Annotated in this window: 58 protein-coding genes and 1 tRNA gene (1 of these 59 running past the window's edge); 39 read left to right on the top strand and 20 right to left on the bottom strand. The window is 58.5% G+C overall.

What is annotated here, in order from left to right; all coding sequences use genetic code 11:
* Positions 1–491 carry the 5' portion of a cytochrome c oxidase subunit II gene (gene coxB / locus AC4FIA_RS10900; protein ID WP_490365863.1) on the bottom strand. It extends 358 nt beyond the left edge of the window, so 491 of the gene's 849 nt are visible here — the first part of the coding sequence; its start codon is at positions 489–491; its stop codon lies off the left edge, out of view.
* A gap of 198 nt (positions 492–689) precedes the next feature.
* On the opposite strand from coxB, the gene tldD reads away from it, so the two are divergent.
* From tldD to AC4FIA_RS10870, 6 genes are all read left to right on the top strand, one after another.
* The gene (gene tldD / locus AC4FIA_RS10895; RefSeq protein WP_490365862.1) at positions 690–2,111 is read left to right on the top strand and encodes a metalloprotease TldD; all 1,422 of its coding nucleotides are present in this window, start codon (positions 690–692) and stop codon (positions 2,109–2,111) included.
* Between the two features lie 82 nt (positions 2,112–2,193).
* Positions 2,194–3,348 (top strand): DNA-processing protein DprA, encoded by a 1,155-nt coding sequence (dprA, locus tag AC4FIA_RS10890; RefSeq protein WP_490365861.1) that lies wholly within the window; start codon positions 2,194–2,196, stop codon positions 3,346–3,348.
* Positions 3,349–3,489: 141 nt separating this feature from the next.
* On the top strand, positions 3,490–6,093 hold the full coding sequence (gene topA, locus AC4FIA_RS10885; protein WP_490365860.1) for a type I DNA topoisomerase: 2,604 nt from the start codon (positions 3,490–3,492) through the stop codon (positions 6,091–6,093).
* Between the two features lie 185 nt (positions 6,094–6,278).
* Positions 6,279–6,977, top strand: coding sequence for a CoA transferase subunit A (locus AC4FIA_RS10880; RefSeq protein WP_490365859.1), 699 nt, complete (start codon positions 6,279–6,281; stop codon positions 6,975–6,977).
* A 19-nt stretch (positions 6,978–6,996) separates the two neighbouring features.
* Positions 6,997–7,626 (top strand): CoA transferase subunit B, encoded by a 630-nt coding sequence (locus tag AC4FIA_RS10875; RefSeq protein WP_103908832.1) that lies wholly within the window; start codon positions 6,997–6,999, stop codon positions 7,624–7,626.
* 89 nt (positions 7,627–7,715) lie between these two features.
* Positions 7,716–8,063 carry a hypothetical protein gene (locus AC4FIA_RS10870; protein ID WP_490365858.1) on the top strand — a complete coding sequence of 116 codons (348 nt, stop codon included), beginning with the start codon at positions 7,716–7,718 and terminating at the stop codon, positions 8,061–8,063.
* A gap of 4 nt (positions 8,064–8,067) precedes the next feature.
* Here AC4FIA_RS10870 and AC4FIA_RS10865 read toward each other — a convergent pair whose 3' ends face one another.
* Positions 8,068–8,601 (bottom strand): adenine phosphoribosyltransferase, encoded by a 534-nt coding sequence (locus tag AC4FIA_RS10865; RefSeq protein ID WP_490365857.1) that lies wholly within the window; start codon positions 8,599–8,601, stop codon positions 8,068–8,070.
* A gap of 15 nt (positions 8,602–8,616) precedes the next feature.
* A complete protein-coding gene (locus AC4FIA_RS10860) occupies positions 8,617–9,483 on the bottom strand; it encodes an S-methyl-5'-thioadenosine phosphorylase (RefSeq protein ID WP_490365921.1) in 867 nt (288 codons plus the stop codon).
* Positions 9,484–9,673: 190 nt separating this feature from the next.
* Between AC4FIA_RS10860 and AC4FIA_RS10855 the strand changes: the two genes are divergently transcribed.
* A complete protein-coding gene (locus tag AC4FIA_RS10855) occupies positions 9,674–11,284 on the top strand; it encodes a SulP family inorganic anion transporter (RefSeq protein ID WP_490365856.1) in 1,611 nt (536 codons plus the stop codon).
* Positions 11,285–11,340: 56 nt separating this feature from the next.
* On the opposite strand, the gene AC4FIA_RS10850 is transcribed toward AC4FIA_RS10855, so the two are convergent.
* A complete protein-coding gene (locus AC4FIA_RS10850; protein ID WP_488049984.1) occupies positions 11,341–11,946 on the bottom strand; it encodes a flavin reductase family protein in 606 nt (201 codons plus the stop codon).
* A gap of 121 nt (positions 11,947–12,067) precedes the next feature.
* Here AC4FIA_RS10850 and AC4FIA_RS10845 point away from each other — a divergent pair, with 121 nt between their 5' ends.
* Both AC4FIA_RS10845 and AC4FIA_RS10840 read left to right on the top strand, forming a co-directional pair.
* On the top strand, positions 12,068–12,562 hold the full coding sequence (locus tag AC4FIA_RS10845) for a GNAT family N-acetyltransferase (protein ID WP_490365855.1): 495 nt from the start codon (positions 12,068–12,070) through the stop codon (positions 12,560–12,562).
* Positions 12,563–12,611: 49 nt separating this feature from the next.
* Positions 12,612–13,361: an EcsC family protein gene (locus tag AC4FIA_RS10840; protein ID WP_490365854.1), complete on the top strand. Its 750-nt coding sequence runs from the start codon at positions 12,612–12,614 to the stop codon at positions 13,359–13,361.
* Positions 13,362–13,489: 128 nt separating this feature from the next.
* On the opposite strand, the gene ptsP is transcribed toward AC4FIA_RS10840, so the two are convergent.
* The 7 genes from ptsP to AC4FIA_RS10805 form a co-directional block, all read right to left on the bottom strand.
* Complete coding sequence (gene ptsP, locus AC4FIA_RS10835) at positions 13,490–15,727, bottom strand: phosphoenolpyruvate--protein phosphotransferase (RefSeq protein WP_488049982.1); 2,238 nt, start codon at positions 15,725–15,727, stop codon at positions 13,490–13,492.
* A 190-nt stretch (positions 15,728–15,917) separates the two neighbouring features.
* Positions 15,918–17,174 (bottom strand): aspartate kinase, encoded by a 1,257-nt coding sequence (locus AC4FIA_RS10830; protein WP_490365853.1) that lies wholly within the window; start codon positions 17,172–17,174, stop codon positions 15,918–15,920.
* 111 nt (positions 17,175–17,285) lie between these two features.
* Entirely contained in the window at positions 17,286–17,930 is a 645-nt protein-coding gene (locus AC4FIA_RS10825; protein ID WP_490365852.1) for an SDR family oxidoreductase, read from the bottom strand.
* Between the two features lie 72 nt (positions 17,931–18,002).
* Complete coding sequence (locus AC4FIA_RS10820; RefSeq protein ID WP_490365851.1) at positions 18,003–18,437, bottom strand: DUF1178 family protein; 435 nt, start codon at positions 18,435–18,437, stop codon at positions 18,003–18,005.
* A 110-nt stretch (positions 18,438–18,547) separates the two neighbouring features.
* Positions 18,548–19,759: a 3-deoxy-D-manno-octulosonic acid transferase gene (locus AC4FIA_RS10815; protein ID WP_490365850.1), complete on the bottom strand. Its 1,212-nt coding sequence runs from the start codon at positions 19,757–19,759 to the stop codon at positions 18,548–18,550.
* Between the two features lie 386 nt (positions 19,760–20,145).
* Entirely contained in the window at positions 20,146–21,285 is a 1,140-nt protein-coding gene (locus tag AC4FIA_RS10810; protein WP_490365849.1) for a glycosyltransferase, read from the bottom strand.
* Positions 21,286–21,370: 85 nt separating this feature from the next.
* Entirely contained in the window at positions 21,371–22,261 is an 891-nt protein-coding gene (locus tag AC4FIA_RS10805; RefSeq protein WP_490365848.1) for a LysR family transcriptional regulator, read from the bottom strand.
* 99 nt (positions 22,262–22,360) lie between these two features.
* On the opposite strand from AC4FIA_RS10805, the gene AC4FIA_RS10800 reads away from it, so the two are divergent.
* Together AC4FIA_RS10800 and AC4FIA_RS10795 are read left to right on the top strand one after the other, a co-directional pair.
* Positions 22,361–23,371, top strand: coding sequence for a four-carbon acid sugar kinase family protein (locus AC4FIA_RS10800; protein WP_490365847.1), 1,011 nt, complete (start codon positions 22,361–22,363; stop codon positions 23,369–23,371).
* Entirely contained in the window at positions 23,368–24,054 is a 687-nt protein-coding gene (locus AC4FIA_RS10795) for a FadR/GntR family transcriptional regulator (RefSeq protein ID WP_490365846.1), read from the top strand. Before AC4FIA_RS10800 ends, AC4FIA_RS10795 begins: the two co-directional genes overlap by 4 nt.
* On the opposite strand, the gene AC4FIA_RS10790 is transcribed toward AC4FIA_RS10795, so the two are convergent.
* From AC4FIA_RS10790 to AC4FIA_RS10775, 4 genes are read right to left on the bottom strand one after another with little or no spacing between them, the layout of a single operon-like run.
* Positions 24,051–25,166 (bottom strand): iron-containing alcohol dehydrogenase, encoded by a 1,116-nt coding sequence (locus AC4FIA_RS10790; RefSeq protein ID WP_490365845.1) that lies wholly within the window; start codon positions 25,164–25,166, stop codon positions 24,051–24,053. The two genes, AC4FIA_RS10795 and AC4FIA_RS10790, sit on opposite strands and share 4 nt — an antisense overlap.
* Positions 25,163–26,065 carry a dihydrodipicolinate synthase family protein gene (locus AC4FIA_RS10785; RefSeq protein WP_490365844.1) on the bottom strand — a complete coding sequence of 301 codons (903 nt, stop codon included), beginning with the start codon at positions 26,063–26,065 and terminating at the stop codon, positions 25,163–25,165. Before AC4FIA_RS10785 ends, AC4FIA_RS10790 begins: the two co-directional genes overlap by 4 nt.
* Complete coding sequence (gene pdxA, locus AC4FIA_RS10780) at positions 26,062–27,009, bottom strand: 4-hydroxythreonine-4-phosphate dehydrogenase PdxA (protein ID WP_490365843.1); 948 nt, start codon at positions 27,007–27,009, stop codon at positions 26,062–26,064. The genes AC4FIA_RS10785 and pdxA overlap by 4 nt, the downstream gene beginning before the upstream one ends.
* A 2-nt stretch (positions 27,010–27,011) precedes the next feature.
* Positions 27,012–28,163: a sialidase family protein gene (locus AC4FIA_RS10775; RefSeq protein WP_490365842.1), complete on the bottom strand. Its 1,152-nt coding sequence runs from the start codon at positions 28,161–28,163 to the stop codon at positions 27,012–27,014.
* Positions 28,164–28,344: 181 nt separating this feature from the next.
* Between AC4FIA_RS10775 and AC4FIA_RS10770 the strand changes: the two genes are divergently transcribed.
* From AC4FIA_RS10770 to AC4FIA_RS10730, 9 genes are all read left to right on the top strand, one after another.
* Complete coding sequence (locus tag AC4FIA_RS10770; protein ID WP_490365841.1) at positions 28,345–29,235, top strand: DMT family transporter; 891 nt, start codon at positions 28,345–28,347, stop codon at positions 29,233–29,235.
* A gap of 186 nt (positions 29,236–29,421) precedes the next feature.
* Entirely contained in the window at positions 29,422–30,387 is a 966-nt protein-coding gene (locus AC4FIA_RS10765; protein WP_490365840.1) for an ABC transporter substrate-binding protein, read from the top strand.
* A 42-nt stretch (positions 30,388–30,429) separates the two neighbouring features.
* Complete coding sequence (locus AC4FIA_RS10760; RefSeq protein ID WP_490365839.1) at positions 30,430–30,924, top strand: hypothetical protein; 495 nt, start codon at positions 30,430–30,432, stop codon at positions 30,922–30,924.
* Positions 30,925–30,977: 53 nt separating this feature from the next.
* Positions 30,978–31,892: an ABC transporter permease gene (locus AC4FIA_RS10755; RefSeq protein ID WP_287474088.1), complete on the top strand. Its 915-nt coding sequence runs from the start codon at positions 30,978–30,980 to the stop codon at positions 31,890–31,892.
* A 9-nt stretch (positions 31,893–31,901) separates the two neighbouring features.
* Positions 31,902–32,831, top strand: coding sequence for an ABC transporter permease (locus AC4FIA_RS10750; RefSeq protein WP_287474089.1), 930 nt, complete (start codon positions 31,902–31,904; stop codon positions 32,829–32,831).
* A complete protein-coding gene (locus tag AC4FIA_RS10745) occupies positions 32,824–34,452 on the top strand; it encodes an ABC transporter ATP-binding protein (protein ID WP_490365838.1) in 1,629 nt (542 codons plus the stop codon). The genes AC4FIA_RS10750 and AC4FIA_RS10745 overlap by 8 nt, the downstream gene beginning before the upstream one ends.
* Position 34,453: 1 nt before the next feature.
* Positions 34,454–35,395, top strand: coding sequence for a 2-hydroxyacid dehydrogenase (locus AC4FIA_RS10740; protein WP_490365837.1), 942 nt, complete (start codon positions 34,454–34,456; stop codon positions 35,393–35,395).
* 1 nt (position 35,396) lies between these two features.
* Positions 35,397–36,443, top strand: coding sequence for a DUF475 domain-containing protein (locus AC4FIA_RS10735; protein WP_490365836.1), 1,047 nt, complete (start codon positions 35,397–35,399; stop codon positions 36,441–36,443).
* Positions 36,444–36,473: 30 nt separating this feature from the next.
* Positions 36,474–37,430: a 2-hydroxyacid dehydrogenase gene (locus AC4FIA_RS10730; protein ID WP_490365835.1), complete on the top strand. Its 957-nt coding sequence runs from the start codon at positions 36,474–36,476 to the stop codon at positions 37,428–37,430.
* On the opposite strand, the gene AC4FIA_RS10725 is transcribed toward AC4FIA_RS10730, so the two are convergent.
* Entirely contained in the window at positions 37,427–38,104 is a 678-nt protein-coding gene (locus tag AC4FIA_RS10725) for an SDR family NAD(P)-dependent oxidoreductase (RefSeq protein WP_490365834.1), read from the bottom strand. The genes AC4FIA_RS10730 and AC4FIA_RS10725 overlap by 4 nt on opposite strands.
* 236 nt (positions 38,105–38,340) lie before the next feature.
* Here AC4FIA_RS10725 and AC4FIA_RS10720 point away from each other — a divergent pair, with 236 nt between their 5' ends.
* Complete coding sequence (locus AC4FIA_RS10720) at positions 38,341–38,769, top strand: hypothetical protein (RefSeq protein ID WP_490365833.1); 429 nt, start codon at positions 38,341–38,343, stop codon at positions 38,767–38,769.
* Between the two features lie 392 nt (positions 38,770–39,161).
* Here the strand turns inward: AC4FIA_RS10720 and AC4FIA_RS10715 are convergent.
* A tRNA-Thr gene (locus tag AC4FIA_RS10715) sits at positions 39,162–39,236 on the bottom strand.
* A gap of 97 nt (positions 39,237–39,333) precedes the next feature.
* Here AC4FIA_RS10715 and AC4FIA_RS10710 point away from each other — a divergent pair.
* From AC4FIA_RS10710 to hisD, 4 genes are all read left to right on the top strand, one after another.
* On the top strand, positions 39,334–39,492 hold the full coding sequence (locus AC4FIA_RS10710; RefSeq protein ID WP_200813148.1) for a hypothetical protein: 159 nt from the start codon (positions 39,334–39,336) through the stop codon (positions 39,490–39,492).
* Complete coding sequence (gene murA / locus AC4FIA_RS10705; RefSeq protein ID WP_490365832.1) at positions 39,492–40,760, top strand: UDP-N-acetylglucosamine 1-carboxyvinyltransferase; 1,269 nt, start codon at positions 39,492–39,494, stop codon at positions 40,758–40,760. The genes AC4FIA_RS10710 and murA overlap by 1 nt, the downstream gene beginning before the upstream one ends.
* Positions 40,757–41,236: a DUF2948 family protein gene (locus AC4FIA_RS10700; protein ID WP_287474120.1), complete on the top strand. Its 480-nt coding sequence runs from the start codon at positions 40,757–40,759 to the stop codon at positions 41,234–41,236. Before murA ends, AC4FIA_RS10700 begins: the two co-directional genes overlap by 4 nt.
* 97 nt (positions 41,237–41,333) lie before the next feature.
* Positions 41,334–42,641, top strand: coding sequence for a histidinol dehydrogenase (gene hisD / locus AC4FIA_RS10695; RefSeq protein ID WP_287474122.1), 1,308 nt, complete (start codon positions 41,334–41,336; stop codon positions 42,639–42,641).
* Positions 42,642–42,646: 5 nt separating this feature from the next.
* On the opposite strand, the gene AC4FIA_RS10690 is transcribed toward hisD, so the two are convergent.
* Positions 42,647–43,492: a glycosyltransferase family 32 protein gene (locus tag AC4FIA_RS10690; RefSeq protein ID WP_490365831.1), complete on the bottom strand. Its 846-nt coding sequence runs from the start codon at positions 43,490–43,492 to the stop codon at positions 42,647–42,649.
* Between the two features lie 232 nt (positions 43,493–43,724).
* Here AC4FIA_RS10690 and AC4FIA_RS10685 point away from each other — a divergent pair, with 232 nt between their 5' ends.
* From AC4FIA_RS10685 to AC4FIA_RS10620, 14 genes are all read left to right on the top strand, one after another.
* Positions 43,725–44,204: a UPF0262 family protein gene (locus AC4FIA_RS10685; protein WP_490365830.1), complete on the top strand. Its 480-nt coding sequence runs from the start codon at positions 43,725–43,727 to the stop codon at positions 44,202–44,204.
* A gap of 5 nt (positions 44,205–44,209) precedes the next feature.
* On the top strand, positions 44,210–44,659 hold the full coding sequence (locus AC4FIA_RS10680; RefSeq protein WP_103908798.1) for an arsenate-mycothiol transferase ArsC: 450 nt from the start codon (positions 44,210–44,212) through the stop codon (positions 44,657–44,659).
* A complete protein-coding gene (locus AC4FIA_RS10675; protein WP_490365829.1) occupies positions 44,656–45,051 on the top strand; it encodes a ketosteroid isomerase-related protein in 396 nt (131 codons plus the stop codon). Before AC4FIA_RS10680 ends, AC4FIA_RS10675 begins: the two co-directional genes overlap by 4 nt.
* A complete protein-coding gene (locus AC4FIA_RS10670) occupies positions 45,051–45,632 on the top strand; it encodes a GNAT family N-acetyltransferase (protein ID WP_490365828.1) in 582 nt (193 codons plus the stop codon). The genes AC4FIA_RS10675 and AC4FIA_RS10670 overlap by 1 nt, the downstream gene beginning before the upstream one ends.
* Before the next feature lie 14 nt (positions 45,633–45,646).
* Positions 45,647–46,531, top strand: a complete 885-nt coding sequence (locus tag AC4FIA_RS10665; RefSeq protein ID WP_490365920.1) for a carbon-nitrogen hydrolase family protein — start codon at positions 45,647–45,649, stop codon at positions 46,529–46,531.
* Positions 46,532–46,617: 86 nt separating this feature from the next.
* Positions 46,618–46,836 carry a translation initiation factor IF-1 gene (gene infA, locus AC4FIA_RS10660; protein ID WP_005978431.1) on the top strand — a complete coding sequence of 73 codons (219 nt, stop codon included), beginning with the start codon at positions 46,618–46,620 and terminating at the stop codon, positions 46,834–46,836.
* A gap of 73 nt (positions 46,837–46,909) precedes the next feature.
* A complete protein-coding gene (locus AC4FIA_RS10655; protein WP_490365827.1) occupies positions 46,910–47,488 on the top strand; it encodes a Maf family protein in 579 nt (192 codons plus the stop codon).
* Positions 47,485–48,501, top strand: coding sequence for a ribonuclease E/G (locus AC4FIA_RS10650; protein ID WP_490365826.1), 1,017 nt, complete (start codon positions 47,485–47,487; stop codon positions 48,499–48,501). Before AC4FIA_RS10655 ends, AC4FIA_RS10650 begins: the two co-directional genes overlap by 4 nt.
* Positions 48,501–48,704 carry a DNA gyrase inhibitor YacG gene (locus tag AC4FIA_RS10645; RefSeq protein WP_287474217.1) on the top strand — a complete coding sequence of 68 codons (204 nt, stop codon included), beginning with the start codon at positions 48,501–48,503 and terminating at the stop codon, positions 48,702–48,704. Before AC4FIA_RS10650 ends, AC4FIA_RS10645 begins: the two co-directional genes overlap by 1 nt.
* Complete coding sequence (locus AC4FIA_RS10640; protein WP_490365825.1) at positions 48,701–49,963, top strand: aminotransferase class V-fold PLP-dependent enzyme; 1,263 nt, start codon at positions 48,701–48,703, stop codon at positions 49,961–49,963. Before AC4FIA_RS10645 ends, AC4FIA_RS10640 begins: the two co-directional genes overlap by 4 nt.
* Positions 49,964–49,978: 15 nt before the next feature.
* Positions 49,979–51,211, top strand: a complete 1,233-nt coding sequence (locus AC4FIA_RS10635) for an NAD(P)/FAD-dependent oxidoreductase (RefSeq protein WP_490365824.1) — start codon at positions 49,979–49,981, stop codon at positions 51,209–51,211.
* Between the two features lie 39 nt (positions 51,212–51,250).
* Positions 51,251–51,985: a 5-oxoprolinase subunit B family protein gene (locus tag AC4FIA_RS10630; protein WP_490365823.1), complete on the top strand. Its 735-nt coding sequence runs from the start codon at positions 51,251–51,253 to the stop codon at positions 51,983–51,985.
* Positions 51,982–53,001 carry a 5-oxoprolinase subunit C family protein gene (locus tag AC4FIA_RS10625; RefSeq protein ID WP_490365822.1) on the top strand — a complete coding sequence of 340 codons (1,020 nt, stop codon included), beginning with the start codon at positions 51,982–51,984 and terminating at the stop codon, positions 52,999–53,001. Before AC4FIA_RS10630 ends, AC4FIA_RS10625 begins: the two co-directional genes overlap by 4 nt.
* On the top strand, positions 52,998–53,759 hold the full coding sequence (locus AC4FIA_RS10620) for a LamB/YcsF family protein (RefSeq protein ID WP_490365821.1): 762 nt from the start codon (positions 52,998–53,000) through the stop codon (positions 53,757–53,759). The genes AC4FIA_RS10625 and AC4FIA_RS10620 overlap by 4 nt, the downstream gene beginning before the upstream one ends.
* Here AC4FIA_RS10620 and AC4FIA_RS10615 read toward each other — a convergent pair.
* Both AC4FIA_RS10615 and AC4FIA_RS10610 read right to left on the bottom strand, forming a co-directional pair.
* Positions 53,756–55,009, bottom strand: a complete 1,254-nt coding sequence (locus tag AC4FIA_RS10615) for a glycerate kinase type-2 family protein (protein ID WP_490365820.1) — start codon at positions 55,007–55,009, stop codon at positions 53,756–53,758. The genes AC4FIA_RS10620 and AC4FIA_RS10615 overlap by 4 nt on opposite strands.
* 80 nt (positions 55,010–55,089) lie before the next feature.
* The coding region (locus AC4FIA_RS10610) for a zinc ABC transporter substrate-binding protein (RefSeq protein ID WP_490365819.1) at positions 55,090–55,754 on the bottom strand (665 nt) is incomplete at its 5' end.

The following is a 55,754-nucleotide window of genomic DNA, read 5'->3' as shown; positions in this document are numbered from 1 at the left end:
TCGCCGCCTGTTGCAGGCGAACCGATCATGTAGCTGTCGTATTCGAAGTCTTCACCGATGTATTCGTAACCCCAGTACCACTGGTAGCCTGTCACCTTGATGGTCACGTCACCTTCGGGGATTTCCTGCTGGTTGAACAGAACCGGCAGAGAGAACGCGCCGATGAAAACAAGGATCATGATCGGCACGATCGTCCAAGCCACTTCGAGCGGTGTGTTGTGTGTGAATTTCGCGGGCGTCGGGTTCGACTTGCTGTTGTAGCGAACGATGCAGATCGCCAGCAGTGCGGTTACGAACAGAACGATGGCGATGATGATCACGTTGATCATGCCATCGAGCCACTGGATCTGTTCTGCAAGTTCAGTTGCCGCCGGCTGGAAACCCAGTTTGCCGTCTACCGGCGCCCCGATTACCTCAAGCCCGTCCTGTGCAAAGGCCGGTGCGGCGGTCAAGGCTGCCATCAGCCCCATCAGCATCGTATTAATTCGCATGTGTCACCCTGATCGGTTCTGTCTTCGTCTGTGTGTGCGGATAGGGAAATTTACTGCCGTTGTCACGTTCCAAAACAACGTCGCAAATCCTCCCATTGTCTTGACGCAGCTTAAAACCATATTCTGCTGCCTAATTAAAGAACGATACTTGCGGCAAACGGACGCTTGCCGCCACACAGACAAAAGCAGGAGTTTTGCATGGCAGATGCGCCGTTTCGCCCGTTTGAGACCCATTTGGACAGGGAAACAGCGCTAAATGTGCTGCAAAACGCCGTTTCCGGCGCCGACGATGGCGAACTTTTTCTGGAAAGAAAGCGATCAGAAGGCCTGCTTTTAGACGATGGTCGCATCAAGCAAGCCAGCTACGACGCGTCTGAGGGATTCGGTTTGCGCGCCGTTCGCGGCGAGGTTGCTGGTTACGCACATGCCACCGAGATCAGCGAATCATCGCTAAAACGCGCTGCAGAAACGACTCGACTGGCGGTAGGCGACGGTGGCGGCGTTATGTCGCCCACGCCGTCGGGCACGAATAAGAAGCTGTATACTGACGCGGATCCCATCGCAGGCACGACCTTTCCGGTAAAGGTCGAGACACTGAAAGAGATCGATGCCTTTACCCGCGATCTGGACAAGCGCGTGGTTCAGGTGACGGCCAGCATCGCGGCGTCGTTACAAGAGGTGTCGATCCTGCGTGCCGACGGAACTCTGGCCAGCGATATCCGCCCGATGACCCGAATGAATGTCAGCGTGATCGTCGAAGAAAACGGTCGCCGCGAATCTGGCAGCGCCGGTGGCGGCGGTCGTGTCGGGCTGGATGGCCTGATCGATCCGGCAAACTGGCAGGCCAAAGCACGCGAGGCTTTGCGCATTGCTTTGGTGAACCTGCGCGCCGAACCTGCGCCTGCGGGCGTCATGGACATTGTCCTTGGGCCGGGTTGGCCGGGTATTCTTCTTCATGAAGCGGTTGGTCACGGTCTGGAAGGCGACTTTAACCGCAAGGGCTCGTCTGCCTTTGCTGGGCTTATGGGCCAGCGCGTTGCGGCACCCGGTGTGACCGTTCTGGACGATGGCACCATTCCGGACCGTCGCGGATCTATCACCATTGATGATGAAGGCACGCCGTCCGGTAAGAACGTGCTGATCGAAGACGGTATTCTGGTGGGCTACATGCAAGACCGTCAGAACGCGCGTCTGATGGGGGTACAACCGACAGGCAACGGCCGCCGCGAATCCTATGCGCACATTCCAATGCCGCGCATGACCAACACATATATGTTGGGCGGCGATGCCACGCCGGAATTCTTGGTTGGTGAACTGAAGGACGGTCTTTATGCCGTGGGCTTTGGCGGCGGGCAGGTCGATATCACCAACGGCAAGTTCGTCTTCTCCTGCACCGAGGCCTATCGCGTGAAAAACGGCAAAGTCGGCGCTCCGGTGAAAGGTGCGACGTTGATTGGTGATGGCGCGACGGCGTTGCAGCAGATTCGCGGGCTGGCCAATGACATGGCGCTGGATCCGGGCATGGGCAATTGCGGCAAGCAGGGGCAGTGGGTTCCCGTCGGCGTTGGACAGCCGACAGTTCTGATCGGTGGTCTGACCGTTGGGGGTGCTGCAGCCTAAATGGAATTTTAGCTGTGGTCTTCAGGAGTCGTTAACCGCGCGTCCGCTATCACGGTTTCGCAAGTTGACGGAGCCAGGACGGATGACCGAGGACCACATTTCTTCCACTCACCCCCCACTCCCACCCACCACGGAAGACGATCGGTTTGCCTGGCTCCGTCTCTTGCGCTCTCGTCGTGTGGGGATTTCCACGTTTTATCGCCTGATGGGCGAACACGGATCGGCCCAAGCCGCGCTTGAGGCGTTGCCGGATGTGGCGCGCGCAGCGGGCGTGGACGGATATGAAATCTGTCCCGAGGGCGTGATCCTGAAAGAATTCAAAGCGGCCAAAATTGCCCGTGCCCGCCTGATCTGTCGGGGCGAGCCGCTTTATCCTGCGGCCTTCAACGATCTGCCAGATGCGCCGCCGCTGTTCTGGGCTGTGGGCGATGCGGGATTGTTGTCGCGCCCATCGGTGGCAATTGTCGGCGCGCGCAATGCGTCATCTCTCGGGTTGCGCATGGCCAAGACGCTTGCGGGCGAATTGGGGCAGGCGGGATATACTGTGGTGTCCGGTCTGGCACGCGGTATTGATACTGCCGCCCATATCGCCAGCCTGCAAACCGGAACGGTTGCCGTCTTTGCTGGTGGCGTGGATGTTCTTTATCCATCCGAAAACGCGAAACTGGCCGAGGATATGATTGCCGCTGGTGGTCTTAGAATCAGCGAACAGCCGATGGGCCTGCAGCCGCAGGCGCGCCATTTCCCGATGCGGAATCGACTGATCTCTGGCCTGTCGCGCGCTGTTGTGGTCGTGGAAGCTGCTGCAAAATCCGGCTCTTTGATCACAGCGAAAAACGCTTTGGATCAAGGTCGTGACGTTTTTGCCGTGCCCGGACATCCGATGGATGCGCGCGCATCTGGGTGCAACATGCTGATCCGCGATGGGGCGGTCTTGGTGCGCAATGCACAGGACATTCTGGATGAGGTGCAGTCACTTTCGGGCAATGAACCAGAACAGGCCGATTTGGACCTGCCTGTCGCGCCGCCGCCCCCGCAACCCCGCCGAAGCAAACAGGAAACCCAAGCCCTACACCAAGAGATACTGGACCGCTTGGGACCATCGCCCGTGTCAGAAGATCAGTTGATCCGCGACCTGAACCTTGCCTCATCCCAAGTGTCGCCTGCCCTGACCGAGATGGAGCTTGAAGGCCGTCTGAAACGGTTGTCGGGCGGGATGTTGGCGTTGGCGGTGTAGGCGCGGGGACAGCACAGACAGAAGTCGGTCTGCGTCAAAATGTGTGCCCGATCTGCCGTACATTAATTGACAATTCCCCCTTGCACCCCACATGTTGGCTCGCCATACGCGGGCCATTATCCCAAAGAGGTGCTTACCCAGATGCCAGTTGTCGTCGTCGAATCCCCAGCCAAGGCCAAGACCATCAACAAATATCTGGGCCCTGACTATACGGTGTTGGCGTCCTACGGCCACGTACGGGATTTGCCGCCCAAGGACGGGTCCGTCGACACAGACCACGATTTCGAAATGACGTGGGAAGTCGGCAATGACAGCAAGAAGCATGTCAAAGCGATTGCCGATGCGCTGGCCGATGACAACGCACTGATCCTCGCGACCGACCCTGATCGCGAAGGCGAAGCAATTTCGTGGCACCTGAAAGAGGCGCTGACAAAACGCCGGTCGATCAAGAAAGACACGCAAGTCAGCCGCGTTACCTTCAACGCGATCACCAAGCAGGCCGTGACCGAGGCTATGCAAAACCCCCGCGATATCGACGCGCCTCTGGTCGAGGCCTATCTGGCCCGCCGTGCGCTGGATTATCTGGTGGGCTTTAATCTGTCGCCGGTTTTGTGGCGCAAACTGCCCGGTGCGCGTTCCGCTGGCCGTGTTCAGTCTGTCTGCCTGCGCCTGATCGTTGAGCGCGAGATGGAGATCGAGGCGTTCAAAGCCCGTGAATACTGGTCGGTCAAAGCCACGCTCGCCACGCCGCGCGGTCAGGAATACGAGGCACGCCTGACAAATCTGTCCGGCAAGAAGCTGGATAAATACGATCTGGAAAACCAGACGCAGGCAGAAATGGCGGCGCAGGCCATCAACAGCCGCGATCTGAAAATCTCCTCGGTCGAGGCGAAACCCGCCAGCCGCAACCCGTCTGCGCCCTTCATGACATCGACCCTGCAGCAGGAAGCCAGCCGCAAATTCGGTATGGGCGCCAAGCAGTGTATGTCGGCGGCCCAGCGTTTGTATGAAGCGGGCTACATTACTTATATGCGGACCGACGGCATCGACATGGCCGCCGAAGCCGTGCAGGCCGCGCGCGATGCGATCAAAGACCGCTTCGGTGCGGAATATGTGCCCGGATCACCGCGTATCTATAAGAATAAAGCCAAGAACGCGCAGGAAGCGCACGAATGTATCCGCCCGACGGATATGACTAAAGACGCAGAAGCGCTGAAGCTGAAAGATTCCGATCAGTTCAAACTTTATGACCTGATCTGGAAGCGGACGCTGGCTTGCCAGATGGAAGGCGCACGACTGGAGCGCACCACTGTCGATATCAGCAGTGACGACGGCGAAGTTGTTCTGCGCGCGACCGGTCAGGTCGTTCTGTTTGACGGTTTCATGCGCGTCTATGAAGAGGGCCGCGATGACGTCGTCGACGAAGATGACAAGCGTTTGCCCCAGATCATGGAGGGCGAAAAAGCCGACAAGCGCGGCATCAGCCCCGAACAGCACTTCACCCAGCCTCCGCCGCGCTATACCGAGGCGACGCTGGTCAAGAAGATGGAAGAACTGGGTATCGGCCGCCCGTCGACCTATGCGTCGGTTCTGTCGACGATTCAGGACCGCGAATACGTCCGCAAGGACAAGAACCGCCTCTTCCCCGAAGATAAGGGCCGGATTGTTACGATCTTCCTGCTGAACTTCTTTAAGCGTTACGTGGAATACGATTTCACCGCCGCGCTTGAAGAAGAGCTGGATGATGTGTCCGCTGGCGACGGTAACTATAAGGAATTGCTGTCCAAATTCTGGCGTGATTTCTCGGCAGCGATTTCCGAAACGTCCGAGTTGCGGATTTCCGAAGTGCTTGATGTTCTGGACGACGCGCTTGCGCCCCAGCTTTATCCACCCCGCGAAGACGGCAGCGACCCGCGCATTTGCCCCAAATGCGGCCAAGGTCGCCTGCACCTGAAAACATCGCGCACCGGTGGTTTCGTCGGTTGCGGCAATTATCCGGAATGTACCTACACCCGTCCCATCGCTGGCGAAGGCGCTGAGGGTGACGAACGCGTTCTAGGCGTTGATGGCGACGATGAAATCTGGCTGAAAACGGGCCGCTTTGGCCCCTATGTACAGCGCGGTGAACCCACACCGGAAAACAAAAAGCCGCCCCGGGCGTCCTTGCCGAAAACCCGTGGTGGATTTGCCGCCGGTTTCGCGCCGGACGAGATCACATTAGAAGGCGCGCTGACACTTCTTAGCCTGCCGCGCGAAGTGGGTGCGCACCCCGAAGACGGCGTGATGATCGAAGCGGGCATTGGCCGCTATGGTCCCTTCGTCAAGCACGGTTCGCTCTATGCCAACCTGCCCGAGGTCGCCGAAGTGTTTGAGATCGGCATCAACCGTGCCGTGGACGTTCTGGCCGAAAAAGCCGCCAAGCGTGGCGGTGGCCGTGCGGCTGCAACCCCGTTGAAAGAGCTGGGTGAACACCCCGAGGGTGGCGCGATCAACATCATGGACGGGCGCTATGGCCCCTACGTGAAGTGGGAAAAGATTAACGCAACTCTGCCCAAGGGGACGGAACCTGCGGACGTCAATCTGGATATGGCGCTGGAATTGATTGCCGAAAAAGCGGCCAAGTCGGGCAAAAAGAAAGCGCCTGCAAAGAAGAAAGCAGCCACCAAGAAAACGACTGCGAAGAAGACCACCGCGAAAAAGCCAGCGGCCAAGAAGACCACCAAAAAGGCAGCCGCCGAAGAATAACCGCGATCCGGTACAACCACACATTTTCAAGGGGTCCGAACTGCCAAAAGTTCGGGCCTTTTTGCTGTTTTAGGGCCTCAAATCGCCCCGCTTTAATGCAAAAGCGGCGTTGCGGGTGGCTGTTCGTTGACTTCCCAATGACCTGACGTCACAACCATGCCAGCTGATACGTCAGGGAGTTTCCGATGAAGAAAGTCTACAACTCCGCGGCTGAGGCACTGGATGGATTGCTGTTTGACGGCATGTTTATCGCATCTGGTGGCTTCGGGCTTTGCGGTATCCCCGAACTGCTGCTTGCAGCGATTAAAGAGGCAGGCACAAAAGATCTGACATTTGCGTCCAACAACGCAGGTGTAGACGATTTCGGGATCGGCATTTTGCTGCAAACCCGTCAGGTCAAAAAGATGATCTCGTCCTACGTGGGCGAAAACGCCGAGTTCATGCGCCAGTATCTGTCGGGCGAGCTTGAGCTTGAGTTCAACCCGCAAGGCACCTTGGCCGAGCGTATGCGCGCAGGCGGTGCTGGCATTCCGGGTTTCTACACCAAAACCGGCTACGGCACGCAGATTGCCGAGGGCAAAGAGGTCAAGGAATTCAACGGCGAAAACTATATTCTGGAAACAGGATTGTTTGCCGATCTGTCCATCGTGAAGGCATGGAAAGCCGACACAACGGGCAACCTGATCTTCCGCAAGACAGCGCGTAACTTCAACCCGCCTGCCGCGATGTGTGGCAAGGTCTGTGTGGTCGAGGTAGAGGAAATCCTGCAGCCGGGTGAACTCGATCCGGATCACATCCATCTGCCGGGCGTCTACGTGCATCGCATCATCAAGGGCGAGCATGAAAAGCGCATCGAACAACGTACAACGCGGCCAGCGGCCTGAACCCGAAGGAGTATGATGAATGCCTTGGGATCGTAACCAAATGGCGGCCCGCGCCGCGCAAGAACTTGAAGACGGCATGTATGTGAACCTCGGCATCGGTATCCCGACGCTGGTGTCCAACTACATCCCCGAAGGTGTCGAAGTGACGCTTCAGTCCGAAAACGGCATGCTTGGCATGGGCCCGTTTCCGGTTGAGGGATCAGAAGACCCCGATCTGATCAACGCAGGTAAGCAAACCATCACCGAACTGCCCCACACGGCCTATTTCGACAGCGCGACATCCTTCGGGATGATCCGTGGCGGCAAAATCGCCATGGCCATTCTGGGCGCTATGGAAGTTGCCGAAAACGGCGATCTGGCAAACTGGATGATCCCCGGCAAGCTGGTCAAAGGCATGGGCGGCGCGATGGATCTGGTGGCCGGTGTGCGCCGTGTGGTTGTGGTTATGGACCACACCAACAAGCACGGTGAATCCAAGCTGCTGAAAGAATGCACCCTGCCGCTGACAGGGAAAAGCGTGGTGGACCGCGTGATCACCAACCTTGGTGTTCTGGATGTGGTCGAAGGCGGTCTGAAGATCGTCGAATGCGCCGACGGGGTGACCGAAGAAGAGCTTCGGGCCGCGACCGAGGCGACCATCATCGACTAAACAAATTCGGGGGCCGCTTGGCCCCCTTATTTTTGGATTGGCAGGGATCAGATGCCAATCTGGTGAACAGAAATCAAAGGGGCTGGCCTGTGAAAAAGCTCGTGCTGACGTTTATTCTGGCGTTTGCCAATGCGGCCCACGCGGCGCCTTCGTTTCTGTTGCTGTTCGACGAAACCGATCTTGCGCCGCCATACCATCAGCGTTGGACCGCAACGCCCGCTGATTTTAACTGGGCAGAGGTGAATGGCGCGGTATCGGATGCCAGCCGCCATGAAGTCTATATTCGTGGCGACGGCAAAAAAGGCGATTTCTACGGGGTTCTATATCTGGACTGTGTGACGCCGCAGTATTCCGAGTGGCTGGTGTCAGGCGGCTATCTGACAGAAACCGATGTTCCGGCAGAAGCCATTGCCAAATTACGCCAGGAACTGTGCTGACGGCTTAAAGGCCTTCAAACGCGCACAGCGCGTGCACGTCCATCCCCAAACCTTCCAGCCGCTTCCGACCACCCAGATCGGGCAGGTCGACAACAAAGGCGCAGCCGATGATTTCGCCGCCCAGACGTTCAACCAGCTTGATGCCTGCCTCGGCGGTGCCGCCGGTGGCCAGAAGATCATCTACAATCAAAACCTTCTCACCCGGCTGGATCGCATCGTCGTGCAGTTCGACGACCGCTTCGCCGTATTCCAGTTGATAAGCTTGTGAAATCACCGCGCCGGGCAGTTTGCCTTTCTTGCGGATCGGGACAAAACCGACAGACAACTGATGTGCAATCGCACCGCCAAGGATAAAGCCGCGTGCCTCTAGGCCCACGACCTTGTCAAAGCGCACGCCGGCATAGGGATGAAGCAGTTGGTCGATCGCGATGCGGAAGCCGCGCGGATCGCCAAACAGGGTTGTCACATCGCGGAACATGATCCCTTCGTGGGGGAAATCGGCGATGGTGCGGATATAGTCTTTAACGGTTTTCTGCATGTCTATCCCTCGGAATTACAGCACGCGGCCTGCCACAGCATCCAGTTTGGCCACAAGCCCCGGATCGCGTTTTTCCGGTGCGGTCATGATCGCGTATTCCAGCGCAGTGTCGCAGCCGTGGGGGCAGGGGGCATGTGTACCTGACAAGTCTTGCGTCAGCGCATGGATGGTGGCGCGGGCATTGGCGGCGTTGGCCTGCATCACGCGGATGACGTCAGACACCTCGACCGCGCCGTGGTCAGGGTGCCAGCAATCGTAATCCGTGACCATGGCGATAGGCGCATAGCAAATCTCGGCCTCGCGGGCGAGTTTTGCTTCGGGCATGTTTGTCATCCCGATCACATCCGCGCCCCAATGATCGCGGTACATACGGCTTTCGGCCAGCGTGGAAAACTGCGGGCCTTCCATGGCCAGATAGGTACCATTGGCGTGCAGTTTGACGCCCGTCGTCGCGGCGGCCTTCGCGACTTTTTCCGACAGCGACCCACAGGTCGGATGCGCGACCGAGACATGCGCAACGCAGCCGGAACTGAAGAAACTGGACGCACGGTGGCGGGTGCGGTCGATAAACTGATCCACCATAACAAAATCACCGGGCGCCATATCTTCGCGGAACGATCCGCAGGCCGAGACCGCCAGAATGTCTGTCACGCCTAGCCGCTTGAGCGCGTCGATGTTCGCGCGATAGGGCACGTCCGAGGGGCTGTGCACATGGCCACGGCCATGACGCGGCAGGAACGCCATGTCGATCCCGTTCAGCGTGCCGGTCAGGATCTGATCCGAAGGCGCACCCCACGGTGTTTCGACGGTCTGCCATTCAGCGCCTTCCAGCCCGTCGATGTCGTACACTCCGGACCCGCCGATTACCCCAAGCCGCATCATCAAACCCTTTCGTTGCTTGGCCCCTTTGTGCGGTGTGCCTGCGCGTCGCGCAAGGGTGACGCAATTCTGCACGCAACGTACGGTCATTATGATGCAGTCCCGCGTTATTCCGATAGGAGGGGTGGAAATCTGGGTGATATGCCACTAGACGCGGCCCGAACCCAAAGATCCCATCACGACAGGATAGCCCATGGCCCGCGCCCTTCTGGCACGTTTTGCCGATCAGTTTTCGCTGAATGAACTTAACCTGCTGCCGACGGAAAAACTGACCCCGTCGCGCCTGAAGACCGAGGTGCTGTCCGGTCTGACCGTTGCACTCGCGCTTGTTCCCGAAGCGGTGGCCTTTGCCTTTGTGGCGGGCGTGCACCCGCTGGTTGGCCTTTATGCTGCGTTCATGGTGGGTCTGATCACCGCGTTGATCGGCGGTCGTCCGGGTATGATTTCCGGTGCGACGGGTGCTTTGGCCGTTGTGATGGTAGCTTTGGTAGCGCAGCACGGCGTTGAATATCTGTTTGCGACAGTAGTTCTGATGGGCGCATTGCAGATCATGGCCGGTTCGCTGGGCTGGGGTAAGTTCATCCGCCTTGTGCCGCATCCCGTTATGCTGGGCTTTGTGAACGGTCTGGCGATCGTGATTTTCCTTGCCCAGATGACGCAATTCCAGATGCCTGCCGCTGATGGTAGCGGCCCGGAGTGGCTGTCGGGACCGAAGCTTTACATGATGCTGGCGCTGACGGCACTGACCATGGCGATCATCTGGGGCTTGCCGAAAATCACCAAAATCGTGCCTGCGCCCTTGGCCGGTATCGCCATCACAGCGGCGATTGTGATCGGCTTTGGCATCGACGTGCCGCGCGTGGGCGACATGGCATCCATCCAAGGTGGCCTGCCGCAGTTCCACATTCCAGCCGTTCCGATGACCTTTGAAACGCTGGAAATCATTCTGCCCTACGCAATTATTCTGGCGGCCATCGGTCTGATCGAAAGCCTTCTGACCCTGAACCTTGTGGGTGAGATCACCGGCAAGAAAGGCGGCGCGTCGCAGGAATGTGTGGCCCAAGGTATCGCCAATACGGTGACCGGTTTCTTTGGCGGCATGGGTGGTTGTGCGATGATCGGTCAGTCCATGATCAACGTGAAATCCGGTGGCCGGACGCGCATCGCGGGCACGGTTGCTGCCGTCTTCCTGCTGATCTTCATCCTGTTCGCCTCGCCCTTGATCGAACTGATCCCGCTGGCCGCACTGGTTGGTGTGATGTTCATGGTTGTGATCGGCACATTCGCGTGGAATTCGTTGAAAATCCTGACACGCGTTCCGCGCATGGATGCCTTTGTGATCCTGCTGGTAACAGTAGTGACGGTTCTGGAAGACCTTGCTGTCGCGGTTGTCGTCGGCGTGATCGTATCGGCGCTGGCCTATTCGTGGAACAACGCGCGCCGTATCCGCGCCAAGACGCACGAGACACCGGAAGGCGCCAAGGTCTACCAGTTGGAAGGCCCGCTGTTCTTTGGTTCGGCTGAGGGTTTTGCCGAACTTTTCAACCCGCAGAATGACCCTTCTTTGGTTATTGTTGATTTCCAAGACAGCCGCGTTGTTGACCAATCCGCCCTTCAGGCGATTGAAGCTTTGGCCGCAAAATACGAGGCCGAAGGCAAACGCATCGAACTGCGTCACCTGTCGCGCGACTGCCATTGGCTGCTGAAGAAATCCGGCCATCTGGTCGTCGAAAGCGATGACGATCCGGATTACGAAGTGGCCGTGGATTACGGCGTCCGGACCGGTATTCTGGGCGGACACTAAAACAAAAAGCGCGCCTGATCTCAGGCGCGCTTTTTCAAATCTGATGGCGATATCTTTTACTCGCCCGGGCGCTTCAGTTCGAACTTTTCGCGCACGACCGTGTAGTCGCGATATCCCATGCGCGACAGCGGGTTATACGTCATCACATCAAAGATGCCGTCCACGATGCAGTCGTCGCGCATATGGACGCCGATGACCTCGCCAAAGACTGCAAAATTCGTTTCGCCTTCCAGTCGGACAATCTGGGTCATCCGACATTCCAGCGACGCAGGTGCACCCTCGACTCGGGAGCAGGCGATTTCGCTGCATTCTGCCTTGGACAGGCCTGCCAGTTCGAATTCGTCCGTTTCCTTATCCCATGCGCCGGATGTCTTGTTCATCGCATCGCGCATTTCGTACTGCACGATGTTCACGCAAAACACGCCGGTGTCACGGATGTTGGCCACCGTGTCTTTGGTGTCGCCACGGTCGGGTTTGGCGGATGTCGAGGCGAACATCACCTGCGGCGGCGTATAGGCGACAGCGTTGAAGAACGAATAGGGCGCAAGGTTTTCCGACCCGTCGCTGCCACGCGTGGAAATCCAGCCGATCGGGCGGGGGGTTACGATGGCGTTGAACGGATTGTGAGGCAGGCCGTGGCCTTCGGTGGGACGATAGAACACTGTATTCTCCCTTTTCGGTCCGGTAGCGGTTTGAAGCTGACCGGCCCTCGTGTTAGTCGCGAATTCGGGCGCAGGATGCACGATCCCGCCCGAGATACAATGACCTGCCGGAGCAAATCAGGTGTTCACGCTTGCACAGGAAAAGCCAGAGGATTGGTGGGAGGTCGAAGCCCTCTACGATCACTGCTTTGCGCCTGGCCGGACGGCGCTGTCATCCTACCGCTTGCGGGACGGGGTCGCGCCTGTGTCCAACCTGTGTCTGGTCGCGCGCGACGAGGTCGGGCAGGTGGGCGGCGCCATCCGCTACTGGCCAATCCGCGTGGGCGGCGTGAAATCGCTGCTGCTGGGGCCTGTGGCTGTACACCCGATTGCCCAAGGCGAAGGTCTGGGGGCCTTGTTGATCACCAAAAGCCTTGAGGTCGCGCGTGACGACTGGGACCGTGTTCTGCTTGTAGGCGACGCGCCCTATTACAGCCGGTTCGGGTTCCAAAAACTTGACGGGGTCGAAATGCCACCGCCGACCAACCCCGACCGTATTCTTGGCTATCCGCTAAAGGACGGCGCGTGGAACGGCATCAAAGGCAAGGTCCGCAAGGCGAAGCCGCCTCTGACTTGAAAACCAACCGTTTCGTCCCGATCTTTGATCTAGCCCGAGAGGAGAGATCATGACCGGTACTGCGTTGGTGTCTGTGAATGTTGATCAGGAAATTATCGACCTTGCCCGTCGGCACAAGGCGGCAGGGGGCGTTGGGCTTCAGGTTCTGAATATCGTCGGTGGGCAGGCCGAGAACCTGCTTGAACGTCTGCCGGATGGTGTGAAGAACCGGCTTGAAGATGCCACAACCAAGGCGCTTGAGGTGGCCATGTCGGCCGCGCACCAGTCGCGCGGCGTGGTCAAGGATCAGCAGTCATGGCTGAATACTGCTCTGGCGACAGCGATGGGCGCCGCTGGCGGCGCAGGTGGATTGCCGACAGCTTTGGCAGAATTGCCTGTCACAACGACTGTTTTGCTGCGGGCCATTCAGGGCATCGCGCACGAATACGGTTTTAATCCCGCTGACCCTGAAATCCGGAAAGAATGCTTGCTCGTCTTCGGCTCGGCGGGGCCATTGGCGGATGACGACGGCGCAGATATGGCGTTTCTGTCGGCGCGTGTGACCCTGACAGGTGCAACGGTGCATGGCATCATCGCGCGGATTGCTCCTCGGTTGTCGGTCGTGTTGGGGCAGAAGCTCGCGGCGCAGACAGTTCCGATATTGGGCGCGGCGGCGGGGGCTGCGACGAACTATGCCTACACCAGCTATTATCAGGAAATGGCGCACGTCCATTTCAGCCTACGCGCCCTTTCCCAGAAATCCGGCCACAGCCGCGAAGCGCTGGTCGAGCGCATGAAGATCGCGACGAAAAATCTGTAGGCCATTAACCCGTCATTAGGGTTAATCACTCAAATTGAAGACGGATCAAAACGATCCGTACCAGAGCGGGAATAGCGCTACTGGAACGCGTCACTGGCCTGAATGGCAGTTGGAACCGCGTTGTTCTATCACGTCCGGTCGCGAAGGTATTCCATCACGGCCGGACGTACCGACTGCGCCCCCTCATTGCGGGCCTTGTCGATCACGGCTTTCACTTCGCCAAGGTCATGGCGCATCAACAGATGCTTGACCGGACCAATCGACGCCGGTCGCATGGACAGACAGCGCAGGCCAATCGCCGCAAAGCAAAGCGCTTCGATCGGACGGCCAGCGTCCTCGCCGCAGAACGACAGATGCGTGTCCGTTTCGGCGCAGCGGTTGATGATCTGTTCCACGAACGTCAGGAACGATGTGTTCAACGTGTCATAGCGGCGGCGCACCCGTTCGTTTTCGCGGTCCGCTGCAAAGAAGAACTGTTTCAGATCGTTGCCGCCAATCGACAGAAAATCGACGTTCTCAAAGAATGTGGTTGGCGCATAGGCAAGGCTGGGCGTTTCCAGCATGGCGCCAATCTTGATGTCGCTGGGCACAGCATGACCAAGCCGCTTTTCGCGGGCGATGGTTTTGTCCACCTCGCGACGCGCGGCATAGTATTCATCCGACTGCGCAACAAAGGGGAACATGATCGTCAGGGGGCGGCCATCAGCAGCCCGCAAAAGCGCCTGAAGCTGCATCTGCATGACGCCCGGTTTGTCCAACCCCACACGGATCGCACGCCAGCCCAACGCAGGGTTTGGTTCGTCGTTGGGCTTCATATAAGGCAGCACCTTATCTGACCCGATATCCAGTGTCCGGAACACCACGCGTTTGCCGTCTGCTGCATCCAGAATGCGTTTGTAAAGCGCGGCCAGTTCCGTGCGCTTGGGCATCTGGTTACGCACCAGAAACTGCAGCTCGGTCCGGAACAGGCCAACGCCCTCGGCGCCCGAGGATTCAAGGCTGGGCAGATCGGCCATCAGGCCGGCGTTCATGTGCAACTCAATCCGTGTGCCACAAGCGGCCTTGGCGGGAATGTCGCGGATGGATGCGTAGCGCTCCTGTGCCTTTGCGGCCATGGCGATCTTGTCGCGGAAGGCCGAAACAACGGTGTCGTCGGGGCGCAGGTGGACGATGCCCTGATCGCCGTCGATCATCAGGTGATCGCCGTTCAGCGCGCGTGTCGTAATGCCGCCCGCGTGAATAACGAGCGGAATAGCCAAGGCACGCGCGACAATCGCTGCGTGGCTGCCGACCGATCCCTCTTCCAGCACGATGCCGCGCAGGTTCCGGCCGTATTCCAGCAATTCGCCCGGACCGATGTTGCGCGCGATCAGAATGGGGTTTTCCGGCATTTCCGCGCCCGTATGATTGCCCTGTCCCGTCAGAATGCGCAGCAGCCGGTTCGACAGATCGTCCAGATCCTGAAGACGTTCACGCAAATAGGCGTCGTTGACCTGCATCAGGCGGGCTTTGGCGGCGGATTGTTCTTTTTCAACGGCTGCTTCGGCAGACAGTCCGCGGCTGATGTCTTCCTCCATCCGGCGCAGCCAGCCTTTGGAATTGGCAAACATCCGGTAGGCTTCCAGCACCTCGACCTGTTCGGGATCAGAGGCCGAGGCCAGCAGATCGTCTACACTGATCCTCAGGGCGTCTACGGCCTTGTGCAGGCGGTCGAGTTCCGTGTCCGGATCATCGGCCACAAGGTTTGTCACAACCACACGCGGTTCGTGCAGCCAGACATAGCCTTCGGCGGCGCCTTCCTGACCGGACGTGCCCCGGATCAGTTCCGGTTGCGTGTGACGGGCTTTCAGCGCGGCACCTTCGCCAACGAAGGCACCCAGTTCGGTCATCTCAGCCAGAACCATGGCGACAACTTCCAGCGCATAGACTTCGTCGGCTGTGAATTCACGCTTGGTTTTCGACTGTACGACCAGAACGCCCAGCTTTTCGCCCAGACGCTGGATCGGCACACCCAAGAAACTGGAATAAATCTCTTCCCCAGTTTCCGGCATGTAGCGGAAACCACGTTCAGACGGCGCATCGGCGGTGTTGACCAAAGATCCGGACTTGGCGACGCGACCAACCAGACCTTCGCCCATACGCATGCGCGTCTGGTGGACCGCTTCGGCCTTCAGACCTTCGGTGGCACAGAGTTCAAGGGTTTCTTCGTCGCGGAACAGATAGATCGAGCATACCTCGGTTCCCATGGAATCCGCGGTGAGGTGCGTAATCTTGTCCAGTCGTTCCTGCCCAGCAGCCTCTTCGGCCATGGTATCACGCAGACGTCCGAGCAGTTTACGACTTTCGCTTTCGGAACGGTCCGGCATGCTTAGTCCTTTTTTCTCCGGATAACAGCTATAGGCGAGGAGACGGTACTAGGAAAAGGGATTGCGTGAAAAAACACACGCATAAGATGTAGTGCTTTTGTGCTATGCGCGTATTTGTGCGCGAAATTGAATAAAAAATAGAATTTAGGGTCTGCTGCAGGCGAAATGCCCGCAGCAGGGAATGTCATGCTTAGGCTTTTTCCAGTTCGAACGCGTCATGCAGCGCCTGTACGGCCAGCTCCATGTACTTGCGTTCGATCAGGACCGAGATCTTGATCTCGGAGGTTGCGATAACCTGAATGTTGATGCCTTCGTCGCTGAGAACTTTGAACATCTTGGCCGCAACACCTGCATGGCTGCGCATGCCGATGCCGACAACGGACACCTTTGCGACCTCTTCGACGGTATCCAGACGGTCGTATTTCAGAACGCCGGATGCCTGCGCTTCGGCCAGCGCCTTTTCCGCGCGCTTAACCTGATCAACTGGGCAAGAGAACGTCATGTCGGTGACGCCGCCTTCGTGGCCCTTGTAGTTTTTCTCGGACACGTTCTGAACGATCATATCGACGTTCACACCGGCATCGGCCAGCGTGCCAAAGATGGACGCCGCGATGCCCGGACGGTCTTCGACGGTCACGAGGGTCATCTTGGCCTCGTCACGCGAAAAGGCCACACCGGCCACTACATTCGATTCCATGATATCCTCCTCGTCGCAGACCAGCGTGCCTGCCTCATCGGATTGTTCTTCAAAACTTGAAAGGACGCGCAGCTTGACCTTGTAGCGCATGGCCAGCTCGACGGAACGGGTTTGCAGAACCTTGGCACCCAAGGATGCCAGTTCCAGCATTTCCTCAAACGCGATGCGATCCAGCTTGCGGGCTTTGGCGCAAACACGCGGGTCTGTGGTGTAGACGCCGTCAACGTCGGTGTAGATGTCGCAGCGTTCGGCGTTAAAGGCAGCAGCAAAGGCAACCGCCGTAGTGTCGGAACCGCCGCGGCCCAGCGTTGTGATGCGGCCTTCGGGGCTGATCCCCTGGAAGCCTGCAACCACAGCAACGCGCATGCCTTCGTTGAATTTGCGAGTGATGTTTTCAGACGGGATGTCTTCGATACGGGCGGCGCCGTGGGCGTCGGTGGTCATGACCGGAACCTGCCAGCCCTGCCAGCTGCGCGCCGGTACGTCCATTTCCTGCAGCGTCAGCGCCATCAGACCGGCCGTGACGTTTTCACCCGAGCTGACAACGGCATCGTATTCACGCGCGTCGTACAGCTGCGAGGTTTCGTTCACAAAACCCACCAGTTTGTTGGTTTCGCCTGACATGGCAGACACGATAACGATGACATCGTAGCCTTTGGCCACTTCGACACCCACACGTTTTGCAGCACGCTTGATACGATCAAGCGTTGCAACCGATGTGCCGCCGAATTTCATCACGAGAACGGGCATAAGCGTCTCCCGGGGAAAGAATCAGCGGCGGTTTACGCCGCACCCCAATCAGGCGCAAGCCTATGCAGAATTTTGGCGGGTATAATGCGTCCAAACAGGCGCAGGTCAGGCTTAGAAAACGTGGGGGCTGCCATCCCAGTTTTCAAAGCATCCGGATTTCGCCATCGACAGATCGTTGATCCGGTCTCTCAGACCCAAAGCGGCCTCGTCGACTTCGATGTCGGCATCCGAGCCGCCCATTTCAGTGATGACCCAACCGGGGTGATAGATGCCCACGCTGATGGTGTCCTTTGCCAGATCCTTGGCAAGGTTGCGACCGAGGTTCAGCGCCGCCGCTTTGGACGCGCGGTAGATATAGCTGCCGCCCGGCGCGCGTTCTTGTGACGCCATGGTCGATGAAATGATCGCGATCTTCCCAGCCGATGATTTCCGCAGGTTTGGCAGCAATGCCTGAACTGTCAGGAACACACCGGTGACATTCACCGCAAAGGTATCTGCCCACATGTCGGCAGGGTATCCGTTTTCCAGCGATTCATGTTTGTCGAAATAAACGCCCGCGTTGCAGACCAGCGCATCGACCGGATCAGGCCCGATCCGCGTTGCAAAGGTGCGGACCGAATTCGGATCAGTCACATCAAGCGGAAGATAGCCTTCGACATCGCGTGCAGTGCCCACAACATCCGCGCCGGATGCCTGCATGACCTTCATCAATTCGTGGCCGATGCCGCGATTTGCCCCTGTAATAACGACGCGCATCCAAAAATCCCTTCGCTCAAACTGCCACTAGTGACACCCGAGCAGGGCGGAAAGACAAGCAAAACCGTCTTTTCAGTTGCTTTTGCGGGTCGGAACAAAGGGAAGCGGCGCGACATTGATCCCGTCTTCGATCAGCTTCTTGGCCTCGTCGGGCTTGGCTTCGCCCCAGATCGGACGTTCAGGCGCATCGCCCAGATGCATATCGCGCGCCTGACGGACAAAATCCTTGCCGACGTAGTCCGAGTTCTTCTCGACATGCTCTTTCAGCGCCGCGACCGCCTTTTCAAAGTCGGTCGGCGCTGTGGATGTCGGTGCCTGTTCAGGCTCGGGTGCGCTTTTGGATTTGCTGGCAACGCGCGGCGCCATCAGGGATTTCTCAACCGCGTTCGACCCGCAGACACCACAGGCCAGATGCCCTGCGGATTGCAGCTTTTCGAAAGCGGCGGCTGACTGGAACCAGCTGTCGAACTGGTGGCCCTCAGCACATTTGAGCGCGTATTGGATCATATCGTCACGTGTTATGGCTGACCGTTATTGATAAACCGTCTGCGGCTACCTTCAAGAAATCTATGCTGTTTCGATGCCGATTTGTAGGGATCTGCATCGTTTTGTTGCACTTACTCGGGCAGTTGCGCGACCAGATCGGCAACTAACCCGTCAATATTTGTAACGGCCCTAAGCGCATTTTGTGCAGCAATTCCCGCCTTTTCCTGCGCGTTCTCAGCATCAAGGCTGGTGAGCGCCTCGGCCAGTTGATCAGCGGTTTCCACGCAAATTGCGGCGTTGTTTTGTGCCAGCCGGTCATAGGCCGATGCGAAATTGCCCGTGTCGGGACCGTGTATCAGGGCGCAGCCAAAGTAGGCTGGCTCATATGGCGTGTGGCCGCGACGGTCGGTCAGGCTTCCGGCGATAAAAACCCGTCCCGCCTGACGATACCAGTTCGGCATCTCGCCCATGGTATCCGCCAAAAGAACCGAGGCCGCGTGGCTGTCGCCTGTTGAACGGCGTGCGCAGTCCAGCCCCTTTTCGGCAATCATTTCGGCGATCTGATCGGCGCGGTGCGGGTGTCTCGGGGCAAGGATCAGACGCAGCTCGGGATTGATCCGGCGGGCTTTGACATGTGCTTCAAGAACGATGTCTTCTTCGCCTTCGTGGGTCGACGCGGCAAGCCATGTCACCGCGCGGGGGTAATCCGCAACGATTTGGGGGTCCCGTTTGGGCAGGGTTTGCGGGTCATAGTAGGCTTTCAAATCGGCCACAGGTCCGCGCGCGTCCTGCGGCAGGCCAAGTTCGCTCAGGCGGTCAAGCGATGCCGCATCCTGACCGCTGACCCATTGGATGTTGGTCAGAACCCGTTCTGCAAGCTTGGGGAAACGCGCCCATCCTTTCGCTGTGCTTTCGGTCATGCGCGCGCCCAACACCAGCGTTGGAAACGGAGCGATCAGCACACGATTGGGCCAAAGCTCGGCCTCCATCGTGATGTGGGCCACAAAGTCTCGGCCCTTCCAGAACCTGCGCAAGGCGTGTCTTAAATCCAGCGGGGCAAGCACAGCCGCATATCCCAAGGCACGGGCCAGCGCGACGCCGGTTGCGGTGTTGCAGGTCACGAAAATCGACAGATCGGGGCGTTTTTCCTGCAACTCGGTGATGACCGGCAGGGAAGATGCCAATTCGCCGTTTGATGCAGCGTGCAGCCAGATGTGCGGCCCCTTCGGACGCGGACCGCCAAAGCCCAACCGTTCGCCTGCGTCGGAAAACTTTCCTGATACCAGCGCTTTAGCGAGGGTGATCAATGCGAAAATTGAAATCAGCAGGCGGTAAATGGCCATCATCAGCCCTTTTTGCGGTTTGACGCTGATTAGCGTGAATTGTCGTGCTGAGAAAGCCTCAGCGCGCCCAGAATGGCCTTCTGTGGGTAAGTTTGACTGAATCCAATAAGCTGAGATTGCTACAGCTCGTTCTTCATGTGGATGAAATTGCGACGCTTCGGGATGAGGCTATGACTGAGGCCGAGGTTTACTATCAGATAGTCAATCTGATGATTTGCATAGCGCGTATTTAGCCCCATTTGGTTTCATATACACGATCAAACCACAGAAATATCCACAAGCGATTTCAATGGTTTCTATGGTAATTCCCTTATCACGACGGGCAAAGTGGCGTCACTCGGCCAAGAAGCCGGTAAATCAATGCTTTGCAGGAAGGTGCTAAAGTCTCAGCGATTTGCCAGCGTGCGCTGAATTTCTGCTTCCAGTTTTTTCAGCAGAATGTCGTTGTCGAAACGCTGTTCGGCGACCGTGCGTGCGTCGAGTGCCATTTGCGAACGGTTGGGCGCGGCAAAGGCCTTGGCGATGGCTTTGGTAAAGCCCGGTTGGTCGTATTCATCCACCAGAAAACCGGTGCGGCCTTCGTCGATTGCCTCGGGGATGCCGGCGTGGTGCGTGGATACTGTGATACAGCCGCAGGCCATGGCTTCTTGGATGGCGGTGGGCAGGCCTTCGGTGTTGCCGTCTTTTGCGGTGACAGAGTGCTGCAAAAAGAACTCGGTCGTTGCCAGCACTTTGCGGACCTCTTCATGTGACTGGGCCCCGTGGAAATTGACGCGATCCGCAACGCCCAACTGGGTGGCCAACGCCTTGGTGTCGTCAAACAGCGGGCCGTCCCCGATGAAATCCAGCGTTGCTTCGGGAATGTCGCGCGTGGCTTCGGCAAAGCTTTGCAAGGTCGTCAGCGGGGCCTTCTTTTCGACGAACCGCCCAACGGCCAGACAGGAGTTCGGGCGCTTTTCGGCAGGTTGAAAGCGGCGCACATCCACGCCGGACGGAATGACATGGGCATTCTTATGCCGCACACCATGGCGGGCGAGATTATCAAGCAGGAATTGCGAGACCGAGAAGACGCCAGCCAGACGCGGCATCATCAACCGGTAGGCGCGCTGGATGCGTTTGGATTGCAGCGCTTTCGACGCATCCGTGCCGCGATAATACGTGAAGATTGGGATCGCCAGTTCGTTGGCCAACGGCGCCAGCGCAAGCGCCTGCGTGCCGAACTCAGCCAAAATAACCTCAACACGTTCGCTTTCCAGAAACTCAGCCAAGGCCCGCTTGCCGGACCCGAAGGGCAGGCGCGATGTAGCATGGGCGACGTTGTTCCAAAGCGCCCAGAATGGCAGGCTGATCAGGTCTTCGCCCGTCAGTTTCGACCGGCGCACGAACAGGGGCTTGCCATAGGGGTCTTCGCCGTTGCTGCGACCTGCGATCACGACGGTATTGCCCCCGAAAAGGTGGGCGATATGCCGGTTGATGAAGGTTTCCCCCATGACGTGATAGTCCGAGGTGCCAATCGCTGCGCGCATCTGTGTCTTCCGTTCGCAAAACTCTTGCGCCCCATATCAATTGGGGGCGTCGGCGACAATCATGTGATGTTTGCTGGATGGCGGATCAGTTCTGAAATGTCGCCTCGATCAGGGCAGCGACCTCGGCGATGATCGGATCGGGTTCTTTCGGACCCAACGCCATGTACATGTCGGCGGTTGCATCCATCGGTTGCTCGATTTCGCGAATGACGGTGTTTGCTTGGGCGATCTTGCGGTTGCAGGCAGGAACAATGCTTAGGCCAAGTCCCTGATTTACAAGGGACATAATCGTGTGGCTTTGCGAAACGGAAAATCGTAGGCGTGGCGACACGCCCTGCGCATTCAACATCCCCTGAACAATCCCGATCAGAAATCCGCCGCGATCCGCGGAAAAGCCGATAAAGGGTTCGTCGTCCAGATCCCTCAGGCTGACATCTTCCTTTTCGGCCAGCGGGTGACTTCGCGGGATGGCCAGAACCAGCCCTTCTGACCAGATTTTGCGAAGAGGCAGGGACAAGCGACGCTTGGGAAGACGAAAAATCCCGATGTCGAGAGTGCCCGCCATCAGCGCTTCGATCTGCTCGTAGGTCAGCATTTCGCGCAAGGTCAGTTGAACGCCGGGCAGGGCCTCTTGCAGCTTTTCAACGACTTGGGGGATCAGTTCGATCGCGGCTGACGGCACGAATCCAAGGCTGATTGCGCCCACTTCGCCCAGTTCGGCCTGCCGCGCATAAAGCGTCGCGTTTTCTGTGCGCATCAGGATATCGATGGCATCAACCAAAAGCCGCTTGCCCGCTGCGGTCAACCGAACCGACCGGTTGGTCCGATCCAAGAGCTTGACACCCACCTCATGTTCCAAGAGCGCGATTTGCCGTGACAAGGGCGGCTGCGTCATATTCAGGCGTCGCGCCGCGCGTGTAAAATTCAGTTCTTCTGCGACGGCAACGAAAGACCGAAGGTGGGTCAGATCGATCATGAAAACATCCCCCTTGTGTGGCTTGGATGTTGTAAAAAATTTCGCAAGATGTAAATCTACAGATGAGAAAAATATCAATAAAAGAAGTATCATAGAGAATTGTCTGAACAAATTGGCAAATCCCGGTGGCTGATCGTTGCTGATGACCTGACGGGCGCACTGGATTCGTCCGCGCCTTTTGCCTTGGCTGGCCGTCGCGTCTGTGTCGCAAGCGGGCCGGATGCGCTGCTGGATGCCTTGAATAGCGGGGCTGACGTGGTGGCGGTTTCAACCCGTTCGCGGGAAATTCCGGCAGAACAGGCGCGGTCGGTTATGGCGCAGGTTGTCGCGCAACGCCCCGATGATATGCGGCTTTTCAAAAAGGTCGACTCGCGCCTGAAGGGTCATATCGCGGCCGAGCTTTCGGTGTTGCCGGACGTGCCGTTTTTGGTCGCGCCTGCCATTCCCCAATTCGGGCGTGTGGTGCGTGATGGATGTGTTGACGGCTTTGGTGTTTCTACGCCTATCCCGATTGCGCCGGTCATCGGGCGGCAGGCAATCATTCCGGATACACTTTGCGATGCGGATATCGCCAAGGCCGTCGACGCGGCGCCGAGCGATACGATCTTTGTCGGTGCAATGGGGCTCGCGCAGGCTTTGGCGGGGCCCGCAACGATCAAGCCGCAGGTTTTAAAGGGACGTATCGGAATGGCGATCGGATCGACGGATCCGATCACGCTGGAGCAGCTTGATATTTTGCGCGGTGCCGGTGTGCCGGTCATCTCTGCGCCCGGCGGCGTTTGGGCGGGCGATGTTCCTGATCAGAGGGCGTCCGTTCTACACGCCAGTGATGACGGTGTTGCGCATGACCGCGCCGAGGTGGCTGCGCGATTTGCCGCGTCTGCCTCTGCATTTTTGGAAGGACACGACAGCCTTGTTCTGTCAGGAGGAGCAACGGCAGAAGCTGTGTTGGATGCTTTGGGTATGGAGCTGCTGGAAATGGTGGGCGAGGCCCTTCCGGGTTTGCCGGTCTCACGGGCGAACGGGCGTTTGATCGTCACAAAATCCGGAGGCTTCGGCGCGCCGGACAGCTTGCATCGATTGATACAAGAGGCAAAGATCGCGGAATGATTGAGAAGCGGCGCAAAAACCTGTCGGATGTTGTTTTTGACAAGATGTATCGTGCGATCAAGTCGGGGGCATATACCGATGACGAACGTCTGCCGACCGAAATGGATCTGGCCAACGAAATGCAGGTGTCGCGTCCGGTCATCCGAGATGCCCTTCGCAAACTGCGCGAACAGGGCCTGATCTATTCGCGGCAGGGGTCGGGCAGCTATGTGCGCCAGCAGGGACTGCGCGATCCATTGGGGTTTGGCGAATTGGCAAACCTTGGCGATTTGCGTCGCTGCTATGAATTCCGTCTTGTGCTTGAACCCGCAGCGGCCAGATTGGCGGCGGAACGTAGATCAGACGATCAGCTGTCCAGCCTGCACGACGCGCTGGAGATCATGCGCGATGCAACGGCGCGGAACCGTCATCGCGAAGATGCGGATTTCCAGTTCCACCATGCCATCGCCGAGGCGTCGGGCAACACGTATTTTTCTACCGCCCTGGATGCCTTGAAAAGTCATATCGCGGTCGGGATGCAGTTCCACGGGCGGTCGCTCAAACTGACGGCGGGTGGCTTGGACCACGTCTATGGCGAACACAGATCGATTTATCAGGCGATTGCGGATCACGATGGCGAAACTGCCGAAACGCTGATGCGCAAACACCTTGAAGGATCGCGTGACCGCCTGTTCGACGGCTAAAGCGCTGATTTGTAGATCGCTTCGACCTGATCAATGCTCATGTCGCGGGGGTTGTTGTCCATCAGGCGACGAATGGCATGCGCCTCTTCTGCCCATGACCGCAGATCACCCTCGGTCGCGCCATGATTGCCCAGCTTCATATCGACGCCCAGCGATGCGCAAAAGGCGTGGGCCTCGGCGCTTACATGCTCTGTGGTGGCACCGGCTTTCAGCCCCAAGAAGGACAGCACTTCAGCGGTCTTTTCAGGACGCTCCGGCTGATTGAACGCCAGAACATGGGGAAAGATCAGCGCATTCGCCAGTCCGTGGGGCAGGTGCAGACGGGTGCCAAGCGGGTATGCCAGCGCATGACCTGCGGCCGTATTCACGGGGCCAAGGCAAATGCCGCCGTAATAGCTTGCCAGCATCATGCCTTCGCGCGCTTCGGTGTCAGAGCCGTTCTCGACCGCACGTCGCAGGTATTTCCCGACAAGGCCGATGCCCATACGGGCATAGCTGTCGATCATGTCATGCGCGTTTTTATTGGTGAAGGCTTCCACGCAATGGGCCATAGCATCAATTCCGGTCGCCGCGGTTACGGCGGCGGGTACTGAAATCGTCAGTTCGGGGTCCAGAACGGCAAGGTCCGCCCCCATGAACGGGCTCTCGACGGCCATTTTGGCTTGGGTTTCGGAATTGGTGACAAGGGCGCGAATGCCAGCCTCGGATCCGGTTCCTGCTGTGGTCGGGATCAGGGCAAGACGGCTCAGGCGCTTGGCCACTTTGTTGGGGCCAATCACATCTGTCAGGTTCTGGCAGCGGTCCCAGAGAACGGCAACCAGCTTGGCGATGTCCATCACCGATCCGCCACCAAGACCGATGATCAGGTCGGGCTTCAGTTTGCCCGCAACATCCAGCGCACGTTCAAGTGCGCGATCATCCGGTTCGGGCGGGATATCATCGTAAACCGTGACTGAGCCGCTTAGGCCAAGGCTGGCGACCTTATCGCGCAGAATATCAACTGTCAGAACCAGCACGCGCTGGGCGTCGCCCGCCCATGCGCCGACGGTCGCGACCGAGCCTGCACCAATTTCAAGGCGGGCGGGTTGGTTGATTGTGATCTGCCGGTTCATGCCTGCCCCTCGCCAAGTTGTGTCATCTGCGCCCAAACGTTGTCGCGCTCCGCGTCGCTGAGCGGAACCAGCGGTGCCCGCAGGTTCAGCCAGTCATTGTTCCCCCGACGACGGGCAACCATCGTTTTTACTGTGGGCAACTGGACGTAGGCATTGGTCAGAGTCCGCCAGTCATTGATGTGGTCCTGGGCTTTTGTGACAATCTCTGCATCGCCAGACTGCCAGTTGTCCCAAATTTGACGCAGGCTGTCGGCGCGAAGATTGGAGGTCGCCGTGATGCAGCCTGCGCCCCCCGCTTGTAGCAGGGGAAGGAGGAGGGGATCAGCGCCAGCCAGAACCGAGAACCCCGGAAAGCGCTGGATCATGGCTTTCATGTTCTCGATGTCGCCGGCACTGTCTTTGATACCAACGACGGTGTCCGGAAACGCGTTCAAAAGCCGGTCGATCAGATCGTGCGACAGCGGCACCTGTGTGACCTGCGGGATGTGATAAAGCACAATCTTCAAACGGCTATCCGCGACGCCTTTGATCACGTCGGAATAGAACCGGAACAGGCCGTCGTCGCTGACCCCTTTGTAGTAGAATGGAGGAAGCAGAACACAGCCCAAGACGCCATTGTCGACGGCATGGCTGGTCAGTTCGATGGTCTCGGGCACATTACAGGTCGATGTGCCGGGCAAAAGCTGATTGCCCGCAACTCCAAAGCCTTTTGCGGCATCAAGCAGGGCTTTGCGTTCACTGACCGAGTAGCTGTTTGCTTCGCCCGTGGTGCCCAAAAGGGCAATGCCATGGCAACCTTCGTCCAGAAGTGCGCGACAATGTTCTGCAAACAGCTCAAGCCGGACATGTCCATCTGTGCCCACGGGCGTTGTGGCAGCGCTGAAAACACCTTGGATCATGTGTTTTTTCCTTCCACTAGACGTCGGGCGTAGGCGATCGCCTCTTGCATGTTTCCGTGGTCCGCAACCCCAGTGCCCGCGATGTCAAAGGCGGTGCCGTGGTCAACTGATGTGCGATCAATCGGCAGACCGACAGACACGTTCACGGCCGTATCAAAGGCCACCAGTTTGATTGGGATGTGGCCCTGATCGTGGTAGTTCGCGATGACCAGATCAAACGCGCCGTTGTGGGCGCGGGCAAAGACCGTATCGCCCGGAATGGGGCCGGTCACATCAATGCCTTCGGCCTGTGCTGCCTTAACGCCGGGGGCAATCAACTTGTCGTCTTCATCGCCGAACAGCCCGCCTTCGCCGCAATGGGGGTTCAGGCCCGCCATAGCAATGCGCGGGGCTTTAATGCCGATGCGCTTCAGGTGGTCGTTACCCGCGCGGATCGTTTCAAGGACGCGTTCGGGCGAGGTGCGCGCAATCGCCTCTTTCAGTGACACATGGGTCGATGTGTGGATGACCTTCAGGCGCTCGGACGCAAGGATCATCCATGCGCCTTTCTGCCCCGTCAACGCGGCCAGCATGCCTGTGTGGCCGTCATAGTGGTGGCCAGCCGCATTCAGCGCGGCCTTATTGATCGGTGCGGTGACAATGCAGCCGATTTCGTCGTTCTGCGCGGCGCGGACCGCCGCTTGGATAAAATGAAACGCCCCGTCGCCCGCGCGTTTGTCTTCAACGCCGAAGGGCAGCGGCGCGCCTTCGACGGGGATGTCGGTCAATGCATAGTCGGTGTCGGGCGACAGGCCGGTCTGCACGACCTCTTCCGCGGCCATAAGCGTTTCGCGGTTGCCAAAGACACGGGTTTGGGCGCGGTCCTCCGCGCTCATTTCCGCCAGCGCCTTCAGTGTAATTTCGGGGCCGACGCCTGCGGGGTCGCCCATGGTAATGCCAATCATCTTCAAACCTTCAGTTCATCCGCCGGAACGCGCAGGTGTGCAATGGCCCGCCGGTGGTAAGTAAAGCATACGTCGATGTCGCCATTCGGCGCCTCATCCAATGCAGGGTATGATAGTTCGTGGTTGCGTCCATCTTCGCTGTCGTTGGACAGGCAGGTGCCGGGGCCGTCCATCAGCATGATCCGGTCAGGAAAGCTGTGGCCGCCGTCGCTGGACAGGGCAAGGATCAGAGGCGCGCGCCGAACGCCCCAAATGGCATCGCAGCCGCCATCGGCTTCGGGCCGTTCATCGTCATAGAGTTCGTCATAAAGCGATGCGCGGCGGCTGGGGTCCATTGCGGCGTTGGTGGGGTTGCACACCATTGCGATCCGGCCGTCCGACAGTTTCCGCACGCCGATGGAGCTGTTGTTGTTCGGGACGTCCGTTGGCTGCGGGCTGGTCCAGCTTTCGCCGCCATCGGTGCTTTCGCAGCGATAGACGTAATCCGCCTGTCTGCGGCGGAAAAAGGCGGCGTAGTGGTCTGGGCCCAGCGGAACCAACGTCATGTGCACGCAACCGACCGAGTCCGGAACCTCAACGCGCCGCCATGTTTCGCCGTTGTCAGCGCTGATCGCAACGGATGCGGTGTCGTGGCGGCCTGTCCAGCGCGCTCCGGGGCTGTGGGTGCAGTGAAACAGCGGCAAAAGCCACGCGCCATCTGACCGGATTTCGGGGCGGGCGCGCACGAAACTGCCTAAGGGCAGCGGAAGTGCGCGCGTCTCGCTGTTCAGGTCGCGCATCTGAATGGTGCACCGGTCCTGATTGCCGCCCGGCTGTGCCGTATGGATCAACAGATGCCGCCCGTCAGGCGCATCGAACAGAACCGGGTTCTGTTCTGAATGATCGGGATCATTGGTAAGCTGTTCCGCGTCGGACCATTGTCCGTTTTCCAGCGTCGATTTGTGGATGCAGATATCTGCTTTGCCCTCAAGCCCACCAGCAAACCACGCACAAGTCAGGTTGCCGTCAGTTCCACGAAGCAAGAAGGCCGCGTGGTTCTGAACGCGCGGGGATGGAAGGAAGGCAAGCTGCCGCCCGCCACCTGCGGGCCGCAACGCGCCATCCATATGTTTGGCGATGCTTTCCGGGGTTGTGGGTGGTGGTTCGGGAATCATGTCTTCTCAATCCTGAATTTTTGTTGATAAGGGTCAATTGATTTAAAAGTTGTCAAGTTGATAGATTTGTAAATTGAGGGAAAATTGGTAAATTTATCGTTTTAAAACAAGCAAAGTCAATGACTTGTTTTCGTGACGATTATTTTGATGATTTTTTGTGTTTACAAATATGATGATATGAATGTTTTCTCTGATTGCTGACTGGAAGGACACGCATTTGGAGCGAAACGCACTAATAGGGGTAGCGATCATGTTGGTCGTCGCGGTCGCGAATACGATTGATACTCTGATCGTACGTGTCCTTGCCGGGCAGGTTTCCCCGTTTTTTATGGCTTTTACGCGCGCCGCCTTCGGGCTGCTGGCGATGCTGCCATGGATTTTGCGTCGTCCTGAAATTCTGGTGACACGCCGCTACGGGTTGCACCTGCTGCGCGCGGGATTGAAGCTTGCGTCGCTTTTGCTGTTGTTCCTTGCTTTGGCGCAGGCGCCCTTGGTGATGGTCACGGCCATCGGCTATGCCGCGCCGGTATTCGTGTCGATCGGGGCATGGATCGTCTTGCGGGAACGCCCGCGGGCATTGCGGATCTTGGCGGTCATTATCGGATTTGGCGGCGTTCTGGTGCTTCTGAACCCGCGCGGTGCATCGTTTGAGCCAGCCCTGTTGTTCGCCTTTGCATCGGCTTTGTTGCTGGCTGCGATCCAGTTGATGCTCAAGGTTATGGGTGCGCGGGAAAGCAGCGAGACGCTGGTCGCGTGGAACCTGATTGCCACCGTTCCGATTGCGTTGATCCCGGCGATTTGGTTCTGGGCCACGCCAACGCCGGTCGAATGGGCACTGCTGGCATTGCAGGGGGCAATAGGGGCGTTCAACCAGCTGATGGTGACGCGCGCATTTCAGTATGCCGATGCCTCTTTGATCGCGCCCATCGACTTTATCCGGCTTCCGTTGATCGCGGCCGCCGCTTGGTGGGTTTTCGGCGAAACGGTCGGGATGACCGCTTGGATCGGGTCCACGATTATTCTGGTGTCGACCATTCTGATGGCGCTGAGCACGCGGAGGATTTCTGCATGAGCACAATGCCTCGAATGAGCCAAATGATACCTACAACGCATCACTGTAATTCAATTTTGGGGATATCACACAGGAAGCAATCCTTGTGAATCACCGGCGTCGGTCAGGGAGGACAGGCGCAACAAGGATCCCGCCGGGCAAGCAGCAGCCCGGAGTGAGGGACAGCTGCACAGAGGAGGAAAGTTAATGAATTTAAAAGCTTGTCTTAAGGGAACGGCGCTGGCGATGGTCGTGGCTTTGCCCGCCATGGCGCAGGATAACTCGGTCACCGTCGTACTGTCGGAAGAGCTTGACCTGGTTGATCCGTGCATGTCCTCGCGGTCCAACATCGGTCGCGTCGTTTTACAGAACATTGCCGAGACGGTCACCGAAATGGTGCCCGGTCAGGGCCTTCAGCCGCGCCTTGCGACCGAGTGGGAAGACATTGGCGGCGGCACGTGGCGCTTCCACCTGCGTGAAGATGTAACCTTCCACGATGGCAGCGCTTTTGATGCCGAAGATGTGGCGCATTCCATCGCCCGTACAACCGGCGACAAAATCGTGTGCGAGATCGGCGCCAAGTATTTCGGCGGCATGGAGCTGACCACAAATGTTGTGGATGCGAACACCATCGACATCACTGCAAACCCCGCGCAGCCGATCCTGCCGCTTCTGATGTCCACAATGACAGTGGTACCGGCGGAAACAGCGGTCGACAGCTTTGTCACCACGCCGGTTGGCACAGGCCCCTACACATTTGACGAATATAACGTCGGCCAGAACATCAAACTGTCGGCAAACCCGAACTACTGGGGTGACCAGCCTGCGGTTCAGTCCGCAAACTACGTCTTCCGGTCTGACAGCGCGGTTCGCGCCGCCATGGTTCAGACAGGCGAAGCGGACATCGCGCCAAATATCGCACTCCAGGATGCGACCAACGACGCCATGGATTACTCCTACCCGAACTCGGAAACGGTGTACCTGCGCGTTGATCACGATGTTGCGCCGTTGAACGATGTGCGCGTGCGTAAGGCTCTGAACCTTGCGGTAGATCGCGAAGCATTTGTGGGTACCATCCTTGCCAACGGTACATTGCTGGCCACAGGCATGACGCCGCCGTCGACCATCGGTTACAACACGGACCTGACGCATTACGCCTATGACCCCGAGTAGGCCAAAGCGCTGCTGGCAGAAGCCAAGGCAGATGGTGTCGATGTGGATCAGGAAATCACACTGATCGGTCGGACAGGCAACTTTGGCAACGTGCTGGAAACCATGGAAGCGCTGACAGCGATGTTCCAGGATGCCGGTTTCAACATGAAGCTGGAAATGTACGAAGTCGCCGAATGGGAGAACTTCTACTCCAAGCCCTTCGCCGAAGATCGTGGCCCGCAAATGGTTCAGGCACAGCACGACAACGCCAACGGCGATCCGGTGTTCTCGATGTTCTTCAAATACGCCTGTGACGGTCTTCAGTCCGGCGTGTGCGATGAAAAGATCGACAGCATGATTGCGGATGCGACAGCATCCGTTGGTGCCGAGCGCGAAGCCAAGTGGAAAGACCTTTTTGCCTATATCCACGAAGAAAACGTGACAGATGTCTTCCTGTTCCACATGGTTGGCTTCAGCCGCGTAGGCGAACGTCTGGACTTTGAACCGACGATCAAGACGAACTCCGAGCTGCAGTTGGCTCAGATCTCGTTCAAGTAAACGCAAGATCAGAGGGCGCCGCGTTGCGCCCTCTGGCCTCAAGGGGGGCTTAAATGACCGCTTTCTTACAGAAACGTGCCTTTGCCAGCCTGATTTCCCTGATGGGACTGGTGGTACTGGTATTCTTTCTTTCCCGACTGACAGGTGACCCGACAACCTTGTACCTGCCTGTCGACGCATCGCTGGAAAGCCGCGAACAGTTTCGCGAACTTCACGGCCTGAATGATCCGATCCTTGTACAGTTTGGCCGCTACGTCGGCGATCTTGTGCAGTTCGATTTCGGCATGTCGATCCGCCGCTCTGCCCCCGCGATTGATGTGGTTTTGCAGGCCTTTGTCTGGACGCTTCAACTGGCGCTGATCACCATGACGCTGGTCACGGTGGCCGCGATTGTCATCGGGTCCCTTGCCGCCTTCCATATCGGTGGGGTGTTTGACCGCATCGCGACGTTCTTTTCGCTGATCGGTGCATCGGCCCCTGATTTCTGGATCGCCATTATTTCCATCGTGATCTTTTCTGTCGGGCTTGGATGGCTGCCGACATCTGGCACCGGTACGGTCTGGCACTGGATTTTGCCCATCGCGGTTCTGTTTATCCGTCCCTTTGGCCTGATCCTTCAGGTGGTGCGTGGGTCGATGGTGTCGACGCTAAGTTCGGCTTACGTCAAAACCGCGCGCGCCAAAGGGCTTCGCAACAAGCCGATCATCTTTGTTCACGCGCTGCGCAACGCGATGTTGCCGGTCATCACAGTGATTGGCGACCAAGCCGCCGCGCTGTTGAACGGGGCTGTGGTGGTCGAAACGATCTTTGGCTTTCCCGGCGTTGGCAAGCTTATGATCGACTCGATCCTGCAACGGGATTTCACCGTTGTTCTAGCCGCGATCATGGTCACCGCTGTCGCCATTTTTGTCATGAATATCCTGATCGACATCCTCTACGCGGTGCTTGATCCGCGCATCCGGTACTGAGCTATGACCATGACCGATACAAAGACCCTTCCGCCCCAAAACATCCCCGCACAGACGCATCCGGCCAAGCAAATCCTGATGATGCTCTGGCGTGACAAGCTGGCGTTTTGTGCGGCGATTTTCATCCTGATCGTCATCTTCTGCGCCCTGTTCGGTGCGCCAATGCTCGAGGATGTTGCGACCAAACAGAACCTGCGCGGCCGAAACGCGGCACCGTTCGATTTCTCGAAAGACTGGGTGTTCTGGCTGGGGGGCGATGCACTCGGCCGTCCGCTGCTGGCGCGCATCGTTGTGGCGTCGCAGAACACCTTGATGGTCGCAACAGGCGCTGTTGTTGTGTCGCTGGCCATTGGCACAACGCTGGGCCTGATTGCCGGCTACACAACGCGCATGGGCAGCCAGATCATCATGCGCTTGGCGGACGTCATCATGTCCTTCCCGTCGCTGCTGTTGGCTGTGATCGTGCTGTACATGCTCGCGCCTTCAGTTGGGAACCTGATCATCGTTCTAGCGATCACGCGTATCCCCGTTTATCTGCGGACCTCCCGCGCCGAGGTGTTGGAAATCCGCGAACGCATGTTTGTTCAGGCAGCCCGCGTTATGGGCGCGTCCACCAACCGGATCGTGTTCAAACACATCCTGCCGGTCGTGTTCCCGACGCTTGTCACCATCGCGACGCTGGATTTTGCCTTTGTCATGTTGGCGGAAAGTTCTTTGTCCTTCCTCGGGATCGGTATCCAGCCGCCCGAGATCACATGGGGCCTGATGGTGGCCCAGGGCAAAGCCTATCTGACGACCGCGTGGTGGCTGTCGTTCTGGCCGGGTCTGGCGATTATTCTGACCACCCTGTCTTTGAACCTTCTGTCGAACTGGATGCGCGTCGCGCTTGATCCGGTCCAGCGCTGGCGTCTTGAAATCGGGAAAAAGTCCAATGGCTGATCACTTGTTAGAAGTCCGCAACCTGTCGGTCGATTTCCACACAGCCCAAGGCACGGTCCATGCGGTTCGCGATGTAAGCTGGCATCTGGATCTCGGCGAAACGCTGGCCATTCTGGGCGAGTCCGGTTCGGGTAAATCGGTGTCCGCTTCGGCCATCATGAACCTGATTGACTGCCCCCCGGGCGAGATTGTGTCGGGCGAACTGATCTTTGACGGGCAGGACCTGTTGAAGATGACAGACGATCAACGCAGGGACCTGAACGGGCGGCGCATCGCGATGATCTTTCAGGATCCGCTGAGCCACCTTAATCCGGTCTACACCGTGGGCTTTCAGATCGCAGAGATTATGACGGCCCATGGCACCCCAAAGGATGAAGCGCGCGCGCGTGCGCTAGAGCTGATGGAGCGTGTCGGCATCCCGAATGCCGCCGATAAAATCGACAGCTATCCGCACGAATTTTCCGGTGGCCAGCGTCAGCGCCTGATGATCGCGATGGCGCTGGGCATGAAGCCGGATATCCTGATTGCGGACGAACCCACGACCGCTTTGGACGTGACGGTTCAGGCGCAAATCCTTGATCTTCTGGAAGAGCTTCAGGCGGAAACCCAGATGGGCCTTCTGTTGATCACGCATGATCTTGGCGTGGTGGCCGAAGTTGCGGATCGTGTAGTGGTGATGAACTCGGGCGAGATTGTCGAAACTGGCACTGCGACGCAGGTGTATCACAACCCGACCCATCCCTATACCAAACAGCTGATCGGTGCCGTTCCCGGAACAGGCGAAATGGCCGAGCCGATGGATACGGCCATCAAACCCATCCTTGAAATCAATAAGATGGGCAAAAAATACGGTGCCTTCACCGCCCTTCAGGATGCCAGCCTGACAGTTCTTCCCGGCGAAACCGTTGCCATTGTCGGGGAAAGCGGTTCGGGCAAATCGACTTTGGCCAAAACCCTGTTGCGGCTGGAAGACGCCACTTCGGGCGAGGCGCTTTATCAGGGGCGCGATCTGGTGACGATGGATGCCGCTGAACTGTTCGCGCTTCGTCGTGAAATCCAGATGGTGTTTCAGGATCCGACCCAGTCGCTGAACCCGCGGATGTCGGTCTACGATATCATTTCCGAGGCGTTCGTGATCCATCCCGAAATCCTGCCCAAGGAAAAATGGACGGCGCGCGTTCAGGAATTACTGGAACAGGTAGGTCTGAATGCCAGCCATATGTACCGCTACCCCCACCAGTTTTCCGGTGGTCAGCGCCAGCGGATTGCAATCGCCCGCGCGCTAGCGCTGGAACCCAAGCTGATCGTCTGCGACGAAGCGGTTTCGGCCTTGGATGTGTCCATTCAGGCGCAGGTCATCACCCTGCTGAACCGCCTGCAAGAAGAACTCGGCCTGTCCTATCTTTTCATTGCCCACGACCTGCCTTTGGTGCGCGATTTTGCCCATCGGGTGGTGGTGATGCAGGGCGGTCGCATCGTCGAACAGGGGCCTGTCGCACAGATTTTCGACGCGCCCCGCGAAACATATACGCGCAATCTTTTGGCCGCGTCTCTGCACCCCGACCCCGAGGTGCAAGCCGCCCGCCGCGCAGAACGTCTAGACTTGCAGGAGGCCGTCTAAAATGGACAAGCCTGATATTCTCGTCATGTATCCAGCCCGTCCCAAGGCCATGGCACAATTGGAAGAAACCTACACCCTGCATCGTTTGGATCAGGCCAAGAACCGCGCGGCATTTCTGGCCGAATACGGTCCGCGCTGTGTGGGGATCGTCACCAACGGGCATTCGGCCTTGACCCGTGATGATCTGGAATATCTGCCGAACCTGCAAATCGTGGCGTGTTCCTCGGCAGGATTTGAAACCATTGATGTGGCTGCGCTGGCTGAACGCGGCATTGCGTTTACCAACACCTCGAACGCCTTGATCGATGATGTGGCAGATGCGGCGTTGATGCTGACGCTGGCTTGCCGCCGCGAATTGATCAATGCCCACGCCTATACGGCCTCAGGCGACTGGGGTCGCAAGGGCATGTATCCTTTGTTGTCATCGGTACGTGGAAAGAAGGCTGGTATCGTTGGTCTGGGCAACATCGGAAAGGCGATCGCACGCCGGTTTGAACCCCTAGGGCTTGAGATCGGCTATACCGCGCGCAGTGCAAAGCAGGTCTTGCACCGCTATTTCGAAAACGTCACCCAACTGGCCGATTGGTCCGACATCCTTGTTGTGATCGTTCCGGGTGGTCCTGATACGGATGGCATGATCAACGCCGACGTGCTCAAGGCGCTTGGCCCGACGGGCACCCTGATTAATGTCGCACGGGGATCGGTGGTGAACGAAGCCGATCTGATCGAGGCGCTTAGCACAGGCAAGCTCGGGTCTGCGGGGCTGGACGTTTTCTATAACGAACCCAACCCCGACCCGCGATTGACCGGTTTGCCGAATGTCACACTGTACCCGCACCATGCCTCGGGCACGGTCGAAACACGCGACGCAATGGCCCAGTTGGTCGTCGATAACCTGGCCGCCCATTTCCAAGGCGAGCCCCTTTTGACGCCGGTGGTTTGATATGTCCAAGACATCCTCTGTACTGCATTATTTCCGCTGGGCGTTTATCGTCACCGCCCTTGGTCTGGTCGGGGCTTTCGCACTGGGTTGGAGCTATTCGGGCCACCTGTCAGGTGCGCTCAGCTTTCTGTTCATCGGGTTGATCCTGTCGGTCTTGGAAATCTCGCTTTCCTTCGACAACGCCATCGTCAACGCCAACAAGCTGAAAACCATGACGCCTGTCTGGCGGCAGCGCTTTTTGACGTGGGGTATCCTGATCGCCGTTTTCGGCATGCGGATCGTCTTTCCGCTTTTGATCGTGGTGATCGCGGCGGGCATCGGCCCGATTGAGGCGATCGTTCTGGCGGCCTCAAAGCCCGATGAATACGCCCGCATCATCGGGGACGCGCATCTGTCCATCGCCGCCTTTGGTGGGGCCTTCCTGATGATGGTCGCGCTGAGCTATTTCATCGACGAAGGCAAAGAGGTCGACTGGATCCGCACGCTTGAAACCTGGCTGCGCAAGGCCGGATCGGTCAAAGGGGCCGAAGCGGCCTTTGTACTGCTGATCATGCTGATCTTCGGCTGTGTGCTGCCTGAACAGGACGAAGGGCGCTATTATTTTGCCGCGATCTGTGGGCTGCTGACCTATCTGGCCGTCGATATGCTGGGCCACATCCTTGATAAGGCCGATGCGGCCGACACCGTCGCCAAGGGCGGTATTGGTGCGTTCCTGTACCTTGAGGTTCTGGATGCGTCGTTCAGCTTTGATGGTGTCATTGGGGCCTTTGCCCTGACGCAAAACCTGTTCCTGATCGCTATCGGTCTGGGCATCGGCGCGATGTACGTCCGTTCCATGACGATCATGCTTGTGGAAAAGGGGACCCTTTCCGAACTGCGGTATCTTGAACACGGCGCCTTCTGGTCGATCCTGATCCTGTCGGTGATCATGTTCTCGCAAACCGTCTGGCACGTGAACGAGGTTGTAACAGGCCTTTTGGGCGCAACGTTCATCGGTTTGGCCTATTGGTCGTCCGTGCGGTACCGCCGCGAAGACAGCGACGCATAAACCCTCTGATTAGACGAAACGAGAATTCTTATGACCCGTTTGCGCGTTGCCATTCTGGAAGCCTTTGATCCTGTCATGCAGACCCGCATCCAAGAGATCGTCGGGCCGGACTTTGATCTGATCTTCCCGGCCTCTAACTCCGAAGAAGATCGCATCACGGCCTTGGCGAATGTGCGCTACGCTGTCGTCCGCGCGGTGAAAATGCCCGCGTCGATGTTGGATGCCGCACCGGATCTGGCGCTATTACATCAATGGGGCACAGGTACTGACGGCCTGCCGGTGCCCGAAGCGCTGGCCAAGGGGCTGACGGTGGCCCGTTCCCCCGGCAAGAACGCCGCGTCCGTCGCGGATCACACCGTCGGGCTGATGCTGTCCGTGATGAAGCGGATATGCGTCGGTGACGCGCGCGTCCGTGGGGGGGACTGGCTCGAACCCGGTATCTACGAAAAGGGCAGGGACCTGAACGGCGCGACTGTCGGGCTGGTGGGCTTCGGGGCGATTGCGCAATGCGTTGCGCGCCGCCTGTCCGGATTCGACTGCGAAGTGCTTTATACCCGCAGGTCGGGCGCGTTGGAGGGCCACGCCGGCCATGCCTCGTTCGACGAGCTGATCGCGCGTTCCGATGTCGTGAGCCTACACGCACCGCTTACAGATGCCACACGCCATCTGATCAATGAAGATACCTTGGCGCGCATGAAAAAAGGCGCGTTCCTTGTGAACACAGCTCGGGGGGGCGTGGTCGATCAGGATGCGCTGCTGCAGGCGCTTGAGACCGGTCACATCGCGGGTGCTGCCCTCGATGTCTTTGACCCCGAACCTCTGCCGCTACACCACCCTTTGCGATCGGCTCCGAACACGGTTCTCACGCCGCACATGTCCGGTGGGACGCAAGACAACCTTGCACGGATCGTGGGGCACTGGGCCCAGAACGTACGCAAGCATGCAGAAGGCGCGGCACTGGACCAAGGTGATCTGGTGACCGCCTAAAGCGATCCGCCTGCGCAGACCACGATGTCTTGACCGGTGATGCTGCACGCGCCGTCGGACAGTAAAAAGCCGACGGTGGCCGCGATCTCGGACGGTTCGATAAAGCGGCCCATGGGTGGCGTTTTGGGGGCTTCGCCTGCGCGGTTCGGGTCGTCCAGCATGGGTGTTCGGGTGGCTCCGGGCGACACAATGTTGACCGTGATCCGACGCGCGACCGTCTCGGCCGCGACAGACCGCGCCAAACCGCCAAGCGCGGCCTTCGACGCCGCATATTGAGACCGGCCCGCCACGCCTTTTGCCACGCGGCTGCCAACCAATACGACCCGCCCGCCATCGAACATGTTTGGCAAGATACCCTGCATCAACTGGCTGGCGGCATCCACATGAAGACGCCACATCGCAGCGGCGCTTTCAGCATCTATATGCTCAATAGGTCCGACACGCAGAACGCCCGCCGCGTGGACCAGAGCATCAACCGCGTCCAATTCCCCAATGACACGCGCAGTGTCCTCGCGGTCGGATAAATCCACAGGGAGGCTTGTGAATTGCGGATCAGAAATGTCAGGCGCCCGTCGGCTGAGCCCGATGACATGCCATCCTTGGGCAAGCAGATAATCCGTCACCGCCGCCCCGATTCCCGAACTGCACCCAGTCACCACTGCTGTTTTGGTCATGTCCGATCCTCCCGCAAAGAATGTATAATCGTTGACGGGAAGACACCATGCAGCGGGCAATTCATTCTCGGTATCAATGGCGAAATCCGAAAGGGAGTTATTCTAACGATTCACATTTGAGATGAATAACCTTCCATTAAGTCGGAGTTGGTCAGACATTTATCCAGCGTAGCCTTTGGTCTCATACTTGTGCTATTTGAATATGCACGCTGTTTAATAAACATATGGAACATTAGATGTTTTGTAAAATGAATGTGGGCGCAACCATTTTAGTTGCTCTTTCAATTTGGAATTCTGAAGCCGCCGCAGAAACGAAATACAGTTGCTGGTTTCCTGCTCTTTGCATCGCTCCGGATGGTAAATGCCGTCAACCTTCTTTGAAGGTTGAATTTAGTCTTTCCGATGTGGTGATCGATAAGAGGGTTGGTGGTCGTAGTATGTTTGGTTTCCCGGATTTCAGTATCATTTACGTTCAGGAAGACAGTGAGCCCAATCAGGAGTGCTCCCCCAATGCCTGTCTGCAATCTCAATACGTTAAGTTTTACGAAGAGGCTTACCAAACTGAAGAAAATGCAACTATTTCTGATAGAATTCCACGCGGAAATATAGAAACAGGTTACGGTGTTTGTCAGATTCACGTCGAGCAAAAGCAGGATACGTTATAGGCGGAAGCTGTAACGTTTGAGGGAAGGCGCATTCTAACTTTAGGCGGAATTTGGAAGCCTAAGCTGAAAAGCTCATGGTGGCCAAATGGGATGCGTCGCGCAAACATATATAAAGTTGCGATAAAGTGGTCTGCGAACCGAGGGCGGTCGAAGCTGGTTTGCAGAAGGCCAGACCAGCTTCGCTGGATCATGCAAAGTCCTGATTTTGCCAGCTTCAGCTACATATACGTAGCTTGCGAAGCGTTCAGTCCATAGTCCAATTTCACGAAACAGGATGTCGTTATTTGGTCTGAATGGATGCTCAACTTGGGCGAGTGTGATCGATTAACCTATCGAAAAGCGCAAATCCACGCCGCTGTCAGATTTTTTGGGGGACAGTTTGCGGAGATCAATGGTGCTGCTGGAGAGAATTGAACTCTCGACCTCTCCCTTACCAAGGGAGTGCTCTACCTCTGAGCTACAGCAGCGCCGTGCCGTGTTGGCGTGGGCGGGTCTCTAAAGGCAATTTTGCGCTCACGCAAGCGCAATCTGGACCCTTTTTCATCGCTTCGTTAAAGACGTGTTATGGAGCAAAGTACAGGCACCCCCAAAAAGCCCGCCGATGATCGGGATGCACGGCTGAAAGCCGCGCTCAAGGCGAACTTGGCGCGGCGCAAAGCGCAGGCCCGTGCGCGCAATGATAACGCGCCGCGGGACGACGAAAACAAAGAGGATAAGAGCTGATGGATTCGATCGTTGTGACAGGCAATGGCCCGCTAAAGGGCCAAATCCCCATTGCCGGGGCGAAAAACGCGTGTCTGACGTTGATGCCTGCCACGCTCTTGTCGGAAGAGCCGCTGACGCTGACCAACGCGCCGCGCCTGTCCGACATCCGCACGATGACGACGCTGCTGCAGTCGCTGGGGGCCGAGGTGTCTTCGCTGCAAGACGGTCAGGTTCTGGCAATGTCGAGCCACGACATTTCGAATCACAAGGCGGAATACGACATCGTTCGCAAGATGCGCGCGTCTATTCTGGTGCTTGGCCCGATGTTGGCGCGCGACGGTCATGCTGTCGTTTCGCTGCCCGGTGGCTGTGCGATTGGGGCGCGCCCGGTCGACCTGCACTTGAAGGCATTCGAGGCGATGGGCGCAGAGCTTGATCTGCGCGATGGCTACGTCTTTGCTAAAGCGCCCGGTGGTCTGAAGGGCGGCATCGTCGATTTCCCGATAGTATCGGTTGGCGCCACTGAAAACGCGTTGATGGCGGCAACTCTGGCCAAGGGCACGACCGTGATCAAGAACGCGGCGCGCGAACCCGAGATCGTCGATCTGGCAGACTGCCTGCGCAAGATGGGCGCGCAAATTGAAGGCGACGGCACCTCGACCATCACTATTCAAGGGGGGGATCGCCTGCACGGCGCAACGCACAGCGTTGTCACCGACCGGATTGAACTGGGCACTTACATGCTGGCGCCTGCGATCTGCGGTGGCGAGGTTGAATGCCTTGGCGGTCGGATCGATCTGATCGGTGCGTTCTGTGAGAAATTGGATGCGGCTGGCATCAACGTTGAAGAAACCGACAAAGGTTTGAAAGTGTCCAACCGTCACGCCCGCGTGCGCGCCGTCGATGTGACGACCGAGCCTTTCCCGGGGTTCCCGACAGACTTGCAAGCGCAGATGATGGCCTTGTTGTGTACCGCCGAAGGCACCTCGGTTCTGGAAGAGAAAATCTTTGAAAACCGCTTTATGCATGCGCCGGAATTGATGCGTATGGGTGCAAAGATCGACGTTCATGGCGGTACGGCCACTGTGACAGGTGTTGATCGCCTGAAAGGTGCGCCTGTGATGGCGACGGATCTTCGGGCGTCTGTTTCGCTGATCCTTGCGGGTCTGGCGGCGGAAGGCGAAACCATTGTGAACCGTGTCTATCACCTTGATCGCGGCTACGAACAAGTGGTGCGCAAATTCTCGGGCGTGGGCGCGAAAATCGAACGGGTAAAAGCCGAATGACCGAAGACGCACGTTTCGAAGACGGGCAGGACAAGCCCCTGAACCTTGGTGCCATGGACGTGGATGACCTGCAGGTCATCTCCGCCTTGGCGCAGGACGGGGTGTTCACCGTTGGCGATATGCGATGGATGCCCAAGGAACGGCGTTTTGCAATTCTGATCAACCGTTTGCGTCGCGAAGATGTGGATGCGGCGAAGCGGGCAGGGCGCCCGCCGGAACGAGTGCGGTCGCTTCTGGTTGTGGATCACGTGTTGGGCATGGCCAGCCAAGGCGTGGATCGCAGTGATAGCGATACGGTCTTGGCGGTCTTGTCGGTCAACTTCACGCCCGGCGCGGATGCCGACGGTCAGGTTGAATTCGTGCTGGCGGGCGATGGCGCGCTGCGCGCAAATGTCGAAGCGTTGGAAGTGTCGCTGAAAGATGTGACGCGCCCTTATAAGGCCGTTTCAGGCCACGTGCCCGACCATTCTGAATAACTTGTTTCGCAGGGCCGTGACACATTGGCCCTGCGCATCTGCTTGAGCCGATGCGAGATCGCATTATAACGGCCCTCAAGCCACAAAGGACCCCACCATGCCCGTCTTTCTTGATACGCGCGACGCAGGTTTTGAAACCGATTTTCAGGTGCTTCTAAGCGCCAAGCGGGAAGATAGCCCTGACGTGGATCATGTCGTGGCAGACATCATTACCGATGTCCGCGCACGCGGCGATGCGGCGGTTCTGGAACTGACGGCCAAATTCGACCGGATGGAGCTGACAGCCGATAAGTTGGCGGTTTCGGCGGAAGAAGTTGACGCGGAAATCGCCAAAGTGTCCGACGAAGAGCGCGCGGCACTAGAACTGGCCGCTGAACGCATCCGCGCCTACCACAGCCGCCAGATGCCCGAGGATGCGATGTGGACCGACGCCACTGGCGCGCAGCTTGGGTGGCGTTGGACACCGGTTTCGGCGGCGGGTCTATATGTGCCCGGCGGCCTCGCGTCTTATCCGTCGTCCGTTTTGATGAACGCCATTCCGGCGAAGGTGGCGGGTGTCGGCCGTCTGGCAATCACCGTTCCCACGCCTGACGGTGTTATCAACCCGCTGGTTCTGTTGGCGGCGCGTCTGTCCGGCGTGGATGAAATTTACCGCATCGGTGGCGCGCAGGCGATTGCGGCGCTGGCCTATGGCACCGAAACGATCAAGCCGGTTGATAAAATCACCGGACCCGGCAACGCCTTTGTTGCCGCTGCCAAGCGCCGTGTTTTCGGCAAGGTCGGCATCGACATGATCGCGGGCCCGTCCGAAATTTTGGTTATCGCGGATGGCGATAATGATCCCGACTGGATTGCGTTGGATTTGATGAGCCAAGCCGAGCACGATGAAAGCGCCCAAGCGATCCTGATCACAACGGACGCGGAGTTCGGGAGGGCCGTCGCACTAGCGGTTGAGAAGCGTTTGGAAACGCTGGAACGTCGCGCCATCGCAGGCAAATCCTGGGAAGACTTCGGCGCGATTATTACCGTGGCTGATCTGGATGAGGCCGCGGCCTTGTCGGACCGCATCGCGCCTGAGCACCTTGAACTGTGTGTTGCTGATGTGGATGCGCTGTCGGCCAAGATCACCCACGCAGGGGCCATTTTCCTTGGCCACTGGACGCCAGAAGCCATTGGCGACTACGTTGGCGGCCCGAACCACGTTCTGCCCACGGCGCGATCTGCGCGCTTCTCGTCCGGTCTGTCGGTGATGGACTTTGTCAAACGCACCACGCTGTCCAAAATGACACCCGAGGCGTTGAAGGCCATCGGCCCGGCGGCAGAGGCATTGGCGGCGTCCGAAAGCCTAGAGGCGCACGGTCTGAGTGTGACTGCACGCCTCGAAAAGCTGAACAAGCCGGAATAACCCGCTTAGGCGGAGGCCGCGATTTCCTGATCGGGTTGGATGCCGTGCTTTTTGCAGGCCTGTCCGATCAGCGAATAATCGTGCGGAATAACCACTTCGCCCATCGCTTCGAACTTGCGACGGAACGGCTTGCCGCCGACGTGATGCAGCATGACAGCATCTTTCGCGGGTTCGACCCGAATGCGACGTGGGCGGAAATAGTTCTGCCGAAGCGGGACCGGTTCAATCGAATAGTAATGATCGGTGGGCTGTGCGTGGATGTCTTCGCCATGCTTGGACAGGAAATACGACAGCGCTTGCGGGCCGAAGGTCATATAAGGCACATGTGCCCGCATGCCGGCGCCGAGTGTGATGGTGCCATCCGCGTCAGCCAGATCTCGTACGTGATCGGGAAACTGCCGTTTCCACGGCCAGTCTGCAGGGATCACGGGTTCTTTCGCATTTACCATCTCAAGCAGATCGCGAAGTGCCGGTGAATTCTGTGGCAGCTTCAGAATGGCGTTTCCGAAAAACCGGCCCGCGCGGGCAAAGACATAGTCCATCTCGGCCAAAGGACGGATCGACAGCACGTCGCAATCCACCCACACTTCGCCCGTTTGGTACATCATGTTCAGACGGAAACGGTCGGCAAAGGGGGCCAGTCCAGTCGGGCTGAACGATTCCTTTAGTGTCTCTTCTGGCAGGATGTCGCGCGCGTCCGCCAATTCGACGCCTTCGGGCACATCAAGGTGATCTTCATAAGTGTAAAGACGGATAGGGTGGCCAACGTCGACAAACGACTTCAGGCATAGCTTTTCCAAAAAGCTAAGCGGGGCGCCGTTCCAGAACGAGGCGATCCGAGGGTGTGCCATATGAACCTGCTCAATGTAATATGTTTTTTTACGGATCTTTTTAGAGATGTTTGAATCATTCCGTCGATCTTTCATTTCTGAAATTCCGGATATGAGCCGGATATGAGTCTGCCGCGCCACAGTGGCTGCGACAATTTCACGTCGGGTTTTGCCGCGAAAACACGCCCAAAAGGTTGCATTGTCGATGCTGCAGGCGCACGGTAGATCGGTCTTGTTTTTGAAAGAGTGCTGAATGAGCCACATCGTTCACATAGAATTGGATGACGCGAACCTGCCTCCGCCCACGCCGGAGATCGAGCAGGAGCGCCGCGTTGCCATGTTCGATCTTATGGAAGAGAACAGCTTTTCCATTCCCGATCGCGACGGTCGTGTTGCGCCTCCGGGCCCTTATAATGTGGGCCTGTCGATCCGTGACAAACGCCTTGTGTTCGATGTGACGACGTCCACGCACGAAAAAGCTGCGGAATTCCATCTGTCTCTCAGCCCGTTCCGACAGGTCGTCAAAGATTATTTCCAGATCTGCAAATCGTATTTCGATGCCGTAAAAACGCTGCCGCCCAGCCAGATCGAAACCATCGATATGGCGCGTCGCGGTATCCACAATGAAGGTGCGCGCATTCTGCAGGAACGTCTGGAAGGCAAGGTCGAGATCGACACCGATACCGCCCGCCGTCTGTTCACCCTGATCTGCGTGCTGCATTTCGGAGGCTGACGCAGGTGCCGGAACGTCTGCCGCAATCGGTTCTGTTCTGCTGCGATCACAACGCTGTCCGCTCTCCTATGGCCGAAGGGCTGATGAAAAAGCTCTATGGCTTTGACACTTACGTCCAATCTGTGGGCGTTCTGAATGACCTTGAGATCGACGGTTTCGCGATTTCGGTCTGTCAGGAATTAGGGGTCGAACTGTCGCGCCACCGCGCGCGCAGTTTTCAGGACCTCGAAGAATACGGCGAGGCGCTGTCAGGTTTTGATCTGATCGTCGCCATGTCGCCCGCATCGCAACGTCACGCGCTGGATCTGACGCGGCTGTTCCATCTGAAAGTGGAATACTGGCCGATCATGGACCCGACGGGCATTGGCGAGACACGGGAAACCAAGCTGAACGCGTATCGACAAACGCGGGACCAGATTTACGACCAACTCAAAGGGAAATGGGGTGCAGGATGAGCAAGGCTGTTCTTGAGAAATACTTTGACTGCTTTAATCGCAAAGACACCGACGGCATGCTGGATTGCCTGTCCGATCACGTTGTCCACTACGTGAACGAAGGCAATGAACGCATTGGAAAAGACAAGTTCGCCGAATTCTGTGCGCACATGTCCCGCTGCTATGATGAAAAGCTGACCGAGATGGTGCTGTTCGAGGCCGAAAACGGCACGCGCGGTGCGGCCGAGTTCATGGTCAACGGCGTCTATCTGGAAACGGACGAAGGCCTGCCCGAAGCGCGCAACCAGACCTACCGTTTGCCGGCTGGGTCGTTCTTTTCGCTGATGGACGGAAAAATCACGCGGGTTGTGACCTATTACAACCTGTCGGACTGGATCAAACAGGTTTCGTGATGCGGGTTGAGGTACTTACAGGCGCGGAACTGGATGATGTGCTAGACGACGTTGCCCGTCTGCGCATCACCGTGTTCCATGCCTTTCCCTATCTGTACGATGGCGATTTCCAATACGAACGCAGCTATCTGCAAACCTACCGCGACAGCGAAAACGCGGTTCTGGTCGGGGCCTTTGATGGCGACAAGCTGGTCGGCGCCGCAACGGGCGCGCCGATGATCGAACATGCCTCGGATTTTGCGCAGGCCTTCGAAAAGACCGGCCTTGATCTGGAATCGATCTTTTACTGTGCCGAGTCGGTGCTTTTGCCTGAATATCGCGGCTTGGGCATCGGGCATCAGTTCTTTGATCAGCGCGAAGCGCATGGGCGGAAGCTTGGCAAAAGCTATTCCTGTTTCTGTTCCGTGATGCGCCCTGATGACCATCCGATGAAGCCTGAGGGATATCGCCCTCTGAACGGCTTCTGGCGCAAGCGAGGTTATGATCCGCTGCCAGGCGTCGTTGCGCATTTCAAATGGAAAGAACGCGGCCAGACCGAGCAGTCAGATCACGACCTGCAATTCTGGATGCGCGAACTATGAGTGCGGGCAAAACGCTGAAGGTCGCGACAGCGGCCTATCCCTTGGATGTGTTCCAAGAGTGGGCTGATTACGCGGGCAAGATACGCAACTGGGTGTCAGAAGCGGCGGAGAATGGCGCGCGTTTGCTGGTGTTTCCGGAATACGGATCGATGGAACTGGCGACTTTGGCGGGGCTTGAGGCGGCTGGCGATCTGGAACAATCCCTTCACGCGGTGGCCGAGCGTATTCCCGCCGCAAACGCGTTGCACGCCGATCTGGCGCGCGAGTTCAACGTCTATATCCTTGCCGCCTCTGCGCCTGTGTTCGATCCTGAATTCGATGACCGCCCTGTGAACCGCGCACGGTTCTTTTCGCCGTCGGGCGAAATGGGTGTCCAGGACAAACAGATCATGACGCGTTTCGAACGCGAAGACTGGAACGTCGTTGGCGGCGGGCCTTTGCGTTTGTTCGAAACCGAGTTTGGCAAGATCGGCATCCTGATCTGCTACGACAGTGAATTTCCTTTGTTCGGCCATGCGTTACGGGACGCCGATATCATTCTCGTCCCGTCCTGTACTGAAGCCCACGCAGGCTATACCCGCGTCCGGATCGGGTCGCAGGCGCGTGCTCTGGAACAGCAATGCGTGACGGTCATGTCCTCGACCGTGGGTGATGCGCTCTGGTCCGAAGCGGTGGATCACAACTGCGGGCAGGGCGGCGTTTTTGGTCCGCCAGACAGGGGCTTTCCATCGTCCGGCGTCATGGCAGAAGGCGTGCTGGACCAACCCGGCTGGACCTATTGCGACATCGACACGGCGCGCATCCATGACGTGCGCAAAGACGGCGGTGTGCTCAACTGGAGTCACTGGGAAGAACAAAACGACCGTGCGCCAAAGCCGCAGATCATGGGGCTACGCTAACTTGGGGCTTGAAAAACAGGTGGTTTAAGCCCATTTAAGCGCCATTCTGCGGGAGTCTCCGCGGACCCACTAATTTAGGAGAGACCATGGCCAAGGAAGATACGCTCGAATTTCCCGGTGTCGTGAAGGAACTCCTGCCGAACGCGACGTTCCGGGTCGAGCTTGAAAACGGCCATGAGATCATCGCACATACGGCAGGCAAGATGCGCAAGAACCGCATCCGTGTTCTGGCTGGCGACAAGGTACAAGTTGAAATGACGCCCTACGACCTTACAAAGGGCCGCATCAACTACCGCTTTAAATAAGCTGCGTCTTACGGCAGTTTGTTTGTACGAATGGGGCCCTCGGGCCCCGTTTCTATGTCAGGAGTAACCGAAGATGGCATTTGTTCTTGGCTCTGGCAGCCCAAGGCGCAAAGACCTGTTGGCGCAGCTGGGCGTGTCGCCGGATGAAATCCAGTCCCCAGATATCGATGAAACGCCCCTGAAAGGCGAACTGCCGCGCCCCTATTGCGAACGTCTCGCACGGGAAAAGGCGCTGGCGATCAAGGCTGGTCCTGACGACATCATTCTGTCTGCTGATACAACGGTTGCTTTGGGTCGCCGCATTCTGGGCAAACCCGAGGATGAAGCCGAGGCGGCCGAATTCCTGTGGGCCATGTCTGGTCGTAGGCATCGCGTGATCACAGCCGTGGCGGTGCGCCGTGGTGATAAGGTCTGGGAAAAGTCCGTTGTCACGCAGGTGCGCATGAAATCGCTGTCCAATGTCGAAGTGAACGCCTATCTGGCGTCTGGCGACTGGCGTGGTAAGGCCGGTGGTTATGGTATTCAGGGGCCTGCGGGCGCCTTTATCCCGTGGATTTCCGGCAGCTTCACCGCCGTGGTGGGGTTGCCCCTTGCTGAAACGGCGGGTCTGTTAGAGGCCGCAGGACATCCTGTCTGGAAAGGACAGTCATGAAGGGTTCGACAATCGCGCTGGGCGCATTGAATGGCCGCGAAGCTGCGGCGCTGATGGTAGACGGCAAGCTGCACGATCTGTTCATCGACGGCGAAGGCATCCGCGCGGGCACGATCTATCGTGGCATTGCGGGCCGCCCGATGAAGGGGCAGGGGGGCATTTTCCTCGATACGCCTGACGGGTCTGTGTACCTTCGCCAGATCAAGGGCATCGCGCCCGGTCAGCGCCTGTTGGTGCAGGTCACGGGGCAAGCGGAACCCGGCAAGGCCGTGCCGGTCACAGCCAAGGTTCTGTTCAAAAGCCGCTATGCGATTGTCACCCCCGGCGCACCCGGTGTGAACATTTCCCGTTCGATCCGCGATGATGATCTGCGCGACGAACTCACCGGCATCGCGCGCGACGCGTTTGACAGCGAAGACGGTCTGATCCTGCGGTCGTCCTGTGCCACTGGCGACCCCGAGGCGATTGCCGACGATATTCAGGCGATGGCCGAACTGGCCAGGAACGTTATGGCCGATGTCGACGGCGATGCTGAAAAGCTGGTCGATGGCGACGGGCCGCACATGCTGGCGTGGCGCGAATGGACCATGACGGATGACGTCGATGACAGCGAAGATGCTTTTGAGAACAACGGCGTTCTGGATGCAATCGAGGCTCTGTCTTCGCCCATGGTATCGCTGGGTGGCGGTGCGTCGATGGCGATTGAACCGACCCGCGCGTTGGTGTCGGTCGATGTGAACACCGGCGGCGATACGTCGCCTGCTGCTGGCCTGAAGGCGACCATTGCGGCGCTGCGCGAACTGCCGCGCCAGTTGCGCATTCGCGGGCTTGGCGGCGCGATCACTATCGATCCCGCGCCTTTCCCGAAAAAGGAACGCCGCCAGATCGAAACGGTCTTGCGCGCAGCGCTGAAGGCTGACAGCGTCGACACGATCTTTGCGGGATGGACCCCGATGGGGAACATCGAACTGCAACGCAAACGAGACCGCCAACCACTGTCAGAGGTTCTTTGATGTCCTGCCCGATTTGCCAAAAGGAAACGGATAAAAAATACCGTCCCTTCTGTTCAAAACGCTGTGCTGACATTGACCTCGCCAAGTGGATGAGCGGCAGCTATGCGGTGCCGAGCCAAGATCCCGACGACGCAGAAAAAGCTTTGGACGAGGTGTTGCGCCTTGCCGCCAGCCAGTCCGACACACCGGAGAAACCCCATTGACGACCAATCCCATCGGCGACCGCCCGGACTTGCTGGCTGAGATCCGCAGCCGTTTTGCCCATGTCGATGAATGCCCCTTTGAAGGCCCGCGTATTTTCTTTGAAAACGCAGGCGGCGCGCTGACGCTGAATTCTGCAGTCGATACATCGGCCAAATTCGCGGCCATTCCGGACAACCAAGGCCGCATCAACGGCGCGTCCAAGGCGCTGGTCGAGATCATCAATAAAGCCAAGGATGACGTCAAAACCCTGTTCAACGCGCATGGCGGATCGGTGTTTGTCGGCGAAAGCGGGACCGAACTGTTGTTCCGCGTCATCCGCGATGTCTGTCTGGGCGCGCCCGCTGGTGGAACGGTTGTCGGATCGACGGTCGAACATCCCGCGTCGCGTTCGGCTGCGGCCCGTTGGGCGGAACACTCGGGACGTGAACACGTGCTGATCGCCCACAGCGATACAGAAGGCCGCGTGACGGCTGACGCCTATGCCGACAAGGTCACGGCCGATACGCGTGTGGCCACCATCCTGCACACATCGCCCGTCACCGGCATGGGCATGGACCTGCCCGCCATCGTTGCGGCGATCCGCGCCAAGTCGCCGGATTGCTTCATCATCGTGGACGGCATCCAGCACGCCAGCCATGGCCATATCGATCTGAAAGCGGCGCCTGTGGATGCCTATGTGATTTCGCCCTACAAGGTGTTCTCGCGGCATGGCTATGGCATTGCGTGGGTCTCTGACCGCCTGTCTGCCTTGCCGCATGATGCGCTGATCGGCGGGCCATCCGGCAATTGGGAACTGGGCACGCGGGATACCGGTGCCTATGCGACCATGTCCGACGTTGTGGCCTATTTCGAATGGCTGGGCGAACAGGTGTCCGACGCCACAGACCGCCGCGCGAAGATCGAGGCTGCCGCCGCCGCGATCCATGCACATGAACACGCGCTGACGGATGCCATGCTGTACGGCACGGGTAATCTGACAGGCCTGTCTGAAATGGACGGCGTGACCATCGTCGGGGGCGTCGATAATCCGGCCCGCGAAGGGCTGGTGTCTTTCCATTCAGCGACCAAATCCTCGGCCCAGATTGTCGAGGAACTGGAAGGTGAAGGTATCCGCGTGCACATTCGCAAGGCCGACCATTACTCGGGCAACATCCTGACGCCTTTGGGTATGGATGACTGTATTCGTGTTTCGCTTTGCCACTACAACTCGCTGTCCGAGGTCGCCAGTTTCCTCGAAGCGGTCAAGCGTATCCTCTAACGAAAGGTGTCCCGAATGCATGTGGTTGTGATCGGGGCTGGGATTGTCGGGGTTTCGACCGCGATCTGGCTGCGTCGGTTCGGGGCCGACGTGACCTTGGTGGATCGCGATGCGCCCGGACAGGGGGCGTCGTTCGGCAATGCGGGTGTACTGGCGGCTTGCGCCGTTGTGCCGTCGGTCGTGCCATCGACCATCCCATCAGTGCCGCGCATGCTTCTGGATCAGGACGCGCCGTTGTTTCTGCGCTGGTCCTATCTGCCGCGTTTGGCCCCGTGGTTGCTGCGCCTTTTGCCCAATGCACGTGAGAACCGCGTGCGCGACATCGTTCAGGCCCTTGCGCCCTTGGTGTCTGACAGCCCTGATCAGCATCGCGCCTTGACCGAAGGCTTGTCCGCGCGTCGCTTCCTTGCAGGTGAAGAGTACGTCTATGCCTACGCCAATCGTTCGGAATTCGAGGCAGGGTCTTATGACTGGAACATCAAGAAGGCGCACGGATTTGTACCCGAACTGATCGAAGGTGATGCGGTCGCTGAATTCGACTCCGCCTATGGCCCTGACATCGGCTGTCTGGCTGTATTGAAAGGGCATGGCCATGTGCTGAACCCCGGCGGCTATGTCGCGGCATTGGCTGAAGACTTCGTTGCCATGGGTGGACATGTGCGGCGGGCCGAGGTTTCGGACTTTACCCTGTTCGACGGCCAGATCACGCAGATCGCGACCACTGACGGCGTGATCGATTGTGACAGCGCCGTCATCGCCAGTGGGGCCTTTTCCGCTCGGCTGTTGAAAAAACTCGATCTGAAAGTTCCGCTGGAAAGCGAGCGCGGCTATCACATCACTTTCAAGAATGCCTCCGGCCAACCCAAACACCCCACGATGATCAACGCGGGCCAGTTCGTCGCAACACCGATGACTGATGGTTTGCGCTGTGCGGGGATTCTGGAATTCGGCGGTTTGGACGCAGGGCCATCCCGCGCGCCTTTCGGGCTGCTGCGTAGGCAAACGGCCAAGGCTTTGCCGCACTTGCAGACCAGTGAAGAGGTCGAATGGATGGGCCATCGCCCCGCCTTGCCGGATAGCCTGCCGATGCTGGGCGAGGTCGGGCAGACGGGGATTTACACCGCGTTTGGGCATCATCACGTTGGTCTGACCGGCGGACCGAAGTCGGGGCGCATACTCGCAGGGATGATCATGGGACAGTCGCCCAATCTCGATTTGACGCCCTATCGCACAGATCGCTTCCATTAGGCATTTTCCCCGATTGCGCGCTGCGCTACGACTTGGGGCATGATCCAGACGATGCACTTTCCGGATATTCAGACTTTGGGAACCGACGGCTTGCTCGTCCGGTTCGGCGACAGCCTGTCCGAACCCGCCAATCGCGCGGCACTGGCCTTCGGCGCGGCGCTGGAACGTGACCTGCCGGTCGGCGTGGAAGAAATTGCCACGTCCTTGGTGTCTGTTTTTGTGCGGTTTGATGTGCGCCATCTGCGCCACGCGGATTTGCGCTCTGATTTGGCGAAGCGGTTAAAGGCTCAAGACTGGTTCGCAGCCGAGATGCCGACTGGCCGTCGGTTGATCACCATCCCGACCGTTTACGGTGGAAGCTACGGCCCGCAACTGGCCAAGGCAGCTGAATTGGCTGGGTTGTCCGAGGATGCCGCGATCAAGGAATTGTCGGCAGCGCACCTGCGGATCACGGCTGTCGGCTTTGCGCCGGGTCAGCCATACCTCGGATTTCTGCCCGATCACTGGGACATCCCGCGCAACGCGGAACTGGCTCCTGTTCCGACAGGTGCGGTTGTCGCGGCGGTGCGCCAGATCGTTTTGTTTTCCTTCGACAGCCCCACAGGCTGGAACCACGTCGGCCAGACCGCGTTCCGCGCTTTCCAGCCTGACCATCCCGACCCGTTCCGCCTGCGTCCTGGCGATGAAATCCGATTCAAATCGGTGACGCCCGAGGAATATGAGGCGTTGAAATCCGCGCCTGATGGTGGTGCGATTTGGGGGCAGGTGGAATGAGCGCGGCGCTGATCATCCACCGCGCAGGTCCACAGGTCACGGTGCAGGACTTGGGGCGTTCCGGCACTTTGGGGCTGGGCCTGTCCCGTGGCGGAGCCATGGATCGTCTTGCGATATACGAAGGTTCCGCGCTGTTGGGGCAGGACCCAAGTTGCGCTGTTCTGGAAATGGCAGGCATGGGGGTGGTGGTTGAGGCCACCTGCGACACGCGCATCGCCCTGACAGGGGCCGAGATGACGGCCACCTTGGATGGCACACCCCTGCGCTGGAACGCCAGTCACGCCCTGCCAAAAGGGGCGCGGTTGGACATTGGCGGCGTTCGGGCTGGAAACTACGGCTATCTTCACATTGCGGGCGGGATTCAGACAGATCCCATGATGGGGTCACGCTCTGCCCATCTGGCGGGGGGTGTCGGCGCATGTCTCTCTGCCGGTGATCACCTGCCTATTCTGACGGACAAGGGCGGTGATACCGGGTTGGGCCTAAGCCCGTCTGAACGTTGTTCTGGCGGAACTTTACGCGTGGTTGCTGGGCCGCAAACAGCGCTGTTTCAGGCCGAGATGCTGGAACGCTTTGAACAAACCGCATTCGCCCGCGATCCCCGCAGCAACAGGATGGGGGTCAAGTTGACGTATGATGGCGACCGGTTCGGGGCCGCTGACGGCCGGTCCATCGTGTCCGAGGTCGTTGTGCCCGGCGATATCCAGATCACCGGCGATGGAACACCCTACATTCTGACCGCCGAAAGCCAGACCACCGGCGGCTATCCACGGATCGGCACAGTTATTCCGTCGGACATGCCAAAGGCGGTGCAAACGCCCGCAGGTGCAAATTTGCGGTTCCAGTTCATTGACCTTGAGGCCGCACTTGAGATCGAAGCACGCGACACTGCGGCCCGTCAGTCCTTAAAATCGCAACTGAAACGGCTGGTGCGCGATCCGCATGACATCCGCGATCTGCTGTCTTATCAATTGATCTCCGGCGTGGTGTCGGGATCCGAGGAGGAGCCAAAATGACCGTCGATCTGAACGCGGATATGGGCGAAGGCTTTGGTCCCTGGCCGATGGGCAGTGATGCGGAATTGCTGGATGTGATCACCTCGGCCAATATTGCCTGCGGGTTTCACGCCGGTGATCCCGATGTCATGGCGGCGACAATGGCCCGCGCGGCGAAGGCAGGTGTGGGCATCGGCGCGCACCCGGGATTTCCTGATTTGCAAGGCTTCGGTCGGCGTCGCATGTCATTGAAACCAGACGAGGTGCGCCATCTGGTGGCCTATCAACTGGGCGCGGCACAGGCGATGGCGCGGCTGGCTGGCGGCAGTGTGCGGCATCTGAAACTGCATGGCGCACTGGCCAATATGGCGGCCGAGGATGTGAGTTTGGCTAAGGCCGCATACGAAGGCGCATTGGCTGTCGATCCGGACATCATTGTGATGGTCATCACTGCCACCCAGCAGCAGGCTGCGGTCGAACAGCTCGGTTGTCGTTGGGCCGGAGAGATTTTTGCCGATCGCGCCTACAACGACGATTGCACCTTGGTGGACCGGTCCAAACCCGGCGCGGTGATCCATGACCCCGAGGTCGCGGCCAATCGGGTGGTTGCGATGGTAAAGGCAGGGGGCATCATCGCCGAAAGCGGTCAGGTCATTCCTGCGGCGGTCGATACCATTTGCCTGCATGGCGATGGGGCGACAGCGGTGAAAATCGCCAAAGCGGTCCGTCAGGCTTTGCTGGATGAGGGCATTGAACTGGCCCAGTTCCAAGGACGCTAGGGCCGGATCAACAGCACCTGCACATCTGCCACGTTGGTGCCCGTCGCAGGCGTGATCAGCAAATCGCCCGCCGCCTTCAATGCGGCATAGCTGTCATTGTTGTCCAACAGCGCCTTCGGGTCGTGACCGCTGTCTTTGATCCGGTCCTTGGTACCTGCATCCACGATGCCGCCTGCCGCGTCGGTCGGGCCGTCGCGGCCATCGGTGCCACCAGACAGAAAGACCCAGCTGTGATCCAGCTTGGGCATGTTCATCGCGACACGCAGCGCCAGTTCCTGATTACGTCCACCACGCCCGTCGCCCCGCAGGACCACGGTTGTTTCACCGCCGAACAGCAAGGCTGTCGGCTGATCCACTGGGCCAACTGCAGCAATCACTTCTTGCGCTGCATCGTCCACGTCGCCTTCTAGCGCGTCGCTGACCACGCGCGCGACATATGCGGCGCCGATTGCGGCCTCTTCCATTGCTGCGATGGAATGGCGGTTCGACCCGATCAGGATGTTAGTCGCGTCTGGTGTTTCCTGCGCCTCATCCGGTTGTTCCAGAATGCCTCGTGCGGTGTCGGGCAGTTTGGCCCACAAATCGGCGCCTTCCAAAATCGCGCGTGCCTCAGACCGTGTGCCAATGGGCCCGACCGTGGGGCCGGAGGCAATGGCGCGCAGATCGTCGCCGATCACGTCGGACAGGATGTAGGCGGTAACGGGGGCAGGGGCCGCATGGCGCAGGAACCCGCCGCCTTTCAATTCAGACAGTTGCTGGCGGACAAGGTTCATCTTGACGATGTCCAAGCCACCGCCCAGCAGTAATTTGTTGACCGCGGCTTTGTCCGCCAAGCTCATTGGCGGCGTCGGCGCCGGAACAAGCGCCGATCCCCCACCGGAAATCAGCGCAATCACCTGATCGTCTGCGGTGGCCGTTGCCAGAAGGGCCATCACATCTTTCGCGGCGTTTGCGCCTGCTTCATCCGGTACAGGATGTCCCGCACGCAGAACCGTCGCACCATCGACGTCCATATCGTTTTCGTGGTGGGTGACGGCCAGCGCCTCATAGGGGCCGTCGATATGCGCCAAGGCCTCGGCCATCATACGTGGGGCAGCTTTGCCGATGGCGATGACCAAGGTGCGGCCCATGGGCTTTGGAAAGGAGGACGCCGAAAGCGCCTTGCGCAGTGCAAGTGCAGGGTCGGCTGCAGTGACGGCGGCATCAAAGAAAGCGCGCGCGTCGCGCTTCAGGTCGTCAGTCTGTGTCATTCGGATGCCCCCACAGGTGAAAGATGTCAGCGCAAACATCACCTGTGGGGCGCTGGTGTCAATTGACCAAAGGGGCGCAGTTACTGCCCGCAGCCTGCAATCCGGCGTGCAGTTTCAACAACCAGTTCCGGATAGAGCCCCGGTCCGGCGGCCAGCTCTGTCCCCAAGGGATCAACCTCGGTCACGCTGAGGGTGCCACCCAAGGCCTCGATCAGGCGGGGGTCGAACTGGGGTTCCGCAATGACGCATGTCACGCCGGCCTCGGTGATCGCATCCCGCAGCGCGGCCATGCGGGCGGGGCTGGGCGATGTCGCATCGCTATCGCTCAAGGCACCCAAGGCGGTCAGGTCGAAGCGGCTTTCGAAATACTGGAAGGCGTCATGCAGAACGGCAAAGGTCTGACCTTCGGCAGCGCCCAGCAGATCGCGGGCGGTTTCGCTGGCTTGATCCACCTTGGCCTGACCTTCCGCAGCGTTGGCGCGGTAAACGTCGGCATTCGCGGTATCCTGTGTGGCCAGTGTTTCAGCAATCACACCCAGCCAGATCTTGGCGTTTTCAGGGTCAAGCCAGACGTGGGGGTCATCGGCGCCATGATCATGGCCGTGACCGGCTTCGTGATGCTCGTCTTCGTGGGTGTCTTCGTCATGGTGGTTGTCACCATGGTCTTCGTCGTGATGCTCTTCATCATGGTCATCATGGTCATCATGGTCATCATGGTCATCATGGTCATCATGGTCATCATGGT

The organism is Thalassococcus sp. (assembly GCF_982780845.1).
This window is presented reverse-complemented; position numbering and strand designations above follow the sequence as displayed.

What these genes read in the sequence shown, in the direction of transcription:
- AC4FIA_RS10740 (WP_490365837.1), top strand. Translation starts at nt 34,454, where the DNA reads ATGGACAAGCCTGATATTCTCGTCATGTATCCAGCCCGTCCCAAGGCC.
- tldD (WP_490365862.1), top strand. Translation starts at nt 690, where the DNA reads ATGGCAGATGCGCCGTTTCGCCCGTTTGAGACCCATTTGGACAGGGAA.
- AC4FIA_RS10635 (WP_490365824.1), top strand. Translation starts at nt 49,979, where the DNA reads ATGCATGTGGTTGTGATCGGGGCTGGGATTGTCGGGGTTTCGACCGCG.
- AC4FIA_RS10805 (WP_490365848.1), bottom strand. Translation starts at nt 22,261, where the DNA reads ATGATCGATCTGACCCACCTTCGGTCTTTCGTTGCCGTCGCAGAAGAA.
- AC4FIA_RS10770 (WP_490365841.1), top strand. Translation starts at nt 28,345, where the DNA reads ATGTTTTCTCTGATTGCTGACTGGAAGGACACGCATTTGGAGCGAAAC.
- AC4FIA_RS10840 (WP_490365854.1), top strand. Translation starts at nt 12,612, where the DNA reads ATGACCGGTACTGCGTTGGTGTCTGTGAATGTTGATCAGGAAATTATC.
- AC4FIA_RS10880 (WP_490365859.1), top strand. Translation starts at nt 6,279, where the DNA reads ATGAAGAAAGTCTACAACTCCGCGGCTGAGGCACTGGATGGATTGCTG.
- AC4FIA_RS10860 (WP_490365921.1), bottom strand. Translation starts at nt 9,483, where the DNA reads ATGATGCGGCTTGGGGTAATCGGCGGGTCCGGAGTGTACGACATCGAC.
- AC4FIA_RS10685 (WP_490365830.1), top strand. Translation starts at nt 43,725, where the DNA reads ATGAGCCACATCGTTCACATAGAATTGGATGACGCGAACCTGCCTCCG.
- AC4FIA_RS10855 (WP_490365856.1), top strand. Translation starts at nt 9,674, where the DNA reads ATGGCCCGCGCCCTTCTGGCACGTTTTGCCGATCAGTTTTCGCTGAAT.
- dprA (WP_490365861.1), top strand. Translation starts at nt 2,194, where the DNA reads ATGACCGAGGACCACATTTCTTCCACTCACCCCCCACTCCCACCCACC.
- AC4FIA_RS10785 (WP_490365844.1), bottom strand. Translation starts at nt 26,065, where the DNA reads ATGATCCAAGGTGTTTTCAGCGCTGCCACAACGCCCGTGGGCACAGAT.
- AC4FIA_RS10670 (WP_490365828.1), top strand. Translation starts at nt 45,051, where the DNA reads ATGCGGGTTGAGGTACTTACAGGCGCGGAACTGGATGATGTGCTAGAC.
- AC4FIA_RS10625 (WP_490365822.1), top strand. Translation starts at nt 51,982, where the DNA reads ATGAGCGCGGCGCTGATCATCCACCGCGCAGGTCCACAGGTCACGGTG.
- AC4FIA_RS10815 (WP_490365850.1), bottom strand. Translation starts at nt 19,759, where the DNA reads ATGGCCATTTACCGCCTGCTGATTTCAATTTTCGCATTGATCACCCTC.
- AC4FIA_RS10830 (WP_490365853.1), bottom strand. Translation starts at nt 17,174, where the DNA reads ATGCCCGTTCTCGTGATGAAATTCGGCGGCACATCGGTTGCAACGCTT.
- AC4FIA_RS10755 (WP_287474088.1), top strand. Translation starts at nt 30,978, where the DNA reads ATGACCGCTTTCTTACAGAAACGTGCCTTTGCCAGCCTGATTTCCCTG.
- AC4FIA_RS10750 (WP_287474089.1), top strand. Translation starts at nt 31,902, where the DNA reads ATGACCGATACAAAGACCCTTCCGCCCCAAAACATCCCCGCACAGACG.
- AC4FIA_RS10655 (WP_490365827.1), top strand. Translation starts at nt 46,910, where the DNA reads ATGGCATTTGTTCTTGGCTCTGGCAGCCCAAGGCGCAAAGACCTGTTG.
- AC4FIA_RS10735 (WP_490365836.1), top strand. Translation starts at nt 35,397, where the DNA reads ATGTCCAAGACATCCTCTGTACTGCATTATTTCCGCTGGGCGTTTATC.
- AC4FIA_RS10820 (WP_490365851.1), bottom strand. Translation starts at nt 18,437, where the DNA reads ATGATCCAATACGCGCTCAAATGTGCTGAGGGCCACCAGTTCGACAGC.
- AC4FIA_RS10765 (WP_490365840.1), top strand. Translation starts at nt 29,422, where the DNA reads ATGAATTTAAAAGCTTGTCTTAAGGGAACGGCGCTGGCGATGGTCGTG.
- pdxA (WP_490365843.1), bottom strand. Translation starts at nt 27,009, where the DNA reads ATGATTGGCATTACCATGGGCGACCCCGCAGGCGTCGGCCCCGAAATT.
- AC4FIA_RS10690 (WP_490365831.1), bottom strand. Translation starts at nt 43,492, where the DNA reads ATGGCACACCCTCGGATCGCCTCGTTCTGGAACGGCGCCCCGCTTAGC.
- AC4FIA_RS10790 (WP_490365845.1), bottom strand. Translation starts at nt 25,166, where the DNA reads ATGAACCGGCAGATCACAATCAACCAACCCGCCCGCCTTGAAATTGGT.
- AC4FIA_RS10675 (WP_490365829.1), top strand. Translation starts at nt 44,656, where the DNA reads ATGAGCAAGGCTGTTCTTGAGAAATACTTTGACTGCTTTAATCGCAAA.
- AC4FIA_RS10875 (WP_103908832.1), top strand. Translation starts at nt 6,997, where the DNA reads ATGCCTTGGGATCGTAACCAAATGGCGGCCCGCGCCGCGCAAGAACTT.
- AC4FIA_RS10745 (WP_490365838.1), top strand. Translation starts at nt 32,824, where the DNA reads ATGGCTGATCACTTGTTAGAAGTCCGCAACCTGTCGGTCGATTTCCAC.
- AC4FIA_RS10825 (WP_490365852.1), bottom strand. Translation starts at nt 17,930, where the DNA reads ATGCGCGTCGTTATTACAGGGGCAAATCGCGGCATCGGCCACGAATTG.
- AC4FIA_RS10775 (WP_490365842.1), bottom strand. Translation starts at nt 28,163, where the DNA reads ATGATTCCCGAACCACCACCCACAACCCCGGAAAGCATCGCCAAACAT.
- AC4FIA_RS10725 (WP_490365834.1), bottom strand. Translation starts at nt 38,104, where the DNA reads ATGACCAAAACAGCAGTGGTGACTGGGTGCAGTTCGGGAATCGGGGCG.
- ptsP (WP_488049982.1), bottom strand. Translation starts at nt 15,727, where the DNA reads ATGCCGGACCGTTCCGAAAGCGAAAGTCGTAAACTGCTCGGACGTCTG.
- murA (WP_490365832.1), top strand. Translation starts at nt 39,492, where the DNA reads ATGGATTCGATCGTTGTGACAGGCAATGGCCCGCTAAAGGGCCAAATC.
- topA (WP_490365860.1), top strand. Translation starts at nt 3,490, where the DNA reads ATGCCAGTTGTCGTCGTCGAATCCCCAGCCAAGGCCAAGACCATCAAC.
- AC4FIA_RS10865 (WP_490365857.1), bottom strand. Translation starts at nt 8,601, where the DNA reads ATGCAGAAAACCGTTAAAGACTATATCCGCACCATCGCCGATTTCCCC.
- AC4FIA_RS10810 (WP_490365849.1), bottom strand. Translation starts at nt 21,285, where the DNA reads ATGCGCGCAGCGATTGGCACCTCGGACTATCACGTCATGGGGGAAACC.
- AC4FIA_RS10650 (WP_490365826.1), top strand. Translation starts at nt 47,485, where the DNA reads ATGAAGGGTTCGACAATCGCGCTGGGCGCATTGAATGGCCGCGAAGCT.
- AC4FIA_RS10645 (WP_287474217.1), top strand. Translation starts at nt 48,501, where the DNA reads ATGTCCTGCCCGATTTGCCAAAAGGAAACGGATAAAAAATACCGTCCC.
- infA (WP_005978431.1), top strand. Translation starts at nt 46,618, where the DNA reads ATGGCCAAGGAAGATACGCTCGAATTTCCCGGTGTCGTGAAGGAACTC.
- AC4FIA_RS10720 (WP_490365833.1), top strand. Translation starts at nt 38,341, where the DNA reads ATGTTTTGTAAAATGAATGTGGGCGCAACCATTTTAGTTGCTCTTTCA.
- AC4FIA_RS10730 (WP_490365835.1), top strand. Translation starts at nt 36,474, where the DNA reads ATGACCCGTTTGCGCGTTGCCATTCTGGAAGCCTTTGATCCTGTCATG.
- AC4FIA_RS10795 (WP_490365846.1), top strand. Translation starts at nt 23,368, where the DNA reads ATGATTGAGAAGCGGCGCAAAAACCTGTCGGATGTTGTTTTTGACAAG.
- AC4FIA_RS10615 (WP_490365820.1), bottom strand. Translation starts at nt 55,009, where the DNA reads ATGACACAGACTGACGACCTGAAGCGCGACGCGCGCGCTTTCTTTGAT.
- AC4FIA_RS10620 (WP_490365821.1), top strand. Translation starts at nt 52,998, where the DNA reads ATGACCGTCGATCTGAACGCGGATATGGGCGAAGGCTTTGGTCCCTGG.
- hisD (WP_287474122.1), top strand. Translation starts at nt 41,334, where the DNA reads ATGCCCGTCTTTCTTGATACGCGCGACGCAGGTTTTGAAACCGATTTT.
- AC4FIA_RS10710 (WP_200813148.1), top strand. Translation starts at nt 39,334, where the DNA reads ATGGAGCAAAGTACAGGCACCCCCAAAAAGCCCGCCGATGATCGGGAT.
- AC4FIA_RS10700 (WP_287474120.1), top strand. Translation starts at nt 40,757, where the DNA reads ATGACCGAAGACGCACGTTTCGAAGACGGGCAGGACAAGCCCCTGAAC.
- AC4FIA_RS10630 (WP_490365823.1), top strand. Translation starts at nt 51,251, where the DNA reads ATGATCCAGACGATGCACTTTCCGGATATTCAGACTTTGGGAACCGAC.